Below are 55,390 nucleotides of genomic sequence, written 5' to 3' on the forward strand. Positions count from 1 at the left end.
TGGTGATCGTGGTGGCCAAGCTCGTCGGCACCGCCGTGGTGGCCCGGCTGTTCACGCTGACCCGGCCCGCCCTGATGCGCCTGGACTGGTTCGCGGCGCTGCATGGCCATTGGACCCGCTGGAAAACCGCCTTGCTCGAGCGCGTGCGCGCGTCCCGGCCGTGGCGCGCCATCGGGGCGGTCCGGCACCGCATCCGCCGGCGCTGGCGGGTCTGGCGGCGGGCAGGGGACCGGGGCTGAGCCGCCTTCGACCGCGCAGCCCTCAGACTAAGGGGTTGGGGGCGGCGGCGCTGGCTGTCCGCGCCGCCGTGCCGCAGGCATGGCAGAAGCGCGCAAAGGCGCTCTTGCGGGCCTGGCAATGCCCGCAGTGGTCGTGCAGGCCGATGCCACAGTGCGGGCAGAAGTCGTTCTTCACGTCCTTCAGGTCCACCACGCGCTCGCAGCCCGGGCACACGCCCTTGGCCATCCGTGCCAGCGCCACGTCGTAGCTGAGCTCCTGGCGACGCTGGGCGTCGGGCAGCGTTTCCGCCTGCTTCTGGCGCTCCAGGTAGCGGTTCAGCGCCAGGATGGCGTAGCGACCGACCAAGGCGGTGATGACGATGCCGACGATGTAGCGCACGTAGCCGCCGTAGCTGGGCAGGTAGGGCACGAGTTCGACGAAGAAGGCGAACAGCGCGAAGAAGATGAATCCCCAGACAAACGGCCACCAGGTGCTCTGGCGCTTACGGGCAAACAGCCAGCCGGCGGCCACCAGCAGCGGCAGCGTGAGCGCCAGCCGGTACAGGAACACGCGCAGCTCCTGGGCGCGCTCAGCCTTGCGCAAGGCGTCCTGGGCGTCGCGCTCCATGTCGCGCAGCCTTGCCTGGGCACGGGTCAACGCCTGGCTCGCGTCCAGCATGGCCTGTTGCTGCGCCTCCACGGCGGCCTGCGCGCTGCGCTCGGCGGCCTTCAGGGCGTCCAGGCGCGCGGTGCGCTCGATGAGCTCGCGGTCCTGCTCGGGGCGCTCGGTGGCGCGGCGCGTGGCCAGCCAGTTGCCGAAGGTCTCGCGCGCGCTCTGGCTGTCGGCCTGGGCGATCTTGAGCTTGAGCTGCGCCTGATCGAGCGCCTCGCGGGCCTGCTGGCCGGCGCGGGTGGCGTCCTTCACCGTCTGGCGCGCCTGCGTGGCGGCGGCACGGTCCATGAAGTCGTCCAGCGTGGCGCGCTGCTCCACCTTGGGCAGATCGCCCACGATGGTGCCCCCCAGGCCGATCAGAAAGCCGGCAAACACCAAGGCCACGACCCACAGGCCGCGGTGAAACCATTTCTCGGACAGGCGAAGGGCTTTGCTCATGATGACCTACCTTTTCGGAACCGTTTGACTTTACTCTTGATTCGATAGCTTGAAACGACCATTCCACGCTGGGATCGTGCCTATTTTCTTCAAAACCGGCGTCTCAGGGCAGCGCCAGCCGCACCGGGGCGGCGCCCAGGCCGGAACGGGGCATCCAGGCGAACACCGACTCCACCGTGACGGTCTCGATGCGGTCGGCATAACGCTTCTCGTTCGGGTGGTCGTCGAAGGCCACGTTGGCTGCCGTCATGCGGCCCCCGAGGCGGGTCAGCGGCCCGATCGTGAGCGCCGCCGGTGCATAGCCCTTGAACTGCAGCCAGGCCTGGGCGCGCTGGCGGCTGGCGACCATCGGCTCGCCCGGCGCGCCGATGGACGGCTCCATCGCCAGCGCCAGCGTCTCGATGGCCCACTGGTTGGACTGCTGGTAGGTCTGGCTCCAGGCGTAGCTCACGATGCTGTAGGGCTTGTGGTGCAGGGCCAGGGCGCGCGGTACACGGACATCCGACCCGTCCAGCAGCAGGGCCAGCAGCTGCTGCTGCACCTCGGGCGTGGGCACCACCCAGGCGGCTTCGAAGCGCCAGAGGTCGTCCAGAAAGAAGTCGCCCAGGCCCTGGCGGTACACCGCCGCCTCCGCGCTGCCGCACTGGTTGAGCTTGTGCAGCACCCGCCAGACCGAGCCGCCGGGGCTGGCGGCGTCCGGCTGGCGGTATGCAATGCCCAGGTGCGACCAGCGCACGCCATAGCGGCTCAGGTCCTGCCCGGCACGGGCCAGCAGCACCACCTGCGCGCCGCTGGCGTCCAGCGCCTGCTGGGTGCGCTCGGCCAGTTGCAGGCCGCGCGCCACGGACTGCGGGGTGAGCGCATGCGCCTCGCAGGAACGCCCGGCACGCGCCGCCGGGGCCGCCAGCACCATCGCCGCAGCCAGCGCCAGGGTCAGCCACAGGGCGCGCAACGAAGGCGTGCGAGCGGCGAAATCAGCACGGGGAGTCATGGCGCGGCGTCCTCAGCTGCTCAATCGCTCATGGTGCAGCAACGCGCGGCCCACTTTGTTCGGAATGAAGGCGATGACCTCGCCGCCGGCCGACAGCAACACGCCGGCGCCGATCACGCTCACCGTCACCGCCGAGCCGGCGGCTGCACGGCCCGCGACCTCGACACTGGCCTGCGCGCCGTCGGCGGCGCGCTCCAGCACGAACACCGTGCCTTGGGCGGAGGCCTGCACCCCCTTGACCACCAGCAGCGTGCCGGCAGTGGACAGCAACACCGGCGCCGCCACCGCCGCGCCGCCCACTGCCGCTACCGACGCCAGCGGCAGGGCGGACAGGGCGCTATAGGCCGAGGCATCGTTTCGCGCCTGCGCGGGCACGGTGGCCAGCAAGCCCAGCGCCAGCGCGCCGGCCCGGAATCGTTGTTTCATCAGGGATGTCATGGCAGACCTCATCGAGGGGTTGAACACGGCCGCGAGTCTGCGCCGCACAACCCCTTCAAGGGCCTGAAAACAAACCAAATATCGGAAAGCAGGCCTTGAAGTACCGAATTTCGATGCGTTCAGGACGCCAGCAAACCTTCGATGCGCGCGCGCAGCGCGTCGGGCTGCACCTGGTCGGGCATCAAGGGTGGGCCCACGTTCAGCCCGACGCGGCTGAATAAGCCGCGCCGAAACGGCCGCACCATGGCCACCCGCTCGCCGTTGACCTGCTCGATGCGGCTGAAGAACGAGCCCCACAGGTTGGTCAGCGCCATCGGGATCACCGGCACCGCCAGTCCATCGGCCTGCGCGCGTTCCAGCAGCTTGACGATGCCGCCCTTGAACGGCTGCAGCGCGCCGTCACGGGTGATGCCCCCCTCGGGGAAGATGCCCAGCAGGTCGCCCTCGCGCAGCACCTGCGCGGCCGCCTCGAAGGCGGCCTCGTAGGCAGCCGGGTCTTCGCTGCGCGGCGCCACCGGGATCGCCTTGGCCAGCTTGAACAGCCAGCCCAGCACCGGCACGCGGAAGATGCGGTGGTCCATCAGGAAACGGATCGGCCGCGGGCTGGCCGCCATCAGCAGCACCGCATCGACATAGCTCACGTGGTTGCACGCCAGCACGGCCGCGCCCTGCACCGGAAAGTGCTCGTCGCCGCGGACCTGGTAGCGATACACGAAGCGCGACAGCGCCCAGGCCACGAAGCGCAGCAGGTACTCGGGCACGACCAGGAAGATGTAGAACGACACCACCGCATTGGCCACGCCGGTGACCAGGAAAATCTCGGGGATCGTGAAGCCCGCCGTCAGCAGCGCCCCAGCGATCAGCGAGCTGGCGATCATGAACAGCGCGTTCAGGATGTTGTTGGCCGCGATGATGCGCGCGCGGTGCGTGGGCTGGCTGCGCAGCTGGATGAGGGCGTACATCGGCACGCTGTACAGGCCGGCGAACAGGCTCAGCAGCAGCAGGTCGGCCATCACGCGCCAGTGCGCCGGCCTGGCCACAAAGTCGGCCAGCGTCAGCAGGTCCGACGGCGGCAGGCCGCGCGAGGAAAAGTACAAGTCGATCGAGAACACGCTCATGCCGATGGCGCCGAGCGGCACCAGGCCGATTTCCACATGGCGGCGGCTCAGCATCTCGCACATCAGCGAGCCGATGCCGATGCCGATCGAAAACACCACCAGCAGCAGCGAGGCCACATGCTCGTCGCCATGCAGCACGCCCTTGGCCAGGGCCGGGAACTGGCTCAGGAACACCGCGCCGAAGAACCACATCCAGCTGATGCCCAGCAGCGAGCGGAACACCACGATGTTGTCATGGGCCAGCTTCAGGTTGCGCCAGGTTTCGGTGAACGGGTTCCAGTTGATGACCAGGCCCGGGTCGGTGGCCGGCGCACGCGGGATGAACTGCGACACCGCCCGCCCGATGACCGCCGCCAGCACGCACGCGATGGCCACGTCGCGGTGGCCGGTCTCGGGAATCGCCACGATCAGCCCGCCCACCACATTGCCCAGCAGGATGGCCACGAAGGTGCCCATCTCCACCATGCCGTTGCCACCGGTCAGCTCGCGCTCGCCCAGCACCTGCGGCAGGTAGGCGAACTTGACCGGCCCGAACAACGTGGAGTGCAGCCCCATCAGGAAGGTGCACAGCAGCAGCACTGCCACCGTGCCGGTGAGGAAGCCGTAGGCTGCGATCAGCATGATCACGATCTCCAAGTTCTTCACGAAGCGGATCATGGTGGTCTTCTCCACCTTGTCCGACAGCTGCCCGCTGGTGGCGGAAAACAGCAGGAAGGGCAGGATGAACAGGGCACCGATCACCAGCCCGGCCATCGCCGGCGGCAACCAGTTCACCTGCAGCTGGTAGGTCACCATCACCGTGAAGGCGAACTTGAACAGGTTGTCGTTGGCCGCGCCAGAAAACTGCGTCCAGAAGAAAGGCGCAAACCGGCGCTGGCGCAACAGCGCGAACTGGTTGGGATGCTCGTGCGGCGAGGCGCCGTTGTCTGGACCCATGTCGGATTCTCCTGGTGATGCCCGTGATTCTGCCCGGACTGCATGACCGGCAGTGTGGCCGCGTCACCGGCCCGAAAGGCGCCACAAACGCGCCAGACCCCGTCAGAATCCACTCGTCGTATCGCGATCTGATACCCGGAGACAAGCATGAGCACCACCGCCGACCTGATCACCGCCCTGAAGAAAGAACTCAAGGCCGCCCAGATGACCTACGCCGACCTGGCACGCGCGCTGGGCCTGGCCGAGTCCAGCGTCAAGCGCATGCTGGCCCGGGGCGACCTGCCGCTGTCGCGCGTGGATGCCATCTGCCGCGCGCTGAAGATCGACTTCGCCGAGCTCGCGCGGCGCGTGGCCGATGCCCAGCCGCTGCTGGCCGAGCTGACGCTGGAGCAGGAACGCGCCGTGGTGGCCGACAAGAAGCTGCTGGTGTGCGCCATCTGCGTGCTGAGCCAGTGGACGCTGGAGCAGGTCTGCGCCGCCTACCGCATCAGCGAGGCCGAGGCGATCGGCTGCTTCGCCCAGCTCGACCGCATCGGCATCATCGAGCTGCGCGCGCTGAACCGCTACCGCCTCAAGCTGGCCAAGACCTTCCGCTGGCACCCGCATGGGCCGGTGATGAACTACTTCCGCGAACACGCCGTGCTGGACTACTTCTCCGGCGGATTCGACCACCCCGGCGAAGGCCTGCTGCTGGTGCACGGCTCCATCAGCCGCGCGCTGGCGCCGTCGTTCCTGGAGCGCATGCAGAAGGTGGCGCAGGACTTCGCCCAGCAGCACCAGGCCGACCAGAAACTGCCCGAGAAAAACCGCGAGGGCTACACCCTGCTGCTGGCCATGCGCAGCTGGGAGTTCGAGGCGTTTGCGGCGATGCGGCGTTGAAATGCGAAGCAGGCAATGCCCGGTATCCGGGCCAAGGCAAGTGATCCAATAGAGGCGAGGAACCGGACCGAGGGACGCCCCGATGCGGGCCCTTTGTTCGGTATCGTCCACACACTGGCCTGGCAACAGGCCCCAGAAGGAGTGACCTCCATGAAAAACAATCTTTGTGATGCACGTTACGGCACGATCGCGCTGCTGGCATGCCTGGCCTTCGGTCCGCTGTTCGCGGCCGAGCCGGTCCCGCTGGTCGTGCCGCCCGACAGCGCGATTCCCGCTGGCCCGGAGGGTGAGGCGGTCCGGCTGGGCCGGCAACTGATGATCGACACCCGCGCGCAACTGCCACGCAACGTCGGCAACGGGCTGAACTGCTCAAATTGCCATCTGGGCGCCGGCACGCAGCCAGGCGCGGGTCCGTTCGTCGGACTGACCGCCGTCTTCCCGGCCTATCGCACGCGCGACGGCCAGATCGACTCGCTCCAGGAACGTATCAACGACTGCTTCCAGCGCTCGATGAATGGCAAGGCATTGACCTGGAATTCGAAGGAAATGAACGCCATGCTGATGTACATGCGCTGGCTCTCGACCGGCGTGCCGGTGGGCAGCGCCGTGGTGGGGCGCGGCATGGGCGCTGTGGACACCTCGCTGACGCCGGACCGTGCGCGCGGCAGCCAGCTCTACGCCGCCAAGTGCGCCAGCTGCCACGGGGCGCAAGGTGCCGGCACGCCGGACGGTCGGGGCGGGTTTGTGTTTCCGCCCGTCTGGGGACCAAAGTCGTTCAATGTGGGCGCCGGCATGGCCCGCACCTACACCGCCGCTGCCTTCATCAAGGGCAAGATGCCCCTCGGGCAGAACAACTCGCTGAGCGACCAGGAGGCCATCGATGTGGCGGACTTCCTGACCCACCAGCCTCGCCCCGCGTTTGCCGGCGCAGCGAATGACTACGTCAAGGGCGGTCGGCCCAAGGATGCGCGCAATTGAGGGTGCGTGGGTGGCAAGCGCGGGCCCGTATTACTTTGATTTCAATAGCGAACACTGACCAATCGGCGCTGGGAAGTTGCCAATTTTGTTGAGATATTTCCTCTGGGGGACCGCCAGTGCCTCGACAACCCCGTCCGGCAGCGGCTATCGCGCTGCCGCCGGCCGGCCGCTCAGTCCGTGAACACCGTCAGCACCCCGGTGTAGCCGTACAGGTGGTTGCGGGCGATCTCGCCGCCGGCGAAGAAGCCCACCAGCGGGACGTCGCCCAGCGCCCGGCGCACGATCTGCAGCTCGGCACCGGGGCCGCCGAAGTGCGGGCCGCCGCGCCCGGCGCAGCTGACGTAGACGGCGCCGGCCAGGGTGCGGGCCGGGCGGGGTTCGGGTTCGGCCCCGGGCAGGGCACGCGCAACGGCGGCCTCCAGCGCGGTGTCTTCGGATTCGAGTTCTTCGCGGATCTCGGCGCAGATGCGCGTGAGGTCGGCGCGTGCGGCCTGCACGTTGCGCTGACAGAAGGCCAGGCGCATGCCCTCGGCGGGTTGGGCGGCAATCGCCACGCCGCGGCGTGCCGGGTCCAGGCCGATGATGTGGCGCACCAGCACGTCGCTGCCAAAGTTGCCGCTGCGGCCCACGGCGTCGCTGCCGGGCTCGCTCAGGCCGACCAGCGTGGCGCGCACGGTGTCGATCGCAGCCTGCAGGCCCGGGCCCTTGGGCTGGTCGATGGTGATGCCCAGGTCGGCCTGCAGCACGTCCAGCGCCGGGCGGCCGTCGAGCTGCAGCAACACGCTGCCATCCACCTGGGTGATGGTGCGCACCGGCGCCACGGGCGAGGCGCCCTGGGTCACTCGCGAGACCAGGTGCACGCCCGCGCCAAAGGCCACGCCTGAAAGCCCGCCGCTGAACACGCCGCTGAACACGCCGCTGGCGGCGCCATGGCCCTTGATGGTGCCGTCGCCGCTGACCGCAAACTGCACCGCGGTGGCGCGGCTCGAGGCCAGGCCGCCGAACAGGTAGCCGGTGTCGGTTCGCGCGGCCATTTCGTCGATCAGCTCGGCGACATCGGGCGTGCCGGCGTCGGCATGGACCAGCGCGGTGTGGGCCTCGAAGCCCAAGCCCAGCGGCGCCACGCCGGAGAACACGCGGTACTGGTCGGGCGGCAGGTCGCACAGCATGACGGCCAGCGCGGGCTCATCGAAGTATTCGGCGTTGTTGACCGCCAGGCCCACGCCCACGGTGCCGGCCCAGTCGGTGACCTCGGGCAACTCGGCGGCCAGGGCGTCCAGGATGTCGCGCGCGTCGGACGCGTAGTGGTCGGTGATGTAGAGCAGCGCCAGCGTGGGCGCGCTGGCGTACTCGGGCAGGGCCATCTGCGCGCGCAGCTGCGCCAGCACCAGCGCAACCGCCATGCGCCATTGCGGATGGGTGGCGTGGCCGCTGGGGAAGCGTTTCATCCGCGCGCGCGGGAGGCTGTCGTCTTGCGGGCGGCTTTCTTGGCGGCGGCCTTGCGCGCCGGGGCCCGCACCGCGGCGCCGGCCGTCTTCAGGGCGTCCTTGGCCAGGCCGGTGGCCATGTGTTTGGTGGTGTCCATGGCGGTCTGCTTGGCCGCGTCCTTCATGGCGCTGGCGGCGATCTGCTGGAATTGCTGGGTCAGCGCACCCCACCACTGCAGCGGATCGACCAGCCCGCCCGCCGGCGCAGCCGCGGCCTTGGCCTCGGCCTTGGCGGCCGAGCGTTTCGCCGTGGCGGCCGACGCCACGTCCGAAGCCATCGACGCCATGCCTGAGGCCACGCCGGTCACCGCGCCCGCCACGCCTGAGACCGCACCCGCCGCACCGGCCGCGGTATCGGTGACCTTCTGCACGCCCGACATGACGGTGTCAGCCGCCTTCAGCTTGAAGGCATTGGCCACGTCGCCCATGTTGAAGTTCATGCCTTTGAGCGTGGCCAGCGTCATTTTCTGCACCTCCAGCGCCTGGATGGTGGCCTTCAGCGCCATCGCGTTCTGGTCAAGCCAGAACTGCACTGCCTTGAGCTCCTCGATGCGCTTGTCCAGCTCTTCCACGTTGAGCGTGGGCGCCACCCAGTTGCCAAGGTTGGGCATCTGGGGAATGTTCTGCGTGGCGCCCTTGGCCAGGTTTTGCAGAAAGTCAAAACCGGGGACGAACTTGCCGAAACCAAGACTGGGGGAATCGCTCATGGCTTGCTCCATTGGTGTTTGTGTTGAACCTGTCGAGCAGCTTACTCCAACCCGCGCCGCATGGCGACCCGAGACGATCAAGTTTTCCGAAGAACCGCGAACCACCGTCGGCACCCTTCATTCAAGGCAAGACCGGCGCCCGGCCGCGCGGAGCCGACAAGGCCGGGGTCAGCCCGGCGGCGCAAACGGCATGACGGCGCCCAACCCGGCCGAGGGCGCGGGTGCCGGCGTCTGGCGCGCAAGCGCCGGCCGCGCGCGGGTCAGTTCGCGGCACACGGTCTCGGGCGTGGAGTCGATGATCTGCGCCATGTCCTTGAGTGCCGGTAGCGCTTTGCGATCCAGGCCCCCTGAAGGCAAGTCGAAAGCCCTCGTCAACAGGCCGAGCAGGTGACCGAGGCGCACCGGCGCGGTGCCCGATCGCATCAGCGCCATGTCGAGCGACTGGCGCTGTTGCTGCAGGAGGGCGGCGGCCAGCGTCGCGCTCAGTGCCGATTCACCGACCATGGGCTCGGGCGTGGCCACGCTGTCGACCAACGCGGTGACCGTGCAGGCATAGGGCTCGGCGCACAGGGCCTCCACGCCGACCAGATCACCCGCCAAGGCAAGATGCACCACGGTCTGGCCGCCACCGGTCAGGCGCTCCAGGCGAAACGCTCCGGTGAGCACGCGCCAGACGGTGCCAGCGGTGCCAATCTGCAACAGGGTCTGGCCCCGGGGTATGCGGACACCCGTCGACATGCCACGGGCAGCGGGCACCGACTTCAACTCAATTTTTTTCACGAACGACGCTCCTTGACGCAGCCCGCAACGCCATCGCGCCACGAGCCAGGACAGATCAAACCGGCCGCACGCGCCGGTCAGGGCGCGTTCAGGCCACGAAAGTGGGAGACGTGTTCAGGGGCGGGCCGCGCGCGTGAGCCGCCAAGGGAGCCAGGGAAAGAAAGCCAGCCTGCAACCCGATGGCCGGGGCCACCGGATCGCCGGGAGCAAAGAACCGGGCTGCCACGTCAGGCGCCGGGCCGAGGCGGTCCGCAGCGAGCAGGCAGAACGGGCAATGATCCAGCGGGTTATGGGCGGGCGGGTTGCCACCGGGCTCACCGGGAACCGCGGACTGAGCGCCCTCGACGATGGTGGCACTGTCCAGGTTGACCCATTGCGCGCCCGAGGCCGTGCAGATCTCGGTCCAGGAAACCCGGCTGGCCGCCCCCCGCGCCAGCGCGCGGGACACCGTGGGCATGAGCGTCGCCAGCGTGATCGCCAGCAAGGCGATCCACGCGAACAGGGGGCGGCGGCGCAAGGCGTTCACGGGCTGGGGCTTTGGAAGGACGAGCGCGACGGCAGGCGCGTCAGTGCTTCATGCCGGCGTGGCCGCCCTGGCTCGCGTCGGTCTTGGCGGCGGTGTTCAGCGGACGGGCCGTCGCCTTGATCTCGACGGTCTGTTTCTTGCCGTCCTTGCCCTCGAAAACAAGGCTCACCGGCACCACGTCGCCATCCTTGACCTGGCCTTTGAGGTCCATCAGCATGACGTGGTAGCCGCCCGGCTTCAGATCGACCGCCTTGCCGGCCGGCAGGGCCAGGGCACCCGCCACCTCGCGCATCTTCATGACGTTGTTGTCCATGACCATTTCATGGATTTCGACCACGCCGGCCACCGGCGAGCTGCCGGCCACCAGCTTGGCGTCCTGGGCCGCCGTCAACTGCATGAAGGCGCCGGTGGCCTTCTGTTGCGGCACGGTGGCGCGGACCCAGGCGTCCTTGACGGTGACCTGAGCGTGCGCGGCGGCGGCGATGGCCAGCGTGGCGAGGGTGAAGGCAAAACGTTTCATGGATAACTCCTTGGGGTTGAAAAATGGGGATCAGATGAAAGGGGGATTCAAGCCCTATTTCCCGGCCAGCAACTGGCGCAGGTCGTGGGCATAGTCTTCGGCGGTCTGTTCGTGGCGCAGCGCCAGGCGCAGGCGGCCTTGCGGGTCGAAGGCGTAGGACAGCGCCGAGTGGTCCATGGTGTAGGAGCTGCCGGTGGGCACCTGCTTGTAATAGACCTTGAATTCGTCGGCCGTCTCGCGCGTGCGCTTCGCGTCGCCATACAGGCCGATGAAGCTCGGGTCGAAGGCGGCGGTGTAGGCCTTGATCACCTCCGGCGTGTCGCGCTCCGGGTCGATGGTGATGAAGATCACCTGCAGCTTGTCGCCATCGGCGCCCAGCAGCTGCTTGACTTTGGCGGCGCGGATCAAGGCGGTCGGGCACACGTCGGGGCACTGAACGAAGCCGAAGTACATCAGCACCGCCTTGCCCTTGTAGTCGGCCAGCGTGCGTTCGCGGCCATCGGCGTCGGTCAGGCGGAAGTTGCGTCCATAGGGCGCGCCGGTCAGGTCGATGCCGCGGAAACCGGGCGCTGCCGCATCACCGGCGCGGTTGCAGCCGGCGATAAACACGGCCAGCGCAGCCACGATGAAGACAAGGAGCCACCGGAACGCGGTCCGGACGGTGAAAGCCATGCTTTCTCCTGAAAAACTGATTGAATCGGACAATTCCCAGCGTCAGCTGGTCACAGTCAGCTATGAATACAGGAGTTCAGGAGAGGACGGGAGGCGCGCGGGCCTGCCAGGGGGCGCCAACGCGCGCGGCGATGTGCGCCGCCTGGATCGGCTGCAGGGCGTGTGACAGCGCATGAGGAGGCTGGACGGCCATGTTCGCCACAGGGGGCGGTGCGTTCATCACGGCGCACAGCGGGCAATCAAGTGCGCTGTGTCCCATTTCGGCCATCTCGCCGTCGGCGCCTTGCACAATCAGTTTCACGGACGCGCCCGAACACACCAACTCGGAAGCCTTGGGCGCCACCAGCGGCGAGGCAATGGCCGCGCCCAGCGACAACGCAAACCACACCAGCACCAGGCGGGCGATCAGGCGGGCGTTGCGCAGCATTTGCATGGCGCGAATTATGGCCCAGGCGCCGAAAAGCCGGAAGCCGGACTTGCCCTGCGTCAAGTCGGCGACGCACTGCGGGGCCGCGTGGCGGTTACGCTTCGGGGCGGCTCCGGCGCGGTGCCGATGCGTTCCCCCACCTACTACACACAGGAGACACCCCCATGCTCAAGCTTTGTGGCTTTGCCGCCAGCAACTACTACAACAAGGTCAAGCTCGCCCTGCTCGAAAAAGGCATTCCCTTCGAAGAAGAGCTGGCCTGGGTGGGCCAGACCGATCCTGCCGCCAGCCCGCTGGGCAAGGTGCCTTACCTCAAGACCGACGAAGGCAACCTGTCGGAATCCACCGTCCTGCTGGAGTACATCGAAGCGAAGTACCCGCAACACCCGCTGCTGCCGGCCGATCCGTTTGCCGCCGCTAAGGTGCGCGAGCTGCTGCGTTACACCGAGCTTCACCTGGAGCTGGTGGCGCGCAACCTCTATCCCGAGGCCTTCTTCGGCGGCAAGGTCAGCGACGCCGCGAAGGAAAAGACCGGCCAGCAGCTGGAGAAGAACATCGCCGCCTTCGCCAAGCTCGCAAAGTTTTCGCCCTACCTGGCCGGCGACACCTTCACCCTGGCCGACTGCGGCGGCGCGGTGCACCTGCAGCTGGTGGCCAGCGCCACCAAGATCATCTACGGCCGCGACTTCATGGCCGATCTGCCCGTGCGCGACTACCTCAAGCTGCTGGGCGAGCGGCCGACGGTGCAGAAGGTCAACGCCGAGCGCAAGGTGAACACCGAGCTGATGCTGGCTGCCGCCAAAGCCAAGGCGCAGGCCAAAACCTGACCCGGCGCAGCGGCGGCTTGCCTCTCAGTATTTCGGCATGCGGCGCTCGCGCAGCGAGACCACGCCCTCGTGCACGTCCGGCCCGCCGAAGCCCATGAATTCGAGCGCCAGCGAGGTGTCGAAGGTCGGCCCGGCCTGGCGCAGCCAGTTGTTGAGTGAATACTTGGTCCAGCGGATGGCGGTCTGGCTGCCGGCAGCCAGCCGGTCGGCCACTTCATAGGCCTTGGGCAGCAACTGGTCTTCGTCCACCGCCAGCGAGACCAGGCCGATGCGCTCGGCCTCTTCGCCGCTCACGGCCTCGCACAGCATCAGGTAGTACTTGGCCTTGGCCATGCCGCACAAGAGCGGCCAGACAATGGCGGCATGGTCGCCCGCCGCCACACCCAGGCGGGTGTGACCGTCCACGATCTTCGCAGTCTTTGAGGCGATCGAGATGTCGGCCAGCAGGCCGGCTACCAGCCCCGCACCCACGGCCGGGCCATGCATCGCGCTGACGATGGGCTTGTCGCAGTTGATCACGTTGTAGACCAGGTCGCGCGCCTCTTTCCAGACGCGGGTACGCACGCCGAAGTCGCTGGCCATGTCCTGCACCAGCGCCAGGTCGCCACCGCCGGAGAAGCCCAGGCCCTCGCCGCGCAGCACGGCGCAACGCACGCTGTCATCCTTGTCGATGTCGCGCCAGATCTCGCTGAGCTCCCAGTGCCCTTCGTGCCCTGCTGTCGGAAGCTTGCCGTTTTGCGCCTTCATCTGGATGTCGATCACGGCGTCATTCACACCACGGCGCGTGATGGCCAGGGTCTGGTAGCGGCTGTAGTCGATGGCGGGGTGGGTCATGGGGTCTCCTGTTTTGCATGGACGAGGGCGCGCCAGCGCGCCGGAACCGGGATTTTGGCGGTGATTCGCTGCGGGAGCAGTGCGCCGCTTTTACCACCGGCTGTCTTGACTTTCATCAAAGACGCTCCGCAAGGTGTGATTCATCATGAAGCCGTAACTCAGAAGGAATCCACCATGGACAAGCAGCACGCCACCCCCTACCAGCAGCAACTGGTCGCCATGCGCGCCGCCTTGCTGGCACAGATGGCCGCGCAGCGCGGCGGAGACATCGGCCGCGTCGAGGCCGCTTCCGCCCACTTCAGTCATTCGGAGGAGTCGCCCGCCCAGATGGCGACCGAGAAGGAAATCGAGTTCGCCATCGGCGATCACGAAGTCGTCGAGCTCACGGCGATCGAGGCCGCGCTGTCTCGCATCGAGGCCGGCTCCTACGGCGAATGCATCGCATGCGGCGTCCACATTCCGGCTGCCAGGCTGAAGGCCACGCCGGAGGCTTCACGCTGCATCCACTGCCAGGAAGCCTACGAGAAGAAGCATCCGGCCTGATGCTGCGCAAGCGGCCCTGAAGACGCCATTTTTCTGTATTCGCTTTTTCACTTTTTCATAGGAACCCTTGCATGAGCACTTTCCACGCCGTTGTCTGGATGGATCATTCCGAAGCCCACGTCGTCATGTTCGACCGCGAACACATGGAGGCGCAGCGCATCCGCTCGCGCAGCCACCACAAGCACCAGGGCAAGACCGCTGACAACGGCTCATTCTTCGGCGATATCGCCCGCGCGCTGTCCGGCACCCATGAGGTGCTGCTGGCTGGCCCCGGCATCGCCCGCAACCAGTTCCGCGACTGGTGCGGTGCGCATCAGACCGCCGTCGCCGGCGCGATTGTGGACTCGGTGTCCGCCGACCATCCGACCGACGCCCAACTGGTGGCCATGGCGCGCCAGTACTTCAAGAAGTTTGACGCCATGGCGGCCGATCCTTCGATGGCCTGATCCGGGCCTTGGCCCTGACCGGGGCGCGATGCCCGGCCCAGCAGGCTGCGCTATCCTTCGCCGGATGCGCAGCCTGTTTCATTTCGCCTTCAACGTCACCGACCTGGACATGGCGCGGCGCTTCTACGGCGGCGTGCTGGGCTGCACAGAGGGCCGCAGCACCGCCACCTGGGTCGATTTCGACTTCTTCGGCCACCAGATCTCCCTGCACCTGGGCGAGCCGTTCAAGACCGCCGCCACCGGCCATGTCGGCGAGCACCGGGTGCCGATGCCGCATTTCGGGCTCATCCTGGCGCTGCCCGACTGGCAGGCGATGGCACAGCGACTGCAGGCCGCCGGCACCGACTTCGTGCTCAAGCCACACCTGCGCTTCGAAGGCCAGCCCGGCGAGCAATGGACGATGTTCTTCCTGGACCCCTTCGGCAACCCGATCGAGGTCAAAGGCTTTGCGTCGCTGGAACAGGTGTACGCCCTATGAGCGGGACGGGCCAGCGCCGGGCCGCCCCAAGCAGGCCCGCGGCCCCCTCGGGGGGCAGCGAGGACACGAAGTGCCGAGCGTGGGGGCATATATGAACTACACATTCGCCTCGGCCACCATCCTGCTGCTGCTGATCACCGACCCGTTCGGCAATATTCCGATCTTTGCCAACGCCCTGCGCCCGGTGGCGCCCGAGCGGCGCGCCCGCGTGATCCTGCGCGAGGTGCTGATTGCTTTCGGGCTGCTGCTGACCTTCATGTTCGTCGGCGACCGCTTCCTGCGGCTGATGAACCTGTCGGACCTGTCGCTGCAGATGGCCGGCGGCGTGGTGCTGTTCCTGATCGCGCTGCGAATGATCTTTCCGCCGCCGCCCGCCGAAGGTGCGGTACAACTGGGCGAGCCCCTGATCGTGCCGCTGGCGATTCCCGCGCTGGCCGGCCCGTCCGCCCTGGCCACGGTCATGCTGCTGGTCAGCCAGGCGCCCGAGCGGCGGCTGGAATGGGTGGCCGCGCTGAGCGTGACCATGTTGGTCTGCGCCGTGGTGCTGGTGATGGCCGAACGCATCCAGAGGGTGCTGGGCGACCGGGTCGTGATGGCCTTCGAGCGGTTGATGGGCCTGATCCTGGTCGCGATCTCGGTCGAGATGATGATCCGTGGGCTCAAAGTGCTGGTCAAGCAGCTCTGAGCCGACGTCGCCTTTGCGCGGCGCCGACGCTCAGCTGGACGGTGCGGCGATGGCCTGGTCGATCGCGCCAAAAAGGCTTTGGCCGTCCTTGCCCTTCATTTCGATGCGGATGGTGTCGCCGTACTTCATGAACTCGGTGCTGGGCTGGCCGTCCTGGATGGTTTCGATGCAGCGCTTCTCAGCAATGCAGCTGTAGCCCTTGGGCCACTCGGTGCGGCCGTTGACTTCCACGCCCTTGTTGCTGACGGTGCCGCTGCCCACGATGGAGCCGGCGCGCACGTTGCGGGTCTTGCAGATGTGGGCAATCAGCTGGCCGAAGTGGAAGGTCATCTCCGTGCCGGCATCGCACATCCCGACCTTGCGGCCGTTCCAGCTGGACTGCAGGGTGAGGTTCACGCGGCCCTGGTCCCAGGCGTCGCCCAGCTCGTCCAGCGTCACGGCGACCGGACTGAAGGCCGTGGCCGGCTTGCTCTGGAAGAAGCCAAAGCCCTTGGCCAGCTCGTTCGGAATCAGGTTGCGCAGGCTCACGTCATTGACCAGCATCACCAGTCGGATGCCTTCGAGCGCCTGCTCGGGCGTGCTGCCCATGGGCACGTCGGCCGTCACCACGGCAATCTCGGCCTCGAAGTCGATGCCGAAAGCCTCGCTGGGCACGACCACCGGGTCGCAGGGGCCGATGAAGTCATCGCTGCCACCCTGGTACATCAGCGGGTCGGTGTAGAAGCTGGCCGGTACTTCGGAATTGCGCGCCTTGCGCACCAGTTCCACATGGTTGAGATACGCCGAGCCGTCAGCCCACTGGTAGGCACGCGGCAGCGGCGCCATGCACTGCTTCGGATCGAACGGAAACGCGTGGCGCGCCTTGCCGCCATTCAGGGTTTCATAGAGGTCCTGCAACTGGGGCGACAGGAAGCCCCAGTCGTCCAGCACCTGCTGCATGCGGTCGGCAATGCCGGTCGCATAATGCGCCGTGCTCAGGTCCCGTGACACGACGACGAGCTGGCCGTCGCGCGAGCCATCCTTGTAAGTGGCGAGCTTCATGAAAGCAGTGTCTCCATCAAACCCCTACGCATCGGACGAATCTGCGTCAGAATTACGTATTGGTAAACTTGTTTAACTAAACGAAACGCAAGCGGGAATTCTAGTTCAAATGGACGAATTGCGTGCAGGACTACAGGACAGCGACGGGGCTGCGCCACCCGACCGGGAACGCGCCGGCATCCAGTCCGTCGAGGTGGGCTTTGCCTTGCTCGACGTGCTCGCCGCAGCCGCAGGCCCGCTGATGCTGCGCGACCTGGCGGCCGCCGCCGACATGAGTGCCGCCAAGGCCCACCGCTACCTTGTCAGTTTCCAGCGCCTCGGTCTGGTGCTGCAGGACGCCGCCACCACGCGCTACGACCTGGGACCGGCCGCGTTGCGCCTGGGTCTGGCCTCGCTTTCAAGGCTCGACGCCGTGCAGATGGGGAGAGAGCGCCTGCCCGCGCTGCTCGAGCAGGTCGGCCACACGCTGGCGCTGGCGGTCTGGGGCAACCACGGCCCGACCATCGTCCACTGGCAGGAGTCGCCACTGGCCAGTCCGGTGAACCTGCGGCTCGGCGACGTGATGCCCTTGCTGACCTCCGCCACCGGACGCTGTTTCGCGGCCCACCTTACGCCCGGGCGGGCGCTGCACATGATCGAGGCCATGATCCAGGACGAACTGCGCCGGCTGCAGGCCATCCCTCACGCGCAGTGCCGCGAGGACCTGCCGACCACGATGGAGCAGGTGCAGGCGCTGTTCCTGGAGGTGCGCCAGCGCGGCATGGCCCGCGTGGTGGACACGCTGCTGCCGGGCGTGGTGGGCTTCTGCGCGCCGGTGTTCGACTCGGACCGGCGCATGATCATCGGTGTCGTGGCGCTGGGTTCTGCCGCGACGTTTGACGCCCGTTGGGGCGGCGCGGTGGAGGCGCCCTTGCGGGCCATGGCGCAGCGGTTGTCCGGCGACCTGGGGTACACGCCGCAATGACGACGGTGGGGCCGCCCGGACTGCGGCCGCTGGCTGGGCTGACCGCGGCCGTGGTGGTTGCGCACCTGCTGGTTCTGCAGCAGGCGTCGATGTCGCTGAGCCCGGGTGACGCGCCGGCGTTGCACACCCCTCCCCTCAACACCCGCATGGTCACGCCCCCGGCCCCGGTCGCAGAGCCTGCGCCGGCGCCAAAACCCAGCCCGCCACCGCCCAGGAAGCCCCCGGCCGCCCCCAAGGCCCGCCCGGCGCCGCCGCCCGAATCGGGACCGGCTCCCAGCCCTGTTCTTGGACAGAACCTGGCAGAACCCATCGTCGAACTGTCACCAACAGCTACCGATTCAGTAGCAAACTCAACCGCGACCGGCACCGGCACGACAGCGTTGGCCGAGGCCCCCGCCCAGCCGGCATCGGCGCCGTCTGGCAGCGCGCCGGTGGACGGCGCCACCTTGAACGCGGCGGTGCCCTCCTCGGTGCGCCTGCTCTACAACCTTGAAGGGCAGGCCCGCAACCTGCAGTACACCGCCCGCGGCGAGGTGCTGTGGCGCCAGGACGGGCAGCGCTACAACCTGCTGTTGACGGTCAGTGCGTTCCTGATTGGCTCGCGATCGCAAACCAGCGAGGGCGACCTCACCCCGCAGGGACTCGCGCCACGCCGGTACGCCGACAAATGGAAGGGCGAGCAGGCGGCGCATTTCAACCGCGATACCGGCCGCATCATCTTCAGCGTCAACACGCCCGAAGCCGCGCTGCTGCCCGGCGCGCAGGACCGGCTGAGCCTGTTCATCCAGATCGGCGCCCTGATGGCGGCCGACCCGAAGCGCATGGCCGCCGGCAACAGCTTCACGCTACAGACCGTCAGCACGCGCGAGGCCGAACCTTGGATCATCACCGCCGACGGTGAGGAAAGCCTGAAGCTGCCAGGCGGCGAAGTGATCGCTTACAAATTCAGCCGCGCGCCGCGCCGGCCCTTCGACACCCGGCTCGAACTCTGGATCGCGCCATCGATGAATTACCTGCCGGTGCGCATCCGGGTCACCCAGTCCAACGGGGATTTCGTGGACCAGAAACTGCGCGCCAGCGAGCCCGCGGGCAAGCCCGACTGAGGCCCTGGACCGGGCAAAGTGTGGTGATCCGGCACCAAAGCGGCACTCACGCCTTGAAACGGGCCCGAATGTTGCAATCTGGGAGCCAACAGTAAAGGAGAATGAACCCATGCATACCCTCTACGACTCCGACACCTTTGCCGTGATGCACGTGCTGGCCAATGCTCCGGGCGAAGACGCCCCCGAATCCACCGAGCCGGTGCTGGCGCGCCACGGCTTCGAGATTGTTGACAAACGCCGGGGCAAAGAGGTGTACCTCGACGGCTCCTGGGCCGAGATGTTCCAGCAGAAGATCATCGCCTGGCAGGTCAACACGCCCACCCAGGAAGAGGTCGAGGACACGCTGGAAAGCTACAGCGGGCTGGCCCAGCACCCCGTGCTGGTGCACTGAGGGTTGTTTTTCGCCCTTTCAGGGCATTGTTCCGGTTTTCGCTTGGGTCGGGGTGTCGCCGTAAGGCAAAAGCTTGCGTGGCTGCATAGAATTCCCAGCCGGTACGCCGTCTCACCGGCCGATTCGGCAAGGCAAGGCGTCACCCGACCCACCCCAAAGGAAAACCCGTCATGAAACACTTCCTGCCCCGCCTGTTTGCCGGCTGCCTGGCCCTGGCCCTGTCGTGGGCGATGGCCGCCGATGGTGTCACGAAAAACCAGCTCCTGATCGGCCAGAACATCACGCTGCAGGGTGGCAAGAACGACTACGGCATGGCGGTGCAGGACGGCATCCAGGCCTACCTGAACCTGATCAACAGCCGCGGCGGCGTGAACGGCCGCCAGGTCGTGCTCAAGACGCTGGACGACGACAACAAGTCCAGTCAGGCCGAGGCCAACGCGCGCCAGCTCGTTGAGCAGGACAAGGTGTTCATCCTGTTCGGCTCGATCGAGGGCGGCCCGTCCACCGCCGTCATGAAGGCCGCCATCGACCTGAAGGTGCCATTCTTCGGCCCGATCGCCGGCTCGCCCACCCTGCGACGGCCCCACCAGCCGCTGGTGTTCCCGGTGCGCGCAGAACACCGCGAGGAATTTCGCGCGCTGCTGGCCTACGGCAAGAGCATCGGCACCACCCGCGTGGGCTTCATGCGGGCCGACTCCGAAACCGGGCAACAGCATCTGGCCAACGTGAAGCTGCTGTGCCAGGAACTCGGCATGGAGCTGGTGGCCGACCTGCCCTTCAAGTCCGACGTGGCCGACGCCCAGATTGACCAGATGGTCGGCCAACTGGAAAAAGGCAGGGCCCAGATCGTGTTCAACCACGGCTCACCCGGCGTGTACGAAAAGCTGATTCGCAAGTCGCGCGCCCAAGGGCTGCCGACGAGCTTCTACGCGGTGAACTCGGGTTCGGCCCAGATGGCCAAGCACCTGGGACCGCTGGCCCACGGCATGGTGTTCACCCAGGTGGTGCCCAGCCCCTGGGAACGCAAGACGGCCATCACCCGTGAATACCAGGAAGAGCTCGCCAGGCAGAAGCCCGGGCGCGAGTTTTCCTACGGCAGCCTGGAAGGGTATGTGACGGCCAAGGCGCTGGTGGCCGCGCTGCGGCTGGCCGGGCCAGAGCCGACGCGCGAGAGCTTCCTGGCCGGCCTGAGCAACGCCAGCCTGGACCTCAACGGCCTGCGTGCGGTCTACAGCCGCGAGCAGCACACCGGCCTGAACTTCGTCGACCTGTCGATCGTGACGCGCGAGGGCACCTTCCGGCACTGAGCCGCTCAGCGGGCCGCATCGCGAGCGCGGCGCGCCCGCAGCCAGTGCCACAGCGGATTCGCCAGCAGCAGCACCGCCACCAGCCGGCACACCTGAAACGCGGTGACCACCGGGACGCCCAGTTGCAGCACCTTGGCCGTGATTGACATCTCGGTGATGCCGCCGGGCGAGGTGCCCAGCAGCAGCGTGACGGGATGCAGGCCGGTGCCCAGAGACAAGAGCCAGGCAAACCCGGCGCACAGCCCCATCATCACCAGGGTGCCCAGCGCCACCGAGGCCAGCCAGCGCGGCGCGGTGTGCAGGAAGCCCGAGGTGAAGCGCACGCCCAGGCTCACGCCAATCACCAACTGTGCGGCATTCGACAACGCCACCGGAATCGCCGACAGCGTGATGCCTGCCATGGTGAAACCCATCGCCACCACCAGCGACCCCATGAACCAGGGATTGGCGCGGCCCAGGCGCTGCATCAACAGGGCACCGGCGACGGTGCACACCCCCAGCGCCAGCAGCCCAGATGGATGGACGATCCGGGGCCCCGGGGACGTGACATCCACACCCGTCAGGCCGCTGGCCTGCAGACCAAAGGGAATCACCAGCACCACCACCATCAGGCGCAGGCTGTGTGCGGCGGCCACCAGATCGGTGCGCGCGCCGACGCGCTCGGCCAGCAAGGTCATCTCCGAGGCCCCGCCGACTGCACCGGCAAAGAAGGCCGTGGCCCGCATGGCGTCCGGCGCGACGCCGGCCAGGCGCGGCGCGTGAAGTCGGTAGAGAACAGCCGCAAAAGACACCCCCAGCATCAGCGCCCAGGCGATCGCCAGCAGAATGGCCCACCACAGGCTGGCGACCAAGGCCATGACCTGCGGTGTGAAATACAGGCCCAGCGCGGCGCCGATCACCCACTGCCCGCCGTTGCGCAGTGGCGCCCAGCTCTCGGTCGGCGCGCCGGCCATGGAAGCCATCGCCGTGACCACCAGCGGACCGATCATCCAGGGCAGCGGCGTTCGCAAGGCCACGCACAGCGCGGCAGCGCCCAGCGCCAGCAGCAGGGTCAGGGTTACGCGAAGGGTGTAATGCAGGCGCATGCGGTCAGGGTCGGCTGCGCTTAGTATGGCGGGATGAACTGTCGAATGGCTGTCACCGCCGCGGTGCTGGGCATCGTGCTGGGCTGCGCCGCGCCACCTTCCGGCCCGGCCACGGCGCCCGCCACGGTGTTTGCCGCGTCCACCCCCCAAGCGCCCGAACCGGCCGCCGTCTGGCGCCAGCTTGAGCGCCTGCTGCCCGCCGATGCCTTGTTGATGGGCGAGCAACATGATTCACCGGATCACCAGCGGCTGCAGCGCAGCGTCGTGCAGGTGCTGGCCGAGCGCGGCATTCTGGCCGCCGTGGCGCTGGAGATGACGGAGCAAGGCGGCACCACCACCGGCTTGCCGTCGGATGCCAGTGAGCAGCAGGTGCGCGAGGCCCTGAAATGGCGTGACGCCAGCTGGCCCTGGGCGGCCTACGGGCCGGTGGTGATGGCCGCAGTGCGCGCGGGCGTGCCAGTTCTGGGCGCCAACCTGCCTGCCAGCGAAACCCGCAATGCTATGCAATCCGTAGCATACGACGGCCATTTGACGCTGGGAAAGTGGCAAAAACAGCAGGAACTCATCCGTGAGGGGCACTGCGGACTGCTGCCCGAGCGCCAGATCGTTCCCATGACCCGGGTGCAGCTCGCACGCGATGCGGCCATGGCGCGCACGGTCCTGGCCGCGCGCCAGGCCGGCAAGACCGTGCTGCTGATCGCCGGCAACGGCCATGTCGACCGTGAGCTCGGCGTGCCGACCCACCTCGGACAGGATCTGCGCGTGAGCGCGCTGGTGCTCAGTCCGCAGCGTCCGCCCGGCGCCACGCTGGATCTGCCGCCAGCCGACGCCGTGTGGCTCACCCCGGCGCTGCCGCCGCGGGACTACTGCGCCGACCTGCGCTCGCAGATGACGCCCCAGCGCTGACGCGCAACCGAAACACGCCCGTCCTGCGACAATCCGGGCCTTATGAATCACGCCTACGTCCTGAACCTGTCCTGCCCCGACCGAACGGGCATCGTGCATGCCGTCTCCGGTTTCCTGCTGGAGCGCGGCGGCAACATCGAGGAAGCCGCCCAGTACAACGACCACGGCACCGGCCTGTTTTTCATGCGCGTGCAGTTCGCCTGCGACCAGGTCACCCACGAGGACCTGCGCCTGCAGCTGCGGTACTTCGCCGAGCCGTTCGCGATGCAATGGAGCCTGCACGCCACCGCCCAGTCGATGCGCACGGTGCTGATGGTCAGCAAGGAGGGGCATTGCCTCAACGACCTGTTGTTCCGCTGGAAAAGCGGCCTGCTGCCGTTGGACATCCGCGCCATCATCAGCAACCATCGCGACTTCTACCAGCTCGCCGCCAGCTACAACGTGCCCTTCCACCACATCGTGGTGAACAAGGACAACAAGGCCCAGGCCGAAGCGAAGCAGTTCGAGATCATCCAGAACGAAGAGGCCGAGTTGGTGGTGCTGGCGCGCTACATGCAGATCCTCAGCGACGACCTGTGCCGCAAGCTGGCCGGGCGTGCCATCAACATCCACCACAGCTTCCTGCCCAGCTTCAAGGGCGCCAAGCCTTATTACCAGGCGCACGACCGCGGCGTGAAACTGATCGGCGCCACTGCCCACTACGTGACGGCTGACCTCGACGAAGGCCCGATCATCGAGCAGGACGTGGCCCGCGTGGACCACAGCAAGACCGTCGAAGACCTGACCGCCATGGGCCGCGACACCGAAAGCCAGGTGCTGGCGCGCGCGGTGAAATGGCACAGCGAGCACCGCATCCTGGTCAACGGCCACAAGACCGTGATCTTCAAATAGCGATGCGCATACCCCCCATCCAATGCCTGCTGACCTTCGAGGCGCTGGCGCGCCTGCGCAGCGTGACCCAGGCCGCCGAGGAACTGTGCGTGACGCCCAGCGCCGTGAGCCACCGGGTCAAGCAGCTGGAGCAGACCATCGGCACCCCGTTGTTCGGCCGGGCCGACTTTTCCCTGACCACCGAAGGCAGCGAATACCTGGCCCATGTGCGCGAAGGCCTGACCAGCCTGCAGAAATTCCCCGGCGCGGCCTCAGCGCCGGGCAAGCGAAAACTCAAGCTTGCGGTCACGCCGACCTTCTCGCGCTCGATCCTGATGCCGCGCCTGCGCTCCTTCCTGGAGGCCTACCCCGAGATCGACATCACGCTGCAGGTCAGCATCCCCTTGCTGGACGTGGTGGCCGAAGACGCCGACCTGACCGTGCGTTTCGGCACCGGCCGCTATGCTGACGTGGAGCACATCTGCCTGATGAAGGACGAGATCACCCCGCTGGCCTCGCCCGCCTACATCCGCGAGAACGGCCCCTTTGACAACCCGGAGGACCTGAAGTCCGCCGCCCTGCTGCGCAGCCCGCTGGAGCCTTGGCGCACCTGGTTTGCCGCGCACGGCCTGGACTGGCCCGAGCCAGTGGACGGCTCCTCGTTCAACGACATCGGCCTGATGTGCGACGCCGCCGCCCAGGGCCTGGGCATCGGCCTGATCCGCCTGAAGCTGGGCGCTCCGTGGATCGAGAACGGCTCTCTGGAGCGGATCTGGCCGCACGCCATCCCGAGTCCGCATGCCCACTACCTGTGCTGGCGCACCGGCGCGCTGGACCGCTGGGAGTGCGCCGCGTTTGCTGAGTGGCTCAAGAAAAGCGTGGCCTGAGCCATATCGGTTTGCCCTTGCCATCCGGGCGCCTTTCAACAAAGCCTGCAAAAAACCTCACCCCGCGAGCCGCTGACTGGCGTAGAGTTGGCGCATGAATACCGCCACCGATTCAAGCCCGGCCGCCCGCCAGGCGCGTGCCGCCCGACAACAGGCCGTGGTCGCGGCCCTGCAAGCCGTGCTGCCCGCCCACGCCATCCTCTACACGCCCGAAGACACCACCCCCTACGAATGCGATGGCCTGACCGCCTACCGCGAGCGCCCGCTGGTGGTGGCCCTGCCCGAGACGGATGAGCAGGTGCAGGCGGTGCTGAAAACCTGCCATGGCCTGGACGTGCCGGTGGTGGCGCGTGGTGCCGGCACCGGGCTGTCGGGTGGCGCCATGCCGCACGCCATGGGGGTCACGCTGAGCCTGGCGAAGTTCAACCGCATTCTCAAGGTGGACCCGGTGAGCCGGACCGCCGTGGTGCAAGGCGGCGTGCGCAACCTGGCCATCAGCGAAGCGGCCGCGCCGCACGGCCTGTACTACGCGCCTGACCCGTCGAGCCAGATCGCCTGCACCATCGGTGGCAACGTCGCCGAGAACGCCGGCGGCGTGCACTGCCTGAAATATGGCCTGACGGTGCACAACGTGTTGCGCGTCAAGGGTTTCACGATCGAGGGCGAGGCGGTGGAGTTCGGCAGCGAGGCGCTGGATGCGCCCGGCTACGACTTGCTGGCCCTCGTCATCGGCAGCGAGGGCATGCTGGCCGTCACGACAGAAGTCACGGTCAAGCTGGTGCCCAAGCCCCTGCTGGCGCGATGCATCATGGCCAGCTTCGACGACATCCGCAAGGCCGGTGACGCGGTGGCAGCCGTCATCGCCGCCGGCATCATCCCGGCCGGGCTGGAGATGATGGACAAGCCCATGACGGCGGCGGTGGAGGACTACGTGCACGCGGGCTACGACCTGAGCGCCGCGGCGATCCTGCTCTGCGAAAGCGACGGCACACCCGAGGAGGTGGAAGAAGAAATCGGCCGCATGAGCGAGGTGTTGCGCCGCTGCGGCGCCACGGCGATTGCCGTCAGCCGCGACGAGGCCGAGCGCCTGAAGTTCTGGAGCGGGCGCAAGAACGCCTTTCCGGCCAGCGGGCGCATCAGCCCCGACTACATGTGCATGGATTCGACCATTCCGCGCAAGCGCCTGGCCGACATCCTGCTGGCCATTGCGGAGATGGAGAAGAAGTACCAGCTGCGCTGCGCCAACGTGTTCCACGCCGGCGACGGCAACCTGCACCCGCTGATCCTGTTCGATGCGAACGACCCGGACCAGCTGCACCGCTGCGAGCTGTTCGGCGCCGAGATCCTGGAAACCAGCGTGGCCATGGGCGGCACCGTGACCGGTGAGCACGGCGTCGGCATCGAGAAACTCAACAGCATGTGCGTGCAGTTTTCCGCGGAGGAAAACGAGCAGTTCTTCGGCGTCAAGCGGGCCTTTGACGCCAAGGGTCTGCTCAATCCCGGCAAGGTGATCCCGACGCTGAACCGCTGCGCCGAGTACGGCAAGATGCTGGTGCGCGGCGGGCAGATCAAGCACCCGGAGCTGGAACGTTTCTGAGCGCCCAGCCAGGGGACTTCAGACGGGGGCTTGGTTCCCCAGCAAAAAGTCCACCTTGCCCAGTTTGACCCCGTTGTGCCTCAGGATGGCGTAAGCGGTGGTGACGTGGAAATACACGTTCGCCGTGGCCCAGTGCTTCAGGTAGGCTTCGCCCTTCATCGTGCGCGTGCCTTCGCGACCCACGGGGAAGGTGATGTCCTTGTCCTCGGTCCCGTCGATCTGGTCCGGCGCCACGGTGGCCAGAAAATCCAGCGTCTTGCGGATACGAGCCTTCAGCTCGGGCAGCGTGGTTTCGGTGTCGTCGAACGTCGGCGCCTCCATACCGGCCAGCCGCGCCGCGCAGAGCTTGGCCGCGTCGCAGGCGATCAGGACCTGGCGCGCCAGCGGCAGCATGTCCGGCGCCAGCCGGCTCTGGGCCAGCACGATCGGGTCGTATTTGCGGGCTTCGGCATCGGCGAGGCCCTTGTCAAGAAAATGGTCAAGATGTTCCAGCAGGGCGCGGAAAACCGGCACGCTGGCCGAATACATGGAGATGGACATGAGGGCCTCCTGAATGAAAAAGGGCCCCGCAAGGAGGCCCAGGGTGGAACGATCCGGTTCAGGCCGCTACCGCGACCTTGTCCGGCTGCTCGATGCCGAGCCGGTCCAGCGCGGCGGCCAGATGGGCCACGGTGCGATCGACGTGGTGCCACTTTTCCAGCCCGAACAGACCGACGCGGAAGGTCATGAAGTCGGCCGGTTCGTCGCACTGCAGCGGCACGCCTGCGGCGGTCTGAAGGCCTTCGGCCAGGAATTTCTTGCTGTTGTGGACCTCCGGGTCGGTGGTGTAGCTCACCACCACGCCCGGCGCCTTGTAGCCCTCGGCCGCCACACTGGGGATGCCCCGGCTCTCGAACAGCGCACGCACCTTGGCGCCGAGTTCGATCTGTTCGGCGCGCACCTTCTCGAAGCCGTAGGCCCGGGTTTCCTTCATCACCTCGCGCAGGCGGGTGAGCGCGTCGGTCGGCATGGTGGCGTGGTAGGCGTGGCCACCGCCTTCGTAGGTTTCCATGATCTGCAGCCACTTCTTGAGGTCGCAGGCGAAGCTGGAGCTTGTGGTGCCGTCAATGGCCGCGCGAGCGCGCTCGCTGAGCATGACCATGGCGCAGCAGGGGGAACTGCTCCAGCCCTTCTGCGGCGCGGAAACCAGCACGTCCACGCCGGTCGCCTGCATGTCGACCCACATCGCGCCAGACGCAATGCAGTCGAGCACAAACAGGCCGCCGACCTCATGCACGGCATCGGCCACCGCGCGCAGGTAGTCATCCGGCAGGATCATGCCGCTGGCGGTTTCCACATGCGGGGCAAACACCACGTCGGGCTTCTTCTCGCGGATCGTGGCCACGACCTCGGCAATCGGCGCCGGCACCCACGGCGCCTGCTTGCCTTCACCGATGCGGCGGGCCTTGAGCACGGTGGCCTCGGCCGGGATCCGGCCCATGTCGAAGATCTGCGTCCAGCGGTAGCTGAACCAGCCATTTCGAATGACCAGCACCTTCTTGTCGCCGGCGAACTGGCGCGCCACCGCCTCCATGCCGAAGGTGCCGCTGCCCGGCACCAGCACGGCGCTGCGGGCATGGTAGACCTCTTTCAGGATGCCGGAGATGTCCTTCATGACGCCCTGGAAGCTTTTGGACATGTGGTTGAGCGCGCGGTCGGTGTAGACCACGGAGAATTCGAGCAGGCCGTCGGGATCGACGTGGGGCAGCAGGCCGGGCATGGGTGTCTCCTTGTTCATGAGAGAAGCGCCGGCCAGACGGCCGCGCAATCGAACCTGTCAGCTTAGCACGGTAGCCGGACGCGCGCACACCGACGCCGCAAGCCGCTGCGCCGGCTACCAAGTGTCGACAAAACCGGCGGTCCGCTCCCTCACCCGACTCGACGCCAGTCCGCGCGCCAGCCAGACGCGCGTGTCGGCCGGGTCGATCACCGCGTCGATCTCCAGCGTGGCGGCCATGTTCAGGGCCGAGCCGTTGGCATACTGCTGCGCGACCAGTTTGTCGTACAGCGCCTGGCGCTGCGGGCCTTCAGGCACCGCTTCAAGCTCTTTGCGGTAACCCAGCCGGACTGCGCCTTCGAGCCCCATGGCACCGAACTCGCCGGTGGGCCAGGCGACGTTGAACACCGGCGCGTGAAAGCCGCCAGCGGTCATGCCCATGGCGCCCAGGCCGTAGCCCTTTCGCAGCACGATGCTGAAGTAGGGCACGCGCAGGCTGGCCGCGGTGACGAACAGGCGGCTCACATGGCGCACCTGGGCCTTCTCTTCAATGTCCGGGCCCACCATGAAGCCCGGCGTGTCAACCAGACTGACCAGCGGCAGGCCGTGGGCGTTGCACAGTTGCATGAAGCGCGCCGCCTTGTCGGCCGCGTCGGCGTCGATGGCACCGCCCAGGTGCAGCGGGTTGTTGGCCATCAGGCCGACCGGCCGCCCTTCGATGCGCGCCAGCGCGGTGTGGATGCCGATACCAAAGCCGGTGCGCAACTCCAGCAGGCTGCCAGCGTCCACGATGCCGGCCATGGCGGCGCGCGTGTCGTACACGCGCAAACGGTTCTCAGGCACCATGGTGCGCAAGGCCAGCGGATCGGGCGTGATCCAGTCGCGGGTGCGGCCCTGGAAGAACGACAGGTAATGCCGCGCGGCTGCCACCGCGCGCGCCTCGTCTTCGACCAGGATGTCGATCACGCCGTTGCGGTGCTGCACACTGCCGGGACCGATCTGCTCCGGCTTGAAGACCCCAAGGCCACCGCCTTCGACCATGGCCGGGCCGCCCATGCCAATGTTGCTGCTGCGCGTGGCGATGATCACATCGCTGCAGCCCAGCAGCGCCGCGTTGCCCGCGAAGCAACGGCCGCTGACGATGCCGATCACCGGGACCTGGCCCGACAGACGTGCGTAGCTGGCGAACGTGCTGACATGCAGGCCGGCCACGATGGGCATGTCGGTGTCGCCCGGTCGGCCGCCTCCGCCCTCGGCAAACAACACGACGGGCAGCTTCTGATCCAGCGCGATGCCCAGCATGCGGTCGGTCTTGGCGTGGTTGCGCATCCCCTGCGTGCCCGCCAGCACCGTGGCGTCGTAAGCCATGACCACGGTGCGGCTGGCCTCGGGCCCGTGGATCAGGCTGTTGATGCTGCCGATCCCGGTCACCATGCCATCGGCCGGAGTGTTGCGCATCAGGTCGTCTTCGCTGCGGCGGCTGCGCTGGGCGGCCACGGCCAGCGCGCCGTATTCGATGAAACTGCCTTCATCACACAGGTCGGCGATGTTCTCCCGCGCCGTGCGCTGGCCCAACGCATGGCGTTTGGCGACCGCCTCGGGGCGGCTCGCATCGAACGTGAACGCATGGCGGTCAACGACCCGCTGCAGATCGGCGCGCAGGGTCGCAGGCGCCGGGTCGGATGGTGGATGCCTGGGAAACCCCTCCGGACCAGCATTTTTGATCTTTTCCGCGCCATCCCAGCGTGAATCGGTCGTGACGCGCTCTGAAATCAGGAGTAATTCGCCTTCGTTCACGGTATCCCCCGCTGCGAAGAGAAGCTCGGTCACGCGGCCATCATCCGTGGCGCGCACCTCGTGCTCCATCTTCATGGCTTCCAGGATCACCAGCACGTCGCCGGTGCGCACGGTGTCTCCGGGCGCCACGAACCATTGGACGATCTGGGCCTGCAGGGGGGAGCGAAATTCGGTCATGGGCGAGATTGTGGGCGCGCCCCCCACTCACACCGCGTCAAGCGGGAGACAGCCCCGATCGCGCAGGCGCCGGCACCCGCAGAGTGCCGTCCCAGCCTCAGCAGCCAAGGAGGCCCCTACGTTGCCACGTGCCATCCAGACGGCTCAGTTTCCGCCGATATGCATCTGGTACTTGGCCCCGTTGGAGAAGGTGCAAGTCCCCGCGCCCTGGTAGGGCGTGTTCATCTGGTATTCGCAGGACATGTACATCCCCTTCGGGCTGAATGCGCTGGCCACACCCCGCTTCTCATCATTGGAGACGCGGGTGGCTTCGCCGTTGAGGACTTCACCCAGGTAATTGACCAGGAAGCGGCCCTTGCCGGTCATCATGTTGGTCACCGTTCCGGCGACGATGCCGGTCTGGGTGGCGATCTCGTTGGCTGGGTACAGCCTCACGTTCAGCGTCGCGGGGGCCGGACCCGCCGCCCCTGTCGCCATCGGCGGCACGACGGTTCCGGCCGGTGGCAACGGATAGTGCTGGTATTGCACCGTCCCGTCAGAGGCCTGCATGGGCACGACATAGCAGCCGGACAGACTGAACGCGGCAGCCGCCGCAGCCAGTGCCAAGATTTTTCGATCAATTCGCATGGCAATCTCCTGAAAAGTGGCCTTGCGAATATGACTCTATGCCGACTTCCTTCGGTCACCTTGATCTAGCGCAACGCACCCCCTGGCGCATTCAGATCGACCTCGATACGGCGCGCACCTGATCGCGCAGCATCGTCGAGCGCGTCGACCAGCCGGTCCAGGGCACCCTCAATGGACATTTGGGCGGTATCCAGCCGGCCGTAGGCGATGCGCAAGACCGCGTCACGCGGCTCGATGCCAAAACGATCGCAGCGCAGGGCCTGTGCGAACAGTGCCGTCAGCAGGCTGCGCAGGGCGGCGTCGGAGGTATGCAAGGGATTGCTCAGAACGATCTCATGAAAGGACCGGCGCCCGACATGGTGGCCCGGCCGCACGGCAGCGACCATCATCGCGTGCAGGAAATGCTCCACGCTGACCAAATCGAGCATCCGCAACCGAGGCGACCCCGGCGCGAGCCCCGGAAAGCGCAGCAGCATCAACAAGCCGGTGCCGGCCACGGCCCTCTCGCCCTTCAGAGATCCCGAGAGCCGCCGCAGCATGTCCTGCCGGTTTTCGCCTGCAGGGCCGCTGACCCGCGCCACCTCAGCCTTGCTCTGCAGTACCAGCGCGCGGCGCTGCTCCAGCCGATGGAGTCCGTACAGGTTGAAGGGCACCTCCAGCACGCTGCCCAGGGGCATGGCCATCAGCACCCACGGCTCGAACGGGATGATCCCGGCCACCCCCAGCGTGGTGATGCTCACGCCCAGGCTCACCGGCACGAAACCGGCCAGCAGCCAACCCGCTGCGCGGTTCTCGGTGTGCCAGGCAAACCAGAAGCTGGACAGGCTCAGCACGGTGGCCACCGTGGCGATCACGTGCGAGAGCGACTGGTACACCGAAAGACTGAAGGCCAGGCCCAGCACCCCGGCCAGCGGACACAGCACCCCCATGAAGCGAAGCAGCCGCGAAAAGCGCGGCGCCCGAACCTCCAGCGCGAAGGCGCATTCAGCCAGCAGCAGGGCCAGACCGGCCGAGAGGCAGGCCAAGCCGGACGAAATGGGTCCCCGCCAATCGGCCAGGGCAGGCCAGATCCAGCTTTCGCCGTAGCCCGAAATGAACATGCCGGCCATTCCGATGCACAGTCCCAGCAAGGCATACAGGCCATAGGCCCGGCTGCGCAAGCGCCAGGCGCGCGTCAACGCATAGGCCACGGCGCACACGACCACCGCAAAACACCCCGTCATCGTCCAGAACTGCCACCGGGACTGGCTCTTCCAGTCGTCCCGTGGCTGCAGCAGGAACAGCCCTCGCGTGGGCACCGTGCTTTTCAGCCGCAGATAGGCCGTGCCCGGCGGTGTGTCGGGCGGTAACGCGAACGTGGCCGGGAAGCGCGCCCCGCTGCGCTGGGCCATCGGAATGTCGCGCCCGCCGCGAAGCACCACCGGCGGTCCGTCCTTCCCGGGCAGGTAAAGGTCGGCGGCGCGCAACGAAGGATGGGTCAGTTCCAGCACGCGCGGCAGCCCCTCAGGGCCCGGCTCCAGGTCCAGGGCGTACCAGATCGGCTGGCGGGCCTCGGCGCGGAACTCGGGCCGATCGCCAGGGGGCAGGGCCACATGGGCGTCGGGCTGCAGCGCCGCCCGGGCTGAATCCAGGTCGTCGCGCCCGACTGGTGGCGTCCAGGCCCGCACCGCCACGACCGCACCGGGATGCGCCGGCGCACCCGCGGCGGCTGACACCAGCACCCACAGGCAGCCCGTCGCGAGCAGCCACTTCCGGGCATGCGCATACAGGTTCATGGTCGTTTGCGGCTCAGGGGATGACGGTGCAGGAAGCGATGCGCCAATTCTAGATTCGCCGCCCAAGCGAAGCGGCAATGCCGCTATGCTGGAACCCGCAGCGCGCGCAGGCCGACAAGCCACCGCGTGCGCCCGGCCCCACCCTCAGGAGAGACTCCGACCATGAACCTGGCGCAACAGCTGGCACGCGTGTCGCGTTTGGACCCCGACCGACCCGCCCTGTTCAACGGCACCCAGCCCGTGGCCACCTACGGCGAGTGGGCGCAGCGCGCCGCGGGGCTGGCCGCCTCGTTTGCCGCCGCCGGTCTGAACCCCGGTGACCGGGTGGTGCTGTTTCAGCGCAACCACCCACGTTATCTGGAGGTACTGCTCGGCGCCTGGTGGGCGGGCCTGGTGGTGGTCCCGGTCAATGCCAAGCTGCACCCGGCCGAAGCGCAGTGGATCATCGACAACGCGCAGGCGCGCTGGGCCTTCGTGACCTCGGACGTGGCGCCCTCGCAATTCGAAGCCCTCGAGCGCCAGGTCGATATCGAGACCCCCGCCTACGAGCAACTGCTGGCGGCTGGTCCCGTTTCGATGGTGCACCGTGCCCCCGACGACATCGCCTGGCTGTTCTACACCAGCGGCACCACCGGCCGGCCCAAGGGCGTGATGCTGACCCACCGCAACCTCATGACCATGGGGCTCACCTATTTCGTCGACGTGGACCCGATCACGTCGCAGGACGCCATCGTCTATGCCGCACCGATGTCGCATGGCGCCGGCATTTACGCCATTCCCCACCTGATGGCCGGCGCGCGTCACGTCGTGCCGGCCTCGGGCGGTGTCGAACCGGCGGAGCTGTTCGGGCTGGCCAAGGCGGCTGGTCCGCTTTCGATGTTCGCCGCGCCCACCATCGTCAAACGGCTGGTGGACCATGCCGAGGCCCATGGCGAAAGCAGCGAGGGCTTCAAGACCATCGTCTACGGTGGCGCACCGATGTACGCCGCCGACATCGAGCGCGCGCTGAGGGTCATGGGACCGCGCTTCGTCCAGATCTACGGGCAAGGAGAGACGCCGATGGTGGGCACCGCGCTGGCGCGCACGCACCTGGCCGATACGATGCACCCGCGCCACGCCGCACGCATCGCCTCGGTCGGCGTGGCGCAGACGCCGGTTCAGGTGCGCGTGGCCGACGGCGCCGGCCACGACCTGCCTGTTGGCGAGGTGGGCGAGGTACTCGTGCGCGGCGACACGGTGATGGCCGGCTACTGGCGCAACCCCGAGGCCACTGCGGCCGCCATCCGCGACGGCTGGCTCTGGACCGGCGACATGGGGGCACTGGACGCAGACGGTTTCCTGACCCTGAAGGACCGCAGCAAGGACCTGATCATCAGCGGCGGCTCCAACATCTACCCGCGCGAAGTCGAGGAAGTCCTGCTGACCGCTCCCGGGGTGGCCGAAGTGGCGGTGGTGGGCGCGCCAGACCCGGAATGGGGCGAGACGGTGGTGGCCTTCGTGGTGCCGCAGACCGGAACCACGCTGGAGGCTTTTGCACTGGACGCCCATTGTCTGTCGCAGATTGCCCGCTTCAAGCGCCCGAAACGCTATGAAATCGTCGACGGGCTGCCGAAAAACAACTACGGAAAGGTCCTCAAGACCGAGCTGCGGCGACGCCTGATCGGCGGATGAACCGGCGTCGCTGACCGGTAAACTGGGGTCTGTTGTCTTTCTTCAAAAGGGGGGTCTATGTCCAGTCCTGTGAAATACGTCTATGCCTTTGGCGCCGCGCTGACCGAAGGCGAAGCCGCCATGAAAAACCTGCTCGGCGGCAAGGGAGCAAACCTGGCCGAAATGTGCCGGCTCGGGATCACCGTTCCGCCGGGGTTCACGATCAGCACGGAAGCCTGCACGGAATTCACCGACAAGGGGCAGGCGCACGTCTTCGAGCTGATCCGCGACGAAGTGGCCCAGGGCGTGGCCCGCGTCGAGGGCGAAATGGGCAAGCGCTTTGGCGACCCGGCTGATCCCCTGCTGCTGTCGGTCCGGTCGGGCGCGCGGGCGTCGATGCCAGGCATGATGGACACCATCCTCAACCTCGGGCTCAACGATGAGGCGGTCGTTGGTCTGGCGCGCAAGGCCAATAACGAGCGGTTTGCATGGGACTCGTATCGCCGCTTCATCCAGATGTACGGCGACGTGGTCATGGGCCTGAAGCCTGTATCCAAGGAAGAGCATGACCCCTTCGAGGTCATCATCGACATGGTCAAGGAAAAGCGCGGCGTCAAGCTCGACACCGATCTGGGAACCGACGACCTGAAGGAACTGGTGCAGCGTTTCAAGTCACTGATCCGCGCCCGCATCGGACGCGATTTTCCGACCGATCCGTGGGAGCAGTTGTGGGGCGCTGTCTTCGCCGTATTCGAGAGCTGGAACAACGACCGCGCCAAGGTCTATCGCGAGCTGAACGACATTCCCCAATCCTGGGGCACTGCGGTGAACGTGCAGGCCATGGTGTTCGGCAATCTGGGTGACAGCAGCGCCACGGGCGTGGCCTTCTCGCGGGACGCGGGCACCGGCGAAGACCTGTTCAACGGGGAATTCCTCATCAACGCCCAAGGCGAGGACGTGGTCGCCGGTGTGCGCACGCCGCAACAGATCTCCCGCCTGGGCTCCCAGCGCTGGGCGCAACTGGCACTGGTCAACGAAGAGGAGCGGCGCTCGCAGTTTCCGTCGCTCGAAGAACTCATGCCGGACATCTACCAGCAGCTGCTGAAGGCCGAAACGCTGCTGGAGAACCACTTCCGCGACATGCAGGACATGGAGTTCACCATCCAGGAGGGCAAGCTCTGGATGCTGCAGACCCGCAACGGTAAGCGCACGGGCGCAGCCATGGTGCGCATTGCCGTGGAAATGCTGAAGCAGGGCATGATCGACGAGAAGACCGCCCTGTTGCGCGTGGCGCCCGAGCGCCTGAACGAGCTGTTGCACCCGGTGTTTGACACCCATGCGGTCAAGGCCGCCAAGGTCATCGCGCGCGGTCTGCCGGCCTCGCCGGGCGCGGCGACGGGGCAGATCGTGTTCTTTGCCGACGAAGCCGAGGAGTGGGTCAAGCAAGGCAAGGTGGTGATCCTGGTGCGTCTGGAGACTTCGCCCGAAGACCTGCGCGGCATGAGCGTGGCCCAGGGCATCCTGACAGCACGCGGCGGCATGACCTCCCACGCGGCGGTGGTGGCGCGCGGCATGGGCAAGTGCTGCATTTCCGGCGCGGGCGCTGTGCATGTGGACTACAAGGCACGCGCCATGACCATCGGTGATACGGTCTACCAGGAGGGCGACTGGCTGTCGCTGGATGGCTCGACCGGCGAAGTCTTCGAGGGCCGTATTCCCACCGTCGAGGCCGGTTTGAGCGGCGATTTCGGCGCCCTGATGGCGCTGACCGACAAGTACAAGCGTTTGCATGTGCGCGCCAATGCCGACACGCCGGATGACGCCAAGGTGGCGCGCAACTTTGGTGCCACGGGCATCGGCCTGTGCCGCACCGAGCACATGTTCTTTGCCGGCGACCGGATTCTGGCGGTGCGCGAGATGATCCTGGCCAACGATGAAGCCGGCCGCCGCAAGGCCCTTGCCAAGCTGCTGCCGATGCAGCGCGGCGACTTCGAAGGCATGTTCCGCGAGATGAACGGCCTGCCCGTCACCATCCGCCTGCTGGACCCGCCCCTGCATGAATTCATTCCGCACGATGAGGCCGGTCAGCGCACCATGGCCAACGAGATGGGCGTGCCCCTGGGCAAGATCAAGATGCGGGTCGAGGAACTGCACGAGTTCAACCCGATGATGGGGCACCGTGGCTGCCGTTTGGGCATCAGCTATCCGGAGATCACCGAAATGCAGGCGCGCGCCGTGATCGAAGCGGCCCTCAACATGAAGGCCCGGGGCTTTGAAGTCAAGGCCGAGATCATGGTGCCGCTGGTCGGCACGGTGCGCGAATTCGACGCCCAGGCAAAGGTTATCCGCCAGACCGCCGCCGCCGTGTTTGCCGAGCGCGGCGAGCAACTGGAGTACCTGCTGGGAACGATGATCGAGACGCCGCGGGCCGCGGTGATCGCGGACAGCATCGCCCGACAGGCCGAGTTCTTCTCGTTCGGCACCAACGACCTGACCCAGATGACCCTGGGCTTTTCGCGCGACGACGCGGGCAAATTCCTGCCGGACTATCTGCGCAAAGGCATCTACGAGCACGACCCGTTCCGCTCAATCGACCAGAAGGGGGTCGGCGCGCTGGTCGAGATGGCCGTGCGCAAGGGCCAGCAGGCCCGGCCGGGCATCGAAACCGGCGTCTGCGGCGAACATGGCGGCGACCCGGCGTCGGTCGAGTTCTTCCATGGTGCCGGGCTCGACTACGTCAGCTGCTCACCGTTTCGGGTGCCGATCGCGCGCCTGGCGGCCGCCCAGGCGGCGATCAGGGAGTGAGCCGCGCCGCAAGGTGCCCAGCAGGTGCTGGGAGTCCGTGACACTCTTGCACTGAATCCGCCGTCTCGCCATGCGCAGTACCAGTCTTGCCCTTCTTGTCGCCTGCGTTGCTGGCTGTGCCACGCTGACCCAGGATTCGTTGCTTGACCAACGCTTCGGACCGGCAGACCCGAGCCGATTTGACCGCCCGGCGACACCGCCGCCAGGCGGCGTGTCCTACCAGCGCGACGTGCGCCCGGTGCTCGAGAACCGTTGCGTGGTCTGCCACGGCTGCTATGACGCACCCTGCCAGCTCAAGCTCGGTTCCTGGGAGGGCATCGCACGGGGGGCCACGAAGGCGCTGGTCTACGATGGCACTCGCCTGCTTGAGGCTCCGCCCACGCGCCTGTTCGTGGATGCACAGCTGCCCTCGCAGTGGCGGCAGAAGGATTTCCATCCGGTCCTGAATGAGCGCACGCCCACGCCCGAGAACAACCTCGCGGCCAGCGTGCTGTACCGCAGCCTCGCGCTCAAGAAGGCGCACCCCTTGCCGGATGAACCTGTGCTGTCAGGCGCGTTCGATTTCTCGCTGGACCGAGCCCAGACTTGCGCGCGGCTCGGCGAGTTCGACGCCTACGAGCGCGACCATCCGCTGGCCGGCATGCCCTATGGCCTGCCGGGCCTCGCACCGCGCGAGCTCGATGTGGTGACACGCTGGCTCGCCACCGGCGCACCCTTTGACGCCGCGCCAGCACCGCCGGCCCATGTGGCACGCCAGGTGAAGGACTGGGAGCAGTTCCTCAACGGCAGTTCGCTCAAGGAGCAGCTCATGAGCCGCTACCTCTACGAGCACCTGTTCCTGGGTCATCTGGTGTTCGAGGACGATGCGCACCATCAGTCCTTCCGCCTCGTCCGCTCGACCACCGCGCCCGGCAAGCCAGTGGTTCCGGTGGCCACCCGCCGCCCCTACGAAGACCCCGGCGTGGCTCGTGTTTACTACCGCCTGGAGCCCGAACGTGAGACCATCCTGGCCAAGACCCACATGCCCTACCGGCTGTCCGCGCAGCGCATGGCGAAGTACCGTGGCTGGTTCCTCGATCCGGCCTACGTGGTCCAGGCCCTGCCGTCGTACGGCGATGAGCAGGCGTCCAACCCGTTCCTGACCTTTGCGGCAATCCCGCCCGAGTCGCGCTACCGCTTTCTGCTGAACGAGGCCGAGTTCTTCATCATGAACTTCATCAAGGGGCCGGTGTGCCGCGGCCAGATGGCGCTCGATGTGATCCAGGACCGGTTCTGGGTCTTCTTCATGGATCCGAAGAGCGGCTCAGGGGCCGCGGATGCCGAACTGGCCGCCCGTCTGGCCAGCAAGATGCGCCTGCCCGCCTCCTACGGCAGCGACTCGCCGGCGCTGTTCGCCTGGCTCGAAATGGCCCGCCAGGAAAGCGACTTCCTGGCCGCCAAGAATGCGCTTCTCACGCAACGCTATGGCGGCGCGCAGAAGGTCGACCTGCCGCTGATCTGGGACGGCGACGGGCGCAACCCGAACGCCGCATTGACCGTGTTCCGCCATTTCGACAGTGCTTCGGTCGTCAAGGGCCTGGTGGGGGAGCCGCCCGAGACGGCATGGGTCATCGGCTACCCGCTGTTCGAGCGCATCTATTACCTGCTGGTGGCCGGCTACGACCCCTACGGCAACATCGGGCATCAGCTCAACAGCCGCCTGTACATGGACTTTCTGCGCATGGAAGGCGAAAGCAACTTCCTGACCTTCCTGCCCAAGGCCACGCGCGGCCCCATCCGCGACCGCTGGTACCGGGGTGCAAGCGACAGCGTCAAGGCGTACATCGATGGCAGCAAGAACCCGCTGGATGCCGAGTCCGGCATTGCCTTCCGCAGCAATGACCCGCAAGCCGAGCTTTACGGCATGCTCAGCCGTCGGCTAAGCCCGGTTCTGGAGCAACGATTCGACCTGGCCACGGTGTCGGATGTGGGGCTGCGCCAGCCCTTGCAGACGCTTTCTCGCATCCGCGGCGCCAGCCTGGCGTGGCTGCCCGAAGCCACGGTGCTGCGCGTGGACGATCCGCCGCGGCCACCCCGGTACTTCAGCCTGCTTCGCAACACCGCCCACAGCAATGTCACGCACCTGATGAAGGAGAAGGCCGAGCTGTTGCCGGCGGAAAACACGCTGACGGTGGTGCCCGGCTTCATTGGCGCCTACCCGAATGCGATCTACCGCGCCACGACCGCACAGCTGCCGGATTTCGCGCGCGCCATCCAGGGGCTGGCCTCGGAAGCCGACTACCGTGCTCTGGCCAGCCGGTTCGCGATCCGGCGCACCCACCCCGGCTTCTGGGCCGCCAGCGATGCGTTGATGCAGGCCTACGCGCAATGGTCGCCGCTTGAAGCCGGCCTGCTGGACTACAACCGGCTGGAAAACCGCTGAACGGCCCTGCTGCAGCAGGCCCCTGCGGGTTCGACCGGGTGGTCCCGACCCTGAACGGGCCGCTATGATCCGCCACACCCGCCGAAGCCAACCCTGAGAACTGTTCAACTGCCATGTCCGGACACCCTGCGACGCCCGATAAGATGCCATCGCCGGCACCGGCAGCCGCATCGGCCTCAGGGACCGATGGAAGTCATACCGCCACCGGTGCGGTGGTCGAAACCGTCCTGACCGAAGCACTGCCGGTGCCCGACATGGTGTTTGGCGGCGGCATGCTGGTGCTGGTCATCATGTTTCATGCCTTCTGGATCCGCCTCATCACGAGCAGTTTCCTCAAGCGTTCAAAGAGCGCCGGCGCCCACGCCGGGCTTTGGCGCGCCGACCTGTTGTTTGCCGCAACCGTGGTGGCTCTTTTGAGTTTGCACATGGCCGAGGTCTTCGTCTGGTCGGTCGCGCTGGTCTTCGGCAACATTGTGGAAGGATGGGCGCGGGCCAGCTACTTTGCGGCCAATTGCTACACCGCGCTGGGCGAGCCCTTCTCGCTCCCCCATGCCTGGCGCCTGTTGCCCCCGATCATCGCGATCTCCGGCATCTTTACCTTTGCCTGGACCGCCAGCGTGCTGGTGAATTTTGTCGCGCGCTACAACGATCTGCGCGCCGAAACCATGGCCCGGCGAGAAAAGAGCAGCAAGCCAAAAGAGTAGGGACGATGAAACCCGTGATCCTGCCAATCGCAGACCAGGAAGTGTGCCCGGTTGATCATCCCTGGCGATCCCCCTTCATCGCCCTGCCGCACCGACGCGGACCTGTTTTCAGGCGCCCCGCGCTGTGGTACGGTAAGGTTTTCGTTCATTCATTCAGTTGATCTGAGGAACCGTCATGTCGAAGGAAAGACCTGCCATCGGAGCCAACGGGCTCCCCCTTCCCATCCTGCCGCCTGAGCGTGACGTGCGCGTCTGGGCCAAGCTGACCCGCGTCGTGGTCTACACGCCCGGCTTTCTGGCGCTGTTGCTGCTCAAGGTGGGCGAGCCCACCGGCTTTGGCATCACGGTGGAGTTGCTGATGCTGGCCAGCACGGCCGCCATCGTGGCTGGCCTGTTCATCGGTACGCAATCGAACGAGGCGGGCGCCGACCATTCCTCTCGGGTGGCCGCGTGGAGCGGTGGTCTGGTGCTCGAACTGCTGTGCGCCGTGCCGATCCTGTGCGCCGTGCCGGGCCTGTTTCATGAGTTGGCCAACAGCAAGTTGCTGCACAGCGCGGCGCCGGGCGCCGTGGCCGTTCCGTTGGGCATCACCGAACTGCTGCCGGCGGTCGCAATCCTGCCGTTCATGCTGTACCAGCTCGCCGGGTTTGGCACGCTTCACTATGTGGTGTCCAAGCCCGTCAACTGGGTACTGAATATCGGCATCCTCGGTCTGATCCTGGGCAGCACCGCCGCCAACCGCATGGGCGCGTTCACCGTGGAAAAGGCGCTGGTCGCCACGCTGGTCATCGCCATGGCGCTGGTCGTTTTCTATGGCGTCATGAAACTGCGCCAGATGCAGATCGAATTTGACGCCAACGCCCCGCAGAAGCCGCCCAAGGAAGCCAAGTAGCGAAGTCACTTTGATATCCCATCGGCGGGGGGACCCAGACACCCGGTACGCCGGGGTCTGATGTCACCCGCGCGACGGATTGGCGGGTAAACCCGGCTCTTGCCCGTCTCTTTTTCGCGCTTGCAGATTCCGGCGGCTTGGATTGCGTCAGGCCAGCCGTTGCCGTTGTCACGCCCCACCCTCGGTAGCGGGGGCCACCCATAGCTGCAAGATCACCAGGCGCACACTGATCTTGGACAAAGGCGAAACCGACAAGGCGTTGGTCACAGCGTTCTGGCCAAATCGGCTCCATGACCGCCAATTTGAGTCGAGACCTAATTGGACACCTCAAGGGGCCTTCGGGCCTCTTTTTCGTGGCAGCCACAACGATCGAGCGCCAGCGCACAGACGGGGGAATGGGGGAGCCGTAGATTGCAACTCCCATCTACCTTCGGAGTGCCGTCATGATCCCTGAATTCTCAATGTCCCGATCAATGTCTGTGTTGGGTTTTGCAGCGCTTGTCCTGGTGGCGGGCTCTGCCCATTCGCAGAGTGCCGAATACCGCCGCGGCTACGACCAAGGCTATCGGGATGGCGCCGCTGCGGCGGGAAACCAGAGCCCGTATCCCAACGGGATGGGGCAGATCACCATTTCGAGCGCCTTGTACGGCATTCGCGGAGCCCGTTGCGATGCACGCGACAGCCTGCAGGCGCTGGTTGCGGGAAAAAGGCGTATCGATGTCAAGGTGGACAACGACCTGTGCGGCGATCCGGCGCCCAATCAGGCCAACAAGCAGATGACCGTGACCTACAGTTGTGGCAACGGCTCGGAGCGGCGTGTCAGCGGCCCAGAGGGCAGCATCCTCACCATCGGCTGCCGGTAGGTGGTCCAATGGACGTGCGCTGGACGTGCAGCGCACGTCCAGTCGGGTGAGGGGCATCGGGCCATGGGTTGGCAATTGCCTGGTGCCGCCATGGCGTAGCGCTGGGTTGAGCGAAAATCGCCCCCACCAACCACGGCCCCGCCCACCGCACCCTGCCATGAAAATCGAAAAAGACACCGTCGTCACCCTGCGCTACAAGGTTTCCGACCTTCAGGGCAAGCTGATCGAGGAAGCCAAGGAGCCCTCGGCCTACCTGCACGGCGGCTACGGCAACACGCTGGCGGGCATCGAGGCCGCGCTGCAGGGCCAGGAGGCCGGCTACCAGATCACGCTGCAGCTGCAGCCGGCCGATGCCTTCGGCGAACGCGACGAGGGTTTGTTGCAGACCATTTCGCGCAAGGATTTTCCGCCGGGCGTGAAGGTCGGCGGCCAGCTGATGGGCCGCGACGCCGAAGGCCACGAACAGGCTTTTACGGTGATGAAGATCAAGGGCGACACCGTGTTCCTGGACGGCAACCACCCTTTGGCCGGCAAGGCGCTGCGCTTCAGCCTGAAGGTGCTCGAGGTCCGCGCGGCCACTCCGGAAGAAGTCACGCACAAGCACGCCCACGGCGCGCACGGGCATCACCACTGAGGCGCCCCGGCGGCGTCACGCTCAGGCCAGCAGCTGCACATTGCCCCCCGCCGCCGTCGTGTTGACCGTCACGGTTTGCTCGGCGCAGAAGCGCATCAGGTAGTTCGGCCCGCCCGCCTTCGGGCCAGTGCCGCTCAGGCCCTCGCCACCGAAGGGCTGCACGCCCACCACCGCACCGATCATGTTGCGGTTGATGTAGACGTTGCCCACCCGGGCGGCGTGCGCCATGGCCTGGGCGCGGCTGTCAATGCGGGTCTGGATGCCCAGCGTGAGGCCATAGCCCAGCGCATTGATCTGCCCGATGACCGCCAGCGGGTCGCCACTCCAGCGCACGATATGCAGCACCGGGCCGAAGATTTCCTGCTGCACGCTGGCAATCGAGGGCACTTCGAAGGCCGCAGGTGGTATTATATTCATAGCATCTGGTGACCATTTTGCGCTGGGAATGAGGCATTTTGACTCTGAATTCAGCCGTTGCAGGTGCTTGCGGATGCCCTCGAAGGCCTCGCGATCGATCACCGGGCCGACATCGGTCGCCAGCTCGGCCGGGTCGCCCGCCACCAGCTCCTTCGCCGCACCCTGGATCATCTCGATCACGCCGTCGGCGATGCCTTCGTGCAGGCACAGCAGGCGCAGCGCCGAGCAGCGTTGGCCGGCCGAGCGGAAGGCGCTCTGCACCACCGCGTCCACCACCTGCTCGGGCAGCGCGGTGCTGTCGACCACCATGGCGTTGATACCGCCGGTCTCGGCGATCAGCGGCACGATGGGCCCGTCCTTGGCCGCCAGCGCGCGGTTGATCAGCCGCGCCACGGCGGTGGAGCCGGTGAAGGCCACACCCGCGATGCCCGGCAGCGCCACCAGCGCCGCGCCCACTGTCTCGCCGGGACCGTGCAAGAGTTGCACCGCGTCACCCGGCACGCCGGCGGCATACAGCAGACGCACGGCCTCCGCCGCCACACCCGGCGTCTGCTCGGCCGGCTTGGCCAGCACGGTGTTGCCGGTGGCCAGCGCCGCCGCCACTTGCCCCATGAAGATCGCCAGCGGAAAGTTCCACGGGCTGATGCAGACCCAGACGCCGCGCCCGCCCAGGTGCAATTCGTTGCTCTCCCCGGTGGGGCCGGGCAGGGCCACCGGCGCCTGGAGGCGTTCGGCCTCGGCCGCGTAGTAGCGCAGGAAGTCCACCGCCTCGCGCACCTCGGCCACCGCGTCGCCCCAGGTCTTGAAGGCTTCCCTGACCAGCAGCGCGCAGAAGCGGGGCAGTTGCTGCTGCAGCGCATCGGCCGCGCGGCGCAGGGCGGCAGCGCGCTCGGCAACCGGCACCTTGCTCCATTGTTGATAGCAAACTTGCGCCAGATCACGCTGGGATGGTGCCGTTTTGACGTCAAACTCGGCCACGACAGGCACCTGAACCGTGTCCAGCGCCTGCAGCAGCGGCGCACGCATGGCCGCCACCGCCAGATCCAGCCCGGCGCTGTTCCTGCGGCCCGGGCCGAAGAGGTCCGGCGGCAGCGGCAAAGACGGGTTCGGCGCCAGGTGCAAGGGCGACACCAGCAGCTCGTCCAGCGCGACCGACGCATCGGCCAGCTGGTGCACGAAGGACGAATTGGCGCCGTTCTCCAGCAGCCGGCGCACGAGGTAGGCGAGCAGGTCGCGGTGCGCACCCACCGGCGCGTAGACCCGGCAAGCCACCAGCGGGTTCTTCAGCACCTCGCGGTAGGTGCCCTCGCTCATGCCGTGCAGGCGTTGCAGCTCGAAGCGGGGTGATGCGCCCTGGAACGAGGTCGAATCGGGATCGGAGCCTGGGTGGGAGGCCGCGCGCTCGGCTCCGTGTCCCCCGCCCGCTTCGCGGGCTCCTCCTTGACCTGCGCCGAACGCGCGGCCTCCCACCCCCCCATTACCGCCTGACGCATCAACCCCCGCCGGCCGGGCCGCCATCTGCAGGATGGCCGCGATGGTGCCCGCGTTGTGGGTGGCGAACTGCGGGTAGATGGCGTCGGGCGCGGCCAGCAGCGCGCGGGCGCAGGCCAGGTAGCTCACGTCGGTGTGGTGCTTGTGGGTGAAGACCGGGTAGTGCGGCAGGCCCAGCTCCTGGGCGCGCTTGATCTCGGCATCCCAGTAGGCGCCCTTGACCAGGCGGCACATGAAGCGCAGCCGGTACCGGCGCGCCAGCCCAATGATGTGCTCGATCAGCGGCAGCGCGCGCGTCTGGTAGGCCTGCAGCGCCAGGCCGAAGCCGCGCCACTGCGGAAAGTGCTGCGCCACCTGCGCCACCAACGCCTCGAACACGTCGAGCGACAGCTCCAGCCGGTCCACCTCCTCGGCGTCGATCGTCAGCCCGACGTTGGCGCGCGCAGCCCGCTCGCACAGGCTCCAGACCCTCGGCACCAGCTCGCGCATCACCCGGGCATGCTGCGCCGCCTCGTAGCGCGGGTGCAGCGCGCTCAATTTGATGGAAATCCCGTCTTTTTGCTCGATTCCCAGCGTCGGATGGTCAGAAGATGCTATTTTTTGAATAGCATTCTGGTAGCTCGCCAAGTGTTGCAGTGCATCCGCATCGGTGCGGGCGCCCTCGCCCAGCATGTCATAGCTGTAGCTGAGATTCGGCTGCCGGCGGCGCGCGCCATCGGCCTCGGCCATGCCTTCCTCAATGGTCTGGCCCAGCACGAACTGGCGGCCCAGCAGCTGCACGGCACGCAGCGTGGCGGCCACCACGGTGCGCGCGCCCAGCCGCGCCACGAGGCCAGGCTCCTGCGCGGCCTGAGCACCTCCGGGGGTGCCCGGCAGGAATTTCTTGGACAAGGCAATCGCACTGGACGACAGCCGGGCCAGCGTGGAATCGCCTGCGGCATCGAAGTCGGCGCGGCCCAGCTGGTCCGCCGTCAGGGCAATGGCGGTTTCTGCATCGGGCACACGCAGCAGGGCTTCCGCCAGGCGCATCAGGGCCAGGCCTTCGGCGCTGGAAATCGGGTATTCCTTGAGCAGGCTGTCCACCGCCCAGAAGGGCGGCGGTTGGTCGCGCACGGCCTGCACCCAAGGTGCGGCCACGCGGGCGGCCGCGACCCAGTCCAGCGCGCCGTGCAGCGCGGCCAGGCTGTCGGCCACGACCTCGGCCTCCGGGCGATAGGGAAAGGGCAGGCGATCGGCGTCAGGGGTGGCGGCCGCCGGCGTGGGCGTGGCATCGGTCATCGAAAACTCCATGGCAACTGGTGAATATCGCCATGGTTGATCGACTCGTGATGAGTTTCACGCTAAATTTGCGTTACTTCACCGATTTTTTCACTATCTATGGCCGAATCACTCTGGGGCATCGACCGCATCGACCAGCGCATCCTCAGCGCCTTGCAAGCCGATGCACGGATTTCCAACCTGAAGCTGGCCGAGGCGGTGGCGCTGTCGCCCACGGCCGTGCTCGCGCGGGTGCAACGCCTCACGCGCGAGGGCTACATCCTGGGCTACGAGGCGCGCCTGAACCCGCTCAAGCTCGGACGCGGCATGATGGTGTTCGTGGAGGTGCTGCTGGACCGCACCACGCCCAACGTGTTCGAGCAGTTCAAGGCGGCGGTGCAGGCGCAGGAGGCCATCCTGGAGTGCCACATGGTGGCCGGCGGTTTTGACTACCTCCTCAAGACGCGCATGGCCGACATGGCGGCCTACCGCGAATTTGCCGGCACCGTGCTGTGGCAACTGCCGGGTGTGCGCGAAACGCGCACCTACGCCGTGATGGAAGAGGTGAAAAACAGCACGCGCCTGCCGCTGTAGCCTGGCAGGCTCAGGCGCACAATGGCGATTTTTCAGGAGGATTCCGCCATGAGACTGTGTCTGATCCTGGCCGTCGCGCCGGTGGCCCTGGCCTGCATGGGCGCCAGCGCACAGACCATGAAACCCGGCCTGTGGGAGCACAGCTTCACGATGAAGAGCCAGAGCGGCAAGATGGAACAGGGCATGGCCGAACTGCAGAAGCAGATCGCTGCGATGCCCCCCGAGAAGCGCAAGCAGATGGAGCAGATGATGGCCCAGAGCGGTGTGGCCATGGGCTCCAAGGTCAACGTCGTGAAGGTCTGCGTCACGCCCGAGGATGCCGCGCGCATGGACATGCCGAAGTTCAACGACCAGTGCAAGCAGGAAGTCATCAAGCGCAGCGCCAGCACGATGCAGTTCAAGTTCACCTGCGCCGGCCAGCCCCCCACCAGCGGCGAAGGCGAGGTGACCTTCAGCAGCCCCACGGCCTACACCAGCAAGTCCATCGTCAACACCAGCGTCGAGGGCAAGCCCGAACGCATGACCATGGACCAGTCGGGCAAATGGCTCGCCGCCGACTGCGGCGCCGTGAAACCGATCAAGCGCTGATCGCGGCCGCAGTTGCACCCGGCAGGGAGCAAGACGGATCAGGTTTATCCGGGTGTATCCGCCAGGAAACTCCGGATCACGCGGTTCACCTCAACGGCGTTGCGCCGTGTCACCCAATGGCCGGCGCCCTCGATGCGGTGGACGCGCAGGTCGCTCACGTGCTGCTCCAGCCCCTCCAGCAACACCGGGCGCAGCGCCACGTCGCCCGTGCCCCAGATGACCTGCGTGCGCACCTTGACCTGGAAGTCGGCCGGATCGAGCAGGGCCGCCACGGCCGCCATCCGGCCCGGCGCATCCGGCGTGTCGGGGTGCAGCGGAGAGGCCCGGTAGTAGTTGCATCCGCCGGCCAGGCCGTGCGCCCAGCATCCCCGGTAGGCCTGAAGCTCCTCATCGCTCAGCTCGCCCAGCAAATCACGCAGCCAGGCATGGCCGTCTTTTGCCAGGAGGCTCTCGGAACCGGGCAGGCGCAGCACGTTCATGTAGGCGCCGGCCGCCTGCTGGCCTGTGTCCGAGGCCAGCGCCTTCGCGAAGAGGATCGTGTGCGGCGCATTGAGCACCACGAAGTTCTGCATCAGTTCCGGGTGTTGCGCCGCCAGGCTCCAGGCCACCGCACCACCCCAGTCGTGGGCGATCACGGCGAACACCGGCGCGCCCAGCGCCTGGATCACGCCTCTCAGGTCGGCCACCAGCAGATGGGGTTTGTAAGCGCTGACATCCAACGGCTGCGAGGACAGGTTGAAACCCCGCAGATCGATCGCGATACAGCGGAAATCGGCTGAAAACTCCGCGAGTTGCCGGCGCCACGTGTACCAGAACTCGGGAAAACCGTGCACGAACAGCAACACCGGCGCGCGCGCCGGGCCACAGGCCTTTGCATGCAGCCGAATGCCCTCGGCGGTGTCGAAGTACAGGGTCTCAAGCGCGAGGTCGTTGGCCATGGGTACGGGATGAAGTTTGCATGAGGCCCGGTTCAGGCCCTAGAAGCGCCGGCTGACGTCGATCTGTTGGGACCCGGCCGGCAGGCTGATGAAATCACCATCGGCTCCCACTCGAATCGGTCCCCCGAAGATGTCAGGTGCGCCCCCCAGAAAGGCTTTCTCCATCCCTGGCAAGGGCAGCGGCGGCGCGATGTGGCTGAGCAGCAGGTAGCGGACCTTCGCATCGCGCGCAATCTCGGCGGCCTGCTCGGGGGTGGTGTGGTAATCGATGATGTCGGCCATGAGCTTCTTCACGTTGAGGCGCCCCGCGGCGGCGGCGCCCTGGCCCAGAAGGTCGACCATCTTCGGCGAAAGGGCCTCGTGCACCAGCAGATCGACACCGGTGGCCTCGCGCTGCACCGCAGCGGACTTCGTCGTGTCACCGCTGAGCACCACACTGCGGCCCTTGTAGGTGATGCGATAGCCGACGGCAGGGTGTACCGGTTTGTGATCGACGGCAAAGGCGCTGATTTCAAGATCGCCACCCTTGATCAGCACCACGTGCCCTTCGGGTGGCACGGTGAACGGCTTCGCAACCGCACCGAAACCCTCCGCGTGCACCGTCTGTTCGCCGTGATGGGCGACGCGGTAGTGGCGGTCCTGCTCATAGGCCTGCATGAAGCCCGCCACCACTTTTTCAACGCCCGATGGTCCATACAGCGGGACCGGTGCGGCGTTGCCCGTCGACACCCAGCGCTGCATCAGCAGCTCACCCAGGCCATCGATATGGTCGGAGTGGAAATGGGTCAGGAAGATCGCCTCGATACGGCCATGGACGAAGCCCAACTTGCCGATGTTGCGGCTGCTGCCATTGCCGGTGTCGAACACGAACAGTCGCCGGCCGGCCACGACCACGGTGCAGGCGCCCAGGCGCCGGTCGTCGGGCATCGGCGAGCCCGCACCGCACAGCCCGACATGCAGGCCGTCCGGCAAATCATTCAGGGTGTCGGCGGCCAGGCGACTGGCGGCGACGCGCTGGGCCACGGCCATGCTGAGCGGCGCGCGAAACGCATAGGCCGCAGCGCCAATGACAACGGCTGCAGCGACGATCAAGAGGGCGAAACGACGGAGGTTCATGGATGTCTCTCTATGAAAAACGTTCAGACGCCGAACGTGCGGGCCAGCCGTACGAAGAGCCCGGGATCCAGGACGCGACGCAGCGCAGCCGGGGCCGGCGCGCCTCAGTGCAAGTGGCCGCGATCACGCGACGACTGCACGCCGCCAAGGCAATGGTGCCATCGCGGCCGATCCCGGTGCCCGTGCCCGTGCCCGTGCCCGTGATGAGTAGCGTCTTTGACATGTCAGGTTCTCAGGAGTGACTGCGGGGCTTGCTGAAGACCTTCTTCCGCATCACGACGGCTTGCCCAGCAGGGCGTCCTTGAGCCTCGGATCCGCGGGGTTCTTGCCGACCCACATGGCCAGCAGCCCGTTCATCAGCTCGCTTTCCCTGAACGGCTGGCCCTGCGGCTGGCCTTTGAAGGCAATGACCGTGCCGCTCCCGGGGATCCAGTCGATCGTCAACGTGTCTCCCGCCAGGAATTTCCTCTGCGCGGCAATCAGTTGGCTCATCCGGGCGAGCGCCGGCGCCAGTTTCGCCACCTCGTCCGCACCCGTGTTGTCCGCAAAGCCCTTCATGAATTGTTTGCTGAACTCCTGGCTGTCGACGTCGCGCAGAAACGTGAGACTCATGCGCTTGGGGCCCGGTGCGGCGAAGACCTCTTCGGGCGTGGCCACTTTCTTGCCCAGGTACAGGCCGGCGACCAGGACCTTGAAGATGGCCTTGTAGCGGATCCCGGCGCCATTGAGCTGAAGCCGGCTGCCGCTGATATCGATCGCCTCTTCGAGTTTGACGCCCGAGATCTCCACTGGGGCGGCCATCGCACTCACAGTGAGCACCCAGCACACCAGCGCGGCGATGCAATTCCTGACTTTCATCTTGGGATGACTCCTTTGACGGTTATTGAACAAACACCCGCGCAAGCCGGCCCATTGACGACCAGTAGAAGTCTCGCCCCCAGCCCACGCTCGGAAACACCACACCCTGGTTGAGGCCGCCGGTGCGCGCGCGCGCCAACTCCTTACCCGATTCGATGGCCAGCACCACCACTTCCTCAGCATGCCTTCGGTAGTCGTTGATGACGACTTCGCCGGTATCCGGGTACAGGATCATGTGGCTGGCGCAGCCGAAAGGCGTCTTCTCCCACAGCGGTGTCAGCGTCGCGCCTTGCGCGTCAAAGCGCCAGGCACGCAGGTAGCGGTTGGCCGAATCGTAGGCCAGCACGATGCGGCGTTTCAGGTCGACCAGGGGCGGGTTGGTGATGCTGCCCCCCACCATGCCGCTGACGGTCAGGATCTGATGGTCACGCGCATCACTCAGCGACACGCGGATCAGCCGGTTCGGTGTAGGGTTGAGGCCCGAGCCGATCATCTTGATCACGTAGTTGTGCCGGCCGTTGTCCATGAACCAGGCGTTCTGGCCGTCGAGCACCACGTCCCAGCCATAGGTCTGGCTGGTCGTTCCGACGTAGTCGAATCGCCAGTCGTCGTCGAAGACCAGCGTCTGCGCAACGGCGTCCCAGTGGTAGCGAAAGATCGAACGAACCCCCACGACATAGACCGTGTTGCCGATGGCGCCCAGGCGCGCGATCGACGGCTCCGGGCAGTCCCTGTCCGGACACGCTGGTTGCAGGGTCTCGGCGTCGATCACCGTCAGGCGCGCAGGCGTCCGGTCCGACAGGTTCTTGGTGACGATCAGCCCGTTGTCGAGGATCACGAAGGAGTTGTAGGGCTGATCGACCGGGAGCCGGAGCGACGCCAGCGGCACACAGGCCCGGCTGAGCCGGTGCGCCCAGCGCCCATACACGACATAGATATCGCCATCGCGGTGAATCGCCATGCCACCCGGCCACATGGGTCCGCCGGGCAGGCGCGGCGAACGGCGCAGGGTCTTCAGGGTGATCGGGTCGATCTGCTCGACGCGCGATGTGGTGGGAAACCCCAGTTTCGCGCGCAGGACCGAATGCGTCAACAGATAGACCTCGCCCGGGGCGCCGAGAACCGTCATGGTCGACATCCAGGTGTTGCGGGTCACGCAGCCCAGCTTGTCGCCAGCGCGCAGGCGCAATCCGTCTCCGCCACGGGGCGCCTGCAAGCGTGCCGGGCCCGCGTCTTCGCCCGGCCAGGGGCTGTCCAGGTAGCCGCCAGCCGTCATGCAGCGCGGCGCCGCCTGCGGATCACGACCCCGGCGACGATCAAGCCGATGAGGCCCGCCAGCACGGCCAGCGCCGTGTTTCGATAGGTGGGAATCCAGTAATTGATGAAGCTGTTGATCAGGACCTGCTTCACGGGGTTGTAGCCATCGGGCATGGGCAGAACGCCGTTGGCCTTTGCCCAGGCCGCGTACTCGGCCTGCATCGCGGCAAACTCCTGGGGGCGCTGTTTCTGCAGGTCACTCGTCTCGCCCGGGTCGGTGCGCAGGTCGTACAGGTGCCATTGCCCGTCGCCAATCGGCGGGTTGTTCAGCGCGATCTTCAGGTCGCCCTTGAACAGCGCCTTGTTGCCGGACAGTTCATAGCCCAGCGGCTCGTCTGCGGCACGCACGCGCATCGCTGGGTTGGCGAGAACCGGCAACAGGCTGTGCCCGGTGGGCGCCTCGATGGGCTGGCCCTGATAGCTTGCGCCGGGGCGCGCCACCTGCGCCACATCCAGCAGGGTTGGCAGGATGTCGGTCACGTGGGTCAACCCGTCGTGAATCTGGTTGTGGGCCGCGCCGGCGACGCCGCTGATGATCATGGGCGAACGGATGCCGCCCTCGCCGGAATAGAACTTGAACGTGTCCAACGGCGACGCTGATGCGCTGGACCAGGACGGCCCAGGCACCACGTAGGCACCCTTGCCGCCCAGGCGCTCCAGATCGCGGCTGTAGTTGAACCGAAGCCACAGGTCGGCCTCCTTGTAGTCCGAGCCCTCAGGGCCGTTATCAGACAGGAAGACAAACACCGTGTTGTCGTACTCGCCCGTGGATTTCAGGTAGGCGATCAGGCGCCCTACTTCATGGTCCAGCGATTCGGCCATCGCTGCGTAAACCTCCATGAGCCGCGCCTGGTACTGCCTGTCCTTGGCGCTCAGCGCGGCCCAGTCGCCCGTGGTGACCATCGTCACCATGGGCGTGTCCTTCGGGATCAGACCGAGTTCGACCGCCTTGTTGCGCCGGGCCTCGCGCAGCGCCGTCCAGCCAGCGTCGTAGCGGCCCTTGTACTTGTCGATGAAGGCCTGCGGCGCCTGCACCGGGACATGGTTGGCCTGGAAACCGACGTAGGCGAAGAAGGGCTTGCCGCTGGCCGCGCCGCTGCGGATGTAGTCGATGGTCTTGTCGACAAAGAAGGTGGACGAGAAGAATTCTTTGGGCATCACCGGCGGCTTGCCATCCTCGTACCAGTTGACCCGGGCGGAATGGGGCAGGTAGCGTTTTTCCGGCTCCCAGTTGTCCGAGCCGGTGTCGCCCATGATGAAGGATCGGTCGAAGCCACGCCGGTTGGGAAGGTTGTGCGGCTCATTGCCGACGTTCCACTTGCCGGCGATGTAGGTCCGGTAGCCGCCCGCCTGCAACAAGGTGCCCAGCGTGACCACGTTGGGCACGAGGGAACCGAGGTACCCCGGCTTGCCGAGGTGTTCGCCCGGCATGGTCTCGCGCAGGTTGCCATGGCCGTTACGGTGGTTGTCCACGCCTGTGAGCAACATGGATCGCGTCGGGGAGCACGATGCCGCAACGTGGAAGTTGGCGAAGCGCACCCCGCTGCGCGCCAGGGCGTCGAGATGAGGGGTCGCAATTTCACCCCCAAAGGCGCCGACATCGGTGAAGCCCCAGTCATCGGCGACCAGCACCACGATGTTCGGGCGTGCGTCAGTGGCGGCCTGCACATGGAGCGCAGCGCACAGTCCCAACATCAGGAACCAGAGCCGTTTCAGCATCATGCCGCCGCCCTCACCGTGTTCTTCGTCGTGTCGACCGGGAGTCGAGCCTAACGGCGCGACCTCAGCGGCCCGTGGTCCGCTTCTGTTCGTCGGCCAGCGGTTTCCAGTGCAGCAGGCCGAACAGCAGGGTCAGCAGCATGCTGACCGCCAGCGGGCCACGGTACAGGCGCACCTGCTTGAACATGACCACGATTTCCAGCGCATGGATCACCAGCAACACGAGCGCGATGTTCTGCATCGTGCCCGAAAGGCCAGGCGGCAGCAGCCCGGCGAGACCCGCCAGCGCCAGGACATAGACCGCCAGGCAGGCGGCTTTCAGTAGTGTGTTCATCTTTTCTCCTTGAATGGGTAGCGTATCGGGGTCTGAAGCGAGAGGGTCGCCCCGCAGCCCGGGTCCTGCTTGAGCAGCGCATCCTGCACGGCCCATAGGCGATCCTGACCCCAGACCGCAGTGTCTCCCACGCGAAACGAAGGGACGCCCCACAGACCCAGATCGAACATTTCTTTCCGGTTGGCCTCCGCCGTCGCGCGCCAGGCATCTTCCTTCAGGGCCCTGTGGGCCGCATCCCAGGACAGGCCCGCCCGCTCGACGATCCTGCGCAAGCCCCGGTCGCTGCCGGCGTCAATGCCCTCGGCCCGGACCCCATGCATGAAGGACAGCACATAGGCTTCAGCGCACCCCATCTGCTCGGCAATGGGAATCAGCGACAGGCCGCGTTCCGTCGGACGTCCGACCGGGTCGTTCAGCCGCCCGAAGGGAGTTCCCCTTGCATGGGCCTCGCGCGCGGCGTCAAGGCTGATGTAGGTTCGTTTCTCGCGCGGCACGGGCAAACCGCGCATGACCATCGGCAGGACGAAGCGCAGCCGCACCGGCGCTCCGGTGCGCCGTCCCAGTTCAAACACGCGCGGCGCCACGATCGCCGAGTAGGGACTGCGAAAGGAGAAGAAGAAATCGATGGGCAGCGGGCTGGCAAGGCTCACCGGCCCGCTCAGATCGGCGTCGGGCGGAAACATCAGGTCCTGAACGCCGAGGCGCTGGGCGCCGAGGTCCTGCAGGCGCCGCTCCAGATGGTGCAGCCGGTCGATGCCCCAATACCACTCGCCCGCATAGAAGAAGGTCGCGCCCAGGTAGTGCCCCAGTTGCTGCCGCAGTGCGTTGGAGGCGGCGACATGGGATGAGACGGCCGATGGGTCAACCGCGCGCAATGGCCCGCCGGACCGCCCCATGGAAAACAGGCTCGGAGGATCACTCCAGAGGCAGGTGGAGATCTCGCCCGCCGCTTCAATGAAAGTCCCGTCCTGAACGGCGGCCACCAGCAGGCGGGTTGCGGCTTCCACGGACTGATCCTGGGGTTGCCCCATCAGATCGTCAAACACAAGGTTCCAATGCCTCGCCAGCAATCTCGCGTCCTTGCGGCTGTAGGCAATCAATTTTTCACGCTCGGGCGCCGCGCTGTCTGGCGGTGGACCGACCACATGCGGGACAACATCAATGTCGTAGCGAGCGATGAGTTGGGGCAGGATGCCTGCGACCAGGGCGCTATAGGGATCGTCGACCTGGTGAAAGTAGTGAACCTGATGCGGCCGGGCCCCGGCGAGCCGTTCTCGTTCCGCCCTGGCGCGCAGTTTGAGCAGGCGCTCCCTGGCGAGAAGATGCTGGCTGATGACCGGCATCAACAAAGTCCTGATCGACATCAGACTCCTCGCGTCTGCCGCGCTTTGACCCGTCGCAGGAGCACGATGTTCTGTCCGGCGTGCACTGCAAGCTTGGTCATGACATGTCTCCGTTTTGGGGTTTGGCGCCAAGGACAGCGAACACCGTACACTTGTGTATCTAAATGCTCACTGTACCATTTTTCAAGACACATGTGTATGCCACCCGCCGGGTGCCCTGGCTTTCGGCTTTCGGCGTCTTGTTCCGCCGAAACCCCGGCAGGAAAACCACAGTCCGTTCGCAAAAAAAGCATGGGGACATTCTTTGATGTACGAGACCAATGAATCCTGAAAACAGGAAAAGAAAGCGCTCGGAGGCGCCTCGACTCACTCGAGATGACTGGCTGGACGCGGCATTTCAGGCGGTCGTGGACGGTGGCTTTGACAACGTGCGGGTCCTCGTGATCGCACAGACCCTGGGCGTGACGCGTGGTAGTTTCTACTGGCACTTCAACGACCACGCCGACCTTGTCAGCTCACTCATTGAGCGATGGCGCAAGCGCGAAGTCGAACTGGATCGCGCACTTCAACTCGATGCGACAGATGACCCCAAGGCGGATCTGGAGCATCTGCTGGAGGCGGCGCTGGCCCATGCCGGGGCCGATCTTGAAAACATGCGTTTCGAGCTGGCACTGCGCGGCCTGGGCCGGCGCGACCCGGTCGTCGCGAAGATGCTGGTCGAAGTCGATGCGGCCCGCATGGCCCTTTTCGAAGACAAATTCCTGCGACTGACGGATGACCCGAAGACCGCGGAAGAACTCGCCGTCCTGTTCTACCTGGCCATTGTCGGAAGCTATCAGGCCTTGAGCAGGCCCACCAGCCCGCCCCAGGCCAAGGACTATCGCAAGGGCATCATCACCGACTACCTGATCCGGCGACAGGTGAAAACATGAGGTCGGAAAGCTGGGCGCCGGCATCTCCCGCAATGCCAGCTATCCCCTCATGACAACCGTTCACGCGAAGGCGAAGTGCTCGTTATCCAGTTGCATGACCGAGCGGGTGGGGGCCAGCGCACCGGTACGGTGGGCATTGGCACGGGGCATCAGGCGCTCGAAGTAGAACTCCGCCGTCTGGACCTTGGAGCGGTAGAAGTCTTCGGACTCTTTGCCCTGCCCGCTGGCCAGTAGTTCTTCGGCCTTGGCGGCCTGCCCCGCCCAGTAGTAGCCCATCATCACGAAGCCGGAGTACATCAGGTAGTCCACACTCGCGGCGCCCACCACTTCGCGGTCCTTGGGAGCGCGCAACATGATGGCGGTGGTCAGCAGGTTCCATTCCGCTGCACGGGCGGCCAGGTTGCGCGCCATTGCACCCAAAGGGGTGCGCCTGAGCAGGTGGGGACGAGCGAACCTGACCATTTCCAGCGTGAAATCACGCACACACTTGCCCTTGGAGCCCATCAGCACCTTGCGGCCCAGCAGGTCCAGCGCCTGGATACCGGTGGTCCCTTCATAGAGCGTGGAGATACGCGCATCACGAACGATCTGCTCCATGCCGTGCTCCTTGATGTAGCCATGGCCGCCGAACA

At 66.6% G+C, this 55,390-nt stretch carries 52 protein-coding genes and 2 pseudogenes (1 of these 54 only partly in view); 26 read left to right on the forward strand and 28 right to left on the reverse strand.

The genetic code is table 11. The features are described from left to right. Positions 1–239 (forward strand): annotated as a pseudogene (locus ACMUOY_RS12730) (hypothetical protein); the annotation flags it as partial. Positions 240–261: 22 nt separating this feature from the next. Here ACMUOY_RS12730 and ACMUOY_RS12735 read toward each other — a convergent pair. The 4 genes from ACMUOY_RS12735 to ACMUOY_RS12750 all read right to left on the reverse strand — a co-directional run bounded on the left by ACMUOY_RS12735 (position 262) and on the right by ACMUOY_RS12750 (position 4,812). Further along, positions 262–1,329, reverse strand: coding sequence for a serine endopeptidase (locus ACMUOY_RS12735; protein ID WP_413893096.1), 1,068 nt, complete (start codon positions 1,327–1,329; stop codon positions 262–264). Positions 1,330–1,432: 103 nt separating this feature from the next. Beyond that, entirely contained in the window at positions 1,433–2,320 is an 888-nt protein-coding gene (locus ACMUOY_RS12740; RefSeq protein ID WP_413893097.1) for a DUF2145 domain-containing protein, read from the reverse strand. A gap of 12 nt (positions 2,321–2,332) precedes the next feature. After that, positions 2,333–2,746 carry a hypothetical protein gene (locus ACMUOY_RS12745; RefSeq protein WP_413893098.1) on the reverse strand — a complete coding sequence of 138 codons (414 nt, stop codon included), beginning with the start codon at positions 2,744–2,746 and terminating at the stop codon, positions 2,333–2,335. A 131-nt stretch (positions 2,747–2,877) separates the two neighbouring features. Beyond that, on the reverse strand, positions 2,878–4,812 hold the full coding sequence (locus ACMUOY_RS12750) for an MFS transporter (RefSeq protein WP_413893099.1): 1,935 nt from the start codon (positions 4,810–4,812) through the stop codon (positions 2,878–2,880). Positions 4,813–4,959: 147 nt separating this feature from the next. On the opposite strand from ACMUOY_RS12750, the gene ACMUOY_RS12755 reads away from it, so the two are divergent. Both ACMUOY_RS12755 and ACMUOY_RS12760 read left to right on the forward strand, forming a co-directional pair. Then, positions 4,960–5,691, forward strand: a complete 732-nt coding sequence (locus tag ACMUOY_RS12755) for a helix-turn-helix domain-containing protein (protein WP_413893100.1) — start codon at positions 4,960–4,962, stop codon at positions 5,689–5,691. A gap of 150 nt (positions 5,692–5,841) precedes the next feature. Beyond that, positions 5,842–6,669, forward strand: a complete 828-nt coding sequence (locus ACMUOY_RS12760) for a c-type cytochrome (RefSeq protein ID WP_413893101.1) — start codon at positions 5,842–5,844, stop codon at positions 6,667–6,669. 170 nt (positions 6,670–6,839) lie between these two features. Here the strand turns inward: ACMUOY_RS12760 and ACMUOY_RS12765 are convergent, their stop codons facing one another. The 7 genes from ACMUOY_RS12765 to ACMUOY_RS12795 all read right to left on the reverse strand — a co-directional run bounded on the left by ACMUOY_RS12765 (position 6,840) and on the right by ACMUOY_RS12795 (position 11,794). Continuing rightward, positions 6,840–8,117, reverse strand: coding sequence for an FIST C-terminal domain-containing protein (locus tag ACMUOY_RS12765; RefSeq protein WP_413893102.1), 1,278 nt, complete (start codon positions 8,115–8,117; stop codon positions 6,840–6,842). Then, the gene (locus tag ACMUOY_RS12770) at positions 8,114–8,863 is read right to left on the reverse strand and encodes a PhaM family polyhydroxyalkanoate granule multifunctional regulatory protein (protein WP_413893103.1); all 750 of its coding nucleotides are present in this window, start codon (positions 8,861–8,863) and stop codon (positions 8,114–8,116) included. The genes ACMUOY_RS12765 and ACMUOY_RS12770 overlap by 4 nt, the downstream gene beginning before the upstream one ends. A 168-nt stretch (positions 8,864–9,031) precedes the next feature. Further along, the gene (locus ACMUOY_RS12775) at positions 9,032–9,643 is read right to left on the reverse strand and encodes a Crp/Fnr family transcriptional regulator (RefSeq protein WP_413893104.1); all 612 of its coding nucleotides are present in this window, start codon (positions 9,641–9,643) and stop codon (positions 9,032–9,034) included. Between the two features lie 88 nt (positions 9,644–9,731). After that, positions 9,732–10,169, reverse strand: a complete 438-nt coding sequence (locus ACMUOY_RS12780; RefSeq protein ID WP_413893105.1) for a DUF2946 domain-containing protein — start codon at positions 10,167–10,169, stop codon at positions 9,732–9,734. 40 nt (positions 10,170–10,209) lie between these two features. Beyond that, positions 10,210–10,689: a copper chaperone PCu(A)C gene (locus ACMUOY_RS12785; RefSeq protein WP_413893106.1), complete on the reverse strand. Its 480-nt coding sequence runs from the start codon at positions 10,687–10,689 to the stop codon at positions 10,210–10,212. A 54-nt stretch (positions 10,690–10,743) separates the two neighbouring features. Then, the gene (locus ACMUOY_RS12790; protein ID WP_413893107.1) at positions 10,744–11,361 is read right to left on the reverse strand and encodes an SCO family protein; all 618 of its coding nucleotides are present in this window, start codon (positions 11,359–11,361) and stop codon (positions 10,744–10,746) included. Positions 11,362–11,437: 76 nt separating this feature from the next. After that, entirely contained in the window at positions 11,438–11,794 is a 357-nt protein-coding gene (locus tag ACMUOY_RS12795) for a DUF2946 domain-containing protein (protein ID WP_413893108.1), read from the reverse strand. Between the two features lie 158 nt (positions 11,795–11,952). Between ACMUOY_RS12795 and ACMUOY_RS12800 the strand changes: the two genes are divergently transcribed. Continuing rightward, positions 11,953–12,615 carry a glutathione S-transferase gene (locus ACMUOY_RS12800; RefSeq protein WP_413893109.1) on the forward strand — a complete coding sequence of 221 codons (663 nt, stop codon included), beginning with the start codon at positions 11,953–11,955 and terminating at the stop codon, positions 12,613–12,615. 24 nt (positions 12,616–12,639) lie between these two features. On the opposite strand, the gene ACMUOY_RS12805 is transcribed toward ACMUOY_RS12800, so the two are convergent. Then, positions 12,640–13,449 (reverse strand): enoyl-CoA hydratase/isomerase family protein, encoded by an 810-nt coding sequence (locus ACMUOY_RS12805; protein ID WP_413893110.1) that lies wholly within the window; start codon positions 13,447–13,449, stop codon positions 12,640–12,642. A 174-nt stretch (positions 13,450–13,623) separates the two neighbouring features. Between ACMUOY_RS12805 and ACMUOY_RS12810 the strand changes: the two genes are divergently transcribed. The 4 genes from ACMUOY_RS12810 to ACMUOY_RS12825 all read left to right on the forward strand — a co-directional run bounded on the left by ACMUOY_RS12810 (position 13,624) and on the right by ACMUOY_RS12825 (position 15,601). Then, positions 13,624–13,992, forward strand: coding sequence for a TraR/DksA family transcriptional regulator (locus tag ACMUOY_RS12810; RefSeq protein WP_413893111.1), 369 nt, complete (start codon positions 13,624–13,626; stop codon positions 13,990–13,992). Positions 13,993–14,063: 71 nt separating this feature from the next. Next, on the forward strand, positions 14,064–14,438 hold the full coding sequence (locus ACMUOY_RS12815) for a hypothetical protein (RefSeq protein ID WP_413893112.1): 375 nt from the start codon (positions 14,064–14,066) through the stop codon (positions 14,436–14,438). Positions 14,439–14,502: 64 nt separating this feature from the next. Next, positions 14,503–14,916, forward strand: coding sequence for a VOC family protein (locus tag ACMUOY_RS12820; protein WP_413893113.1), 414 nt, complete (start codon positions 14,503–14,505; stop codon positions 14,914–14,916). Positions 14,917–15,007: 91 nt separating this feature from the next. Next, a complete protein-coding gene (locus ACMUOY_RS12825) occupies positions 15,008–15,601 on the forward strand; it encodes a MarC family protein (protein ID WP_413893114.1) in 594 nt (197 codons plus the stop codon). Between the two features lie 30 nt (positions 15,602–15,631). Here the strand turns inward: ACMUOY_RS12825 and ACMUOY_RS12830 are convergent, their stop codons facing one another. Next, complete coding sequence (locus tag ACMUOY_RS12830) at positions 15,632–16,642, reverse strand: fumarylacetoacetate hydrolase family protein (RefSeq protein ID WP_413893115.1); 1,011 nt, start codon at positions 16,640–16,642, stop codon at positions 15,632–15,634. A 109-nt stretch (positions 16,643–16,751) separates the two neighbouring features. Between ACMUOY_RS12830 and ACMUOY_RS12835 the strand changes: the two genes are divergently transcribed. The 4 genes from ACMUOY_RS12835 to ACMUOY_RS12850 all read left to right on the forward strand — a co-directional run bounded on the left by ACMUOY_RS12835 (position 16,752) and on the right by ACMUOY_RS12850 (position 20,407). Beyond that, the gene (locus ACMUOY_RS12835; protein WP_413893116.1) at positions 16,752–17,606 is read left to right on the forward strand and encodes an IclR family transcriptional regulator; all 855 of its coding nucleotides are present in this window, start codon (positions 16,752–16,754) and stop codon (positions 17,604–17,606) included. Further along, a complete protein-coding gene (locus ACMUOY_RS12840; protein WP_413893117.1) occupies positions 17,603–18,709 on the forward strand; it encodes a DUF3108 domain-containing protein in 1,107 nt (368 codons plus the stop codon). Before ACMUOY_RS12835 ends, ACMUOY_RS12840 begins: the two co-directional genes overlap by 4 nt. Before the next feature lie 109 nt (positions 18,710–18,818). After that, entirely contained in the window at positions 18,819–19,100 is a 282-nt protein-coding gene (locus tag ACMUOY_RS12845) for a DUF3567 domain-containing protein (RefSeq protein ID WP_413893118.1), read from the forward strand. Between the two features lie 170 nt (positions 19,101–19,270). After that, positions 19,271–20,407, forward strand: coding sequence for an ABC transporter substrate-binding protein (locus ACMUOY_RS12850; protein WP_413893119.1), 1,137 nt, complete (start codon positions 19,271–19,273; stop codon positions 20,405–20,407). A gap of 5 nt (positions 20,408–20,412) precedes the next feature. Here ACMUOY_RS12850 and ACMUOY_RS12855 read toward each other — a convergent pair whose 3' ends face one another. Next, complete coding sequence (locus ACMUOY_RS12855; RefSeq protein ID WP_413893120.1) at positions 20,413–21,492, reverse strand: AbrB family transcriptional regulator; 1,080 nt, start codon at positions 21,490–21,492, stop codon at positions 20,413–20,415. Positions 21,493–21,537: 45 nt separating this feature from the next. On the opposite strand from ACMUOY_RS12855, the gene ACMUOY_RS12860 reads away from it, so the two are divergent. From ACMUOY_RS12860 to ACMUOY_RS12875, 4 genes are all read left to right on the forward strand, one after another. Continuing rightward, positions 21,538–22,398, forward strand: coding sequence for a ChaN family lipoprotein (locus ACMUOY_RS12860; RefSeq protein WP_413893121.1), 861 nt, complete (start codon positions 21,538–21,540; stop codon positions 22,396–22,398). Between the two features lie 42 nt (positions 22,399–22,440). Then, positions 22,441–23,289 (forward strand): formyltetrahydrofolate deformylase, encoded by an 849-nt coding sequence (gene purU, locus ACMUOY_RS12865; RefSeq protein ID WP_413893122.1) that lies wholly within the window; start codon positions 22,441–22,443, stop codon positions 23,287–23,289. Between the two features lie 2 nt (positions 23,290–23,291). After that, positions 23,292–24,155: a LysR substrate-binding domain-containing protein gene (locus tag ACMUOY_RS12870; RefSeq protein WP_413893123.1), complete on the forward strand. Its 864-nt coding sequence runs from the start codon at positions 23,292–23,294 to the stop codon at positions 24,153–24,155. A 94-nt stretch (positions 24,156–24,249) separates the two neighbouring features. Then, positions 24,250–25,752, forward strand: coding sequence for an FAD-linked oxidase C-terminal domain-containing protein (locus ACMUOY_RS12875; RefSeq protein ID WP_413893124.1), 1,503 nt, complete (start codon positions 24,250–24,252; stop codon positions 25,750–25,752). Positions 25,753–25,770: 18 nt separating this feature from the next. Here ACMUOY_RS12875 and ACMUOY_RS12880 read toward each other — a convergent pair whose 3' ends face one another. From ACMUOY_RS12880 to ACMUOY_RS12900, 5 genes and pseudogenes are all read right to left on the reverse strand, one after another. Continuing rightward, a complete protein-coding gene (locus tag ACMUOY_RS12880; RefSeq protein WP_413893125.1) occupies positions 25,771–26,292 on the reverse strand; it encodes a DUF1993 domain-containing protein in 522 nt (173 codons plus the stop codon). Positions 26,293–26,350: 58 nt separating this feature from the next. Beyond that, positions 26,351–27,511 carry an aminotransferase class V-fold PLP-dependent enzyme gene (locus ACMUOY_RS12885; RefSeq protein WP_413893126.1) on the reverse strand — a complete coding sequence of 387 codons (1,161 nt, stop codon included), beginning with the start codon at positions 27,509–27,511 and terminating at the stop codon, positions 26,351–26,353. A 114-nt stretch (positions 27,512–27,625) separates the two neighbouring features. Beyond that, positions 27,626–29,467: pseudogene (locus tag ACMUOY_RS12890) on the reverse strand (carboxyl transferase domain-containing protein); the annotation flags it as partial. A 159-nt stretch (positions 29,468–29,626) separates the two neighbouring features. Further along, complete coding sequence (locus ACMUOY_RS12895) at positions 29,627–30,109, reverse strand: hypothetical protein (RefSeq protein ID WP_413893127.1); 483 nt, start codon at positions 30,107–30,109, stop codon at positions 29,627–29,629. 65 nt (positions 30,110–30,174) lie between these two features. Further along, positions 30,175–31,884, reverse strand: coding sequence for a 7TM diverse intracellular signaling domain-containing protein (locus ACMUOY_RS12900; RefSeq protein WP_413893128.1), 1,710 nt, complete (start codon positions 31,882–31,884; stop codon positions 30,175–30,177). A 162-nt stretch (positions 31,885–32,046) separates the two neighbouring features. On the opposite strand from ACMUOY_RS12900, the gene ACMUOY_RS12905 reads away from it, so the two are divergent. From ACMUOY_RS12905 to ACMUOY_RS12935, 7 genes are all read left to right on the forward strand, one after another. Next, positions 32,047–33,555, forward strand: a complete 1,509-nt coding sequence (locus tag ACMUOY_RS12905; RefSeq protein ID WP_413893129.1) for an AMP-binding protein — start codon at positions 32,047–32,049, stop codon at positions 33,553–33,555. A 57-nt stretch (positions 33,556–33,612) separates the two neighbouring features. Further along, a complete protein-coding gene (gene ppdK / locus ACMUOY_RS12910) occupies positions 33,613–36,339 on the forward strand; it encodes a pyruvate, phosphate dikinase (protein WP_413893130.1) in 2,727 nt (908 codons plus the stop codon). A gap of 70 nt (positions 36,340–36,409) precedes the next feature. Next, positions 36,410–38,761 (forward strand): fatty acid cis/trans isomerase, encoded by a 2,352-nt coding sequence (locus tag ACMUOY_RS12915; protein WP_413893131.1) that lies wholly within the window; start codon positions 36,410–36,412, stop codon positions 38,759–38,761. A 113-nt stretch (positions 38,762–38,874) separates the two neighbouring features. Further along, on the forward strand, positions 38,875–39,465 hold the full coding sequence (locus tag ACMUOY_RS12920; protein ID WP_413893132.1) for a hypothetical protein: 591 nt from the start codon (positions 38,875–38,877) through the stop codon (positions 39,463–39,465). Between the two features lie 175 nt (positions 39,466–39,640). Further along, positions 39,641–40,357, forward strand: a complete 717-nt coding sequence (locus ACMUOY_RS12925) for a hypothetical protein (protein ID WP_413893133.1) — start codon at positions 39,641–39,643, stop codon at positions 40,355–40,357. A gap of 461 nt (positions 40,358–40,818) precedes the next feature. After that, positions 40,819–41,220, forward strand: a complete 402-nt coding sequence (locus ACMUOY_RS12930) for a hypothetical protein (RefSeq protein WP_413893134.1) — start codon at positions 40,819–40,821, stop codon at positions 41,218–41,220. 157 nt (positions 41,221–41,377) lie between these two features. Further along, on the forward strand, positions 41,378–41,854 hold the full coding sequence (locus tag ACMUOY_RS12935; protein WP_413893135.1) for an FKBP-type peptidyl-prolyl cis-trans isomerase: 477 nt from the start codon (positions 41,378–41,380) through the stop codon (positions 41,852–41,854). A 21-nt stretch (positions 41,855–41,875) separates the two neighbouring features. Here the strand turns inward: ACMUOY_RS12935 and ACMUOY_RS12940 are convergent, their stop codons facing one another. Continuing rightward, on the reverse strand, positions 41,876–45,040 hold the full coding sequence (locus ACMUOY_RS12940; protein ID WP_413893136.1) for an L-glutamate gamma-semialdehyde dehydrogenase: 3,165 nt from the start codon (positions 45,038–45,040) through the stop codon (positions 41,876–41,878). Between the two features lie 99 nt (positions 45,041–45,139). Between ACMUOY_RS12940 and ACMUOY_RS12945 the strand changes: the two genes are divergently transcribed. Beyond that, positions 45,140–45,613 carry an Lrp/AsnC ligand binding domain-containing protein gene (locus ACMUOY_RS12945; RefSeq protein WP_413893137.1) on the forward strand — a complete coding sequence of 158 codons (474 nt, stop codon included), beginning with the start codon at positions 45,140–45,142 and terminating at the stop codon, positions 45,611–45,613. A gap of 48 nt (positions 45,614–45,661) precedes the next feature. Next, complete coding sequence (locus tag ACMUOY_RS12950; protein ID WP_413893138.1) at positions 45,662–46,201, forward strand: DUF3617 domain-containing protein; 540 nt, start codon at positions 45,662–45,664, stop codon at positions 46,199–46,201. A 44-nt stretch (positions 46,202–46,245) separates the two neighbouring features. Here the strand turns inward: ACMUOY_RS12950 and ACMUOY_RS12955 are convergent, their stop codons facing one another. The 7 genes from ACMUOY_RS12955 to ACMUOY_RS12985 form a co-directional block, all read right to left on the reverse strand. Next, complete coding sequence (locus tag ACMUOY_RS12955; protein ID WP_413893139.1) at positions 46,246–47,139, reverse strand: alpha/beta fold hydrolase; 894 nt, start codon at positions 47,137–47,139, stop codon at positions 46,246–46,248. Between the two features lie 39 nt (positions 47,140–47,178). Further along, positions 47,179–48,255 carry an MBL fold metallo-hydrolase gene (locus ACMUOY_RS12960; RefSeq protein ID WP_413893140.1) on the reverse strand — a complete coding sequence of 359 codons (1,077 nt, stop codon included), beginning with the start codon at positions 48,253–48,255 and terminating at the stop codon, positions 47,179–47,181. Between the two features lie 273 nt (positions 48,256–48,528). After that, complete coding sequence (locus ACMUOY_RS12965; protein WP_413893141.1) at positions 48,529–49,113, reverse strand: chalcone isomerase family protein; 585 nt, start codon at positions 49,111–49,113, stop codon at positions 48,529–48,531. A gap of 22 nt (positions 49,114–49,135) precedes the next feature. Next, entirely contained in the window at positions 49,136–50,389 is a 1,254-nt protein-coding gene (locus ACMUOY_RS12970; protein WP_413893142.1) for a hypothetical protein, read from the reverse strand. Continuing rightward, the gene (locus ACMUOY_RS12975; protein WP_413893143.1) at positions 50,386–52,152 is read right to left on the reverse strand and encodes an arylsulfatase; all 1,767 of its coding nucleotides are present in this window, start codon (positions 52,150–52,152) and stop codon (positions 50,386–50,388) included. Before ACMUOY_RS12975 ends, ACMUOY_RS12970 begins: the two co-directional genes overlap by 4 nt. A 61-nt stretch (positions 52,153–52,213) precedes the next feature. Further along, a complete protein-coding gene (locus tag ACMUOY_RS12980; RefSeq protein WP_413893144.1) occupies positions 52,214–52,483 on the reverse strand; it encodes a hypothetical protein in 270 nt (89 codons plus the stop codon). Next, a complete protein-coding gene (locus tag ACMUOY_RS12985; RefSeq protein ID WP_413893145.1) occupies positions 52,480–53,826 on the reverse strand; it encodes a DsbA family protein in 1,347 nt (448 codons plus the stop codon). Before ACMUOY_RS12985 ends, ACMUOY_RS12980 begins: the two co-directional genes overlap by 4 nt. 320 nt (positions 53,827–54,146) lie before the next feature. Here ACMUOY_RS12985 and ACMUOY_RS12990 point away from each other — a divergent pair, with 320 nt between their 5' ends. After that, positions 54,147–54,758 carry a TetR/AcrR family transcriptional regulator gene (locus ACMUOY_RS12990; protein ID WP_413893146.1) on the forward strand — a complete coding sequence of 204 codons (612 nt, stop codon included), beginning with the start codon at positions 54,147–54,149 and terminating at the stop codon, positions 54,756–54,758. A gap of 60 nt (positions 54,759–54,818) precedes the next feature. Here the strand turns inward: ACMUOY_RS12990 and ACMUOY_RS12995 are convergent, their stop codons facing one another. After that, a protein-coding gene (locus ACMUOY_RS12995; protein ID WP_413893147.1) for an acyl-CoA dehydrogenase C-terminal domain-containing protein crosses the window boundary here: on the reverse strand, positions 54,819–55,390 show its end. The gene runs 1,252 nt beyond the window's last position; 572 of the gene's 1,824 nt are visible here — the last part of the coding sequence; its start codon lies beyond the right edge, outside the window; it ends in the stop codon at positions 54,819–54,821.

Source organism: Candidatus Skiveiella danica (assembly GCF_022705245.1).
In the GTDB taxonomy this organism is placed as follows: Bacteria; Pseudomonadota; Gammaproteobacteria; order Burkholderiales; family Burkholderiaceae_C; genus Skiveiella; species Skiveiella danica.

Coding starts and splice junctions, on each gene's coding strand:
- ACMUOY_RS12735 (WP_413893096.1), bottom strand. CDS start 1,329: ATGAGCAAAGCCCTTCGCCTGTCCGAGAAATGGTTTCACCGCGGCCTG.
- ACMUOY_RS12740 (WP_413893097.1), bottom strand. CDS start 2,320: ATGACTCCCCGTGCTGATTTCGCCGCTCGCACGCCTTCGTTGCGCGCC.
- ACMUOY_RS12745 (WP_413893098.1), bottom strand. CDS start 2,746: ATGAAACAACGATTCCGGGCCGGCGCGCTGGCGCTGGGCTTGCTGGCC.
- ACMUOY_RS12750 (WP_413893099.1), bottom strand. CDS start 4,812: ATGGGTCCAGACAACGGCGCCTCGCCGCACGAGCATCCCAACCAGTTC.
- ACMUOY_RS12755 (WP_413893100.1), top strand. CDS start 4,960: ATGAGCACCACCGCCGACCTGATCACCGCCCTGAAGAAAGAACTCAAG.
- ACMUOY_RS12760 (WP_413893101.1), top strand. CDS start 5,842: ATGAAAAACAATCTTTGTGATGCACGTTACGGCACGATCGCGCTGCTG.
- ACMUOY_RS12765 (WP_413893102.1), bottom strand. CDS start 8,117: ATGAAACGCTTCCCCAGCGGCCACGCCACCCATCCGCAATGGCGCATG.
- ACMUOY_RS12770 (WP_413893103.1), bottom strand. CDS start 8,863: ATGAGCGATTCCCCCAGTCTTGGTTTCGGCAAGTTCGTCCCCGGTTTT.
- ACMUOY_RS12785 (WP_413893106.1), bottom strand. CDS start 10,689: ATGAAACGTTTTGCCTTCACCCTCGCCACGCTGGCCATCGCCGCCGCC.
- ACMUOY_RS12790 (WP_413893107.1), bottom strand. CDS start 11,361: ATGGCTTTCACCGTCCGGACCGCGTTCCGGTGGCTCCTTGTCTTCATC.
- ACMUOY_RS12795 (WP_413893108.1), bottom strand. CDS start 11,794: ATGCAAATGCTGCGCAACGCCCGCCTGATCGCCCGCCTGGTGCTGGTG.
- ACMUOY_RS12800 (WP_413893109.1), top strand. CDS start 11,953: ATGCTCAAGCTTTGTGGCTTTGCCGCCAGCAACTACTACAACAAGGTC.
- ACMUOY_RS12805 (WP_413893110.1), bottom strand. CDS start 13,449: ATGACCCACCCCGCCATCGACTACAGCCGCTACCAGACCCTGGCCATC.
- ACMUOY_RS12810 (WP_413893111.1), top strand. CDS start 13,624: ATGGACAAGCAGCACGCCACCCCCTACCAGCAGCAACTGGTCGCCATG.
- ACMUOY_RS12815 (WP_413893112.1), top strand. CDS start 14,064: ATGAGCACTTTCCACGCCGTTGTCTGGATGGATCATTCCGAAGCCCAC.
- ACMUOY_RS12820 (WP_413893113.1), top strand. CDS start 14,503: ATGCGCAGCCTGTTTCATTTCGCCTTCAACGTCACCGACCTGGACATG.
- ACMUOY_RS12825 (WP_413893114.1), top strand. CDS start 15,008: ATGAACTACACATTCGCCTCGGCCACCATCCTGCTGCTGCTGATCACC.
- ACMUOY_RS12830 (WP_413893115.1), bottom strand. CDS start 16,642: ATGAAGCTCGCCACTTACAAGGATGGCTCGCGCGACGGCCAGCTCGTC.
- ACMUOY_RS12835 (WP_413893116.1), top strand. CDS start 16,752: ATGGACGAATTGCGTGCAGGACTACAGGACAGCGACGGGGCTGCGCCA.
- ACMUOY_RS12840 (WP_413893117.1), top strand. CDS start 17,603: ATGACGACGGTGGGGCCGCCCGGACTGCGGCCGCTGGCTGGGCTGACC.
- ACMUOY_RS12845 (WP_413893118.1), top strand. CDS start 18,819: ATGCATACCCTCTACGACTCCGACACCTTTGCCGTGATGCACGTGCTG.
- ACMUOY_RS12850 (WP_413893119.1), top strand. CDS start 19,271: ATGAAACACTTCCTGCCCCGCCTGTTTGCCGGCTGCCTGGCCCTGGCC.
- ACMUOY_RS12855 (WP_413893120.1), bottom strand. CDS start 21,492: ATGCGCCTGCATTACACCCTTCGCGTAACCCTGACCCTGCTGCTGGCG.
- ACMUOY_RS12860 (WP_413893121.1), top strand. CDS start 21,538: ATGGCTGTCACCGCCGCGGTGCTGGGCATCGTGCTGGGCTGCGCCGCG.
- purU (WP_413893122.1), top strand. CDS start 22,441: ATGAATCACGCCTACGTCCTGAACCTGTCCTGCCCCGACCGAACGGGC.
- ACMUOY_RS12870 (WP_413893123.1), top strand. CDS start 23,292: ATGCGCATACCCCCCATCCAATGCCTGCTGACCTTCGAGGCGCTGGCG.
- ACMUOY_RS12875 (WP_413893124.1), top strand. CDS start 24,250: ATGAATACCGCCACCGATTCAAGCCCGGCCGCCCGCCAGGCGCGTGCC.
- ACMUOY_RS12880 (WP_413893125.1), bottom strand. CDS start 26,292: ATGTCCATCTCCATGTATTCGGCCAGCGTGCCGGTTTTCCGCGCCCTG.
- ACMUOY_RS12885 (WP_413893126.1), bottom strand. CDS start 27,511: ATGCCCGGCCTGCTGCCCCACGTCGATCCCGACGGCCTGCTCGAATTC.
- ACMUOY_RS12895 (WP_413893127.1), bottom strand. CDS start 30,109: ATGCGAATTGATCGAAAAATCTTGGCACTGGCTGCGGCGGCTGCCGCG.
- ACMUOY_RS12900 (WP_413893128.1), bottom strand. CDS start 31,884: ATGAACCTGTATGCGCATGCCCGGAAGTGGCTGCTCGCGACGGGCTGC.
- ACMUOY_RS12905 (WP_413893129.1), top strand. CDS start 32,047: ATGAACCTGGCGCAACAGCTGGCACGCGTGTCGCGTTTGGACCCCGAC.
- ppdK (WP_413893130.1), top strand. CDS start 33,613: ATGTCCAGTCCTGTGAAATACGTCTATGCCTTTGGCGCCGCGCTGACC.
- ACMUOY_RS12915 (WP_413893131.1), top strand. CDS start 36,410: ATGCGCAGTACCAGTCTTGCCCTTCTTGTCGCCTGCGTTGCTGGCTGT.
- ACMUOY_RS12920 (WP_413893132.1), top strand. CDS start 38,875: ATGTCCGGACACCCTGCGACGCCCGATAAGATGCCATCGCCGGCACCG.
- ACMUOY_RS12925 (WP_413893133.1), top strand. CDS start 39,641: ATGTCGAAGGAAAGACCTGCCATCGGAGCCAACGGGCTCCCCCTTCCC.
- ACMUOY_RS12930 (WP_413893134.1), top strand. CDS start 40,819: ATGTCCCGATCAATGTCTGTGTTGGGTTTTGCAGCGCTTGTCCTGGTG.
- ACMUOY_RS12935 (WP_413893135.1), top strand. CDS start 41,378: ATGAAAATCGAAAAAGACACCGTCGTCACCCTGCGCTACAAGGTTTCC.
- ACMUOY_RS12940 (WP_413893136.1), bottom strand. CDS start 45,040: ATGACCGATGCCACGCCCACGCCGGCGGCCGCCACCCCTGACGCCGAT.
- ACMUOY_RS12945 (WP_413893137.1), top strand. CDS start 45,140: ATGGCCGAATCACTCTGGGGCATCGACCGCATCGACCAGCGCATCCTC.
- ACMUOY_RS12950 (WP_413893138.1), top strand. CDS start 45,662: ATGAGACTGTGTCTGATCCTGGCCGTCGCGCCGGTGGCCCTGGCCTGC.
- ACMUOY_RS12955 (WP_413893139.1), bottom strand. CDS start 47,139: ATGGCCAACGACCTCGCGCTTGAGACCCTGTACTTCGACACCGCCGAG.
- ACMUOY_RS12960 (WP_413893140.1), bottom strand. CDS start 48,255: ATGAACCTCCGTCGTTTCGCCCTCTTGATCGTCGCTGCAGCCGTTGTC.
- ACMUOY_RS12965 (WP_413893141.1), bottom strand. CDS start 49,113: ATGAAAGTCAGGAATTGCATCGCCGCGCTGGTGTGCTGGGTGCTCACT.
- ACMUOY_RS12970 (WP_413893142.1), bottom strand. CDS start 50,389: ATGACGGCTGGCGGCTACCTGGACAGCCCCTGGCCGGGCGAAGACGCG.
- ACMUOY_RS12975 (WP_413893143.1), bottom strand. CDS start 52,152: ATGATGCTGAAACGGCTCTGGTTCCTGATGTTGGGACTGTGCGCTGCG.
- ACMUOY_RS12980 (WP_413893144.1), bottom strand. CDS start 52,483: ATGAACACACTACTGAAAGCCGCCTGCCTGGCGGTCTATGTCCTGGCG.
- ACMUOY_RS12985 (WP_413893145.1), bottom strand. CDS start 53,826: ATGCCGGTCATCAGCCAGCATCTTCTCGCCAGGGAGCGCCTGCTCAAA.
- ACMUOY_RS12990 (WP_413893146.1), top strand. CDS start 54,147: ATGAATCCTGAAAACAGGAAAAGAAAGCGCTCGGAGGCGCCTCGACTC.